The 57671-nt window shown below is 39.1% G+C and carries 51 protein-coding genes (2 of these 51 cut by a window edge); 22 read left to right on the forward strand and 29 right to left on the reverse strand.

The annotated features are described in order from the left end of the window. The 3 genes from HDE70_RS12245 to HDE70_RS12255 all read left to right on the forward strand — a co-directional run. Positions 1–1717: the 3' portion of a SusC/RagA family TonB-linked outer membrane protein gene (locus HDE70_RS12245; RefSeq protein WP_183866704.1), read on the forward strand. 1415 nt of this gene lie to the left of the window's left edge; 1717 of the gene's 3132 nt are visible here — the last part of the coding sequence; its start codon lies off the left edge, out of view; the stop codon is at positions 1715–1717. 13 nt (positions 1718–1730) lie between these two features. Beyond that, positions 1731–3272 carry a RagB/SusD family nutrient uptake outer membrane protein gene (locus HDE70_RS12250; protein WP_183890384.1) on the forward strand — a complete coding sequence of 514 codons (1542 nt, stop codon included), beginning with the start codon at positions 1731–1733 and terminating at the stop codon, positions 3270–3272. Between the two features lie 78 nt (positions 3273–3350). After that, on the forward strand, positions 3351–4460 hold the full coding sequence (locus HDE70_RS12255; RefSeq protein ID WP_183890386.1) for a multiheme c-type cytochrome: 1110 nt from the start codon (positions 3351–3353) through the stop codon (positions 4458–4460). On the opposite strand, the gene HDE70_RS12260 is transcribed toward HDE70_RS12255, so the two are convergent. Beyond that, entirely contained in the window at positions 4457–5713 is a 1257-nt protein-coding gene (locus HDE70_RS12260; RefSeq protein ID WP_183890388.1) for a condensation domain-containing protein, read from the reverse strand. The genes HDE70_RS12255 and HDE70_RS12260 overlap by 4 nt on opposite strands. Positions 5714–5936: 223 nt before the next feature. On the opposite strand from HDE70_RS12260, the gene HDE70_RS12265 reads away from it, so the two are divergent. The 3 genes from HDE70_RS12265 (at position 5937) to HDE70_RS12275 (ending at position 10070) form a co-directional block, all read left to right on the forward strand. Further along, a complete protein-coding gene (locus HDE70_RS12265; protein ID WP_183890390.1) occupies positions 5937–6398 on the forward strand; it encodes a hypothetical protein in 462 nt (153 codons plus the stop codon). A 127-nt stretch (positions 6399–6525) separates the two neighbouring features. Next, entirely contained in the window at positions 6526–6867 is a 342-nt protein-coding gene (locus HDE70_RS12270) for a PadR family transcriptional regulator (RefSeq protein ID WP_183866699.1), read from the forward strand. Next, positions 6864–10070: a protein O-mannosyl-transferase family gene (locus tag HDE70_RS12275; protein WP_183890392.1), complete on the forward strand. Its 3207-nt coding sequence runs from the start codon at positions 6864–6866 to the stop codon at positions 10068–10070. Before HDE70_RS12270 ends, HDE70_RS12275 begins: the two co-directional genes overlap by 4 nt. Positions 10071–10227: 157 nt before the next feature. Here HDE70_RS12275 and HDE70_RS12280 read toward each other — a convergent pair whose 3' ends face one another. From HDE70_RS12280 to HDE70_RS12290, 3 genes are read right to left on the reverse strand one after another with little or no spacing between them, the layout of a single operon-like run. Next, the gene (locus HDE70_RS12280; protein WP_183890394.1) at positions 10228–11502 is read right to left on the reverse strand and encodes an MFS transporter; all 1275 of its coding nucleotides are present in this window, start codon (positions 11500–11502) and stop codon (positions 10228–10230) included. 4 nt (positions 11503–11506) lie between these two features. Continuing rightward, positions 11507–11731 carry a hypothetical protein gene (locus tag HDE70_RS12285; protein WP_183890396.1) on the reverse strand — a complete coding sequence of 75 codons (225 nt, stop codon included), beginning with the start codon at positions 11729–11731 and terminating at the stop codon, positions 11507–11509. A 48-nt stretch (positions 11732–11779) separates the two neighbouring features. Further along, positions 11780–12370 carry a TetR/AcrR family transcriptional regulator gene (locus tag HDE70_RS12290; protein WP_183866695.1) on the reverse strand — a complete coding sequence of 197 codons (591 nt, stop codon included), beginning with the start codon at positions 12368–12370 and terminating at the stop codon, positions 11780–11782. A 99-nt stretch (positions 12371–12469) separates the two neighbouring features. On the opposite strand from HDE70_RS12290, the gene HDE70_RS12295 reads away from it, so the two are divergent. Both HDE70_RS12295 and HDE70_RS12300 read left to right on the forward strand, forming a co-directional pair. Then, a complete protein-coding gene (locus HDE70_RS12295) occupies positions 12470–14278 on the forward strand; it encodes an AsmA family protein (protein ID WP_183890398.1) in 1809 nt (602 codons plus the stop codon). Then, entirely contained in the window at positions 14278–15540 is a 1263-nt protein-coding gene (locus HDE70_RS12300; protein WP_183890400.1) for an AsmA-like C-terminal region-containing protein, read from the forward strand. The genes HDE70_RS12295 and HDE70_RS12300 overlap by 1 nt, the downstream gene beginning before the upstream one ends. Before the next feature lie 68 nt (positions 15541–15608). Here HDE70_RS12300 and HDE70_RS12305 read toward each other — a convergent pair whose 3' ends face one another. The 5 genes from HDE70_RS12305 to HDE70_RS12325 form a co-directional block, all read right to left on the reverse strand. Continuing rightward, entirely contained in the window at positions 15609–16181 is a 573-nt protein-coding gene (locus HDE70_RS12305) for a hypothetical protein (RefSeq protein WP_260160390.1), read from the reverse strand. Between the two features lie 215 nt (positions 16182–16396). Beyond that, the gene (gene miaA / locus HDE70_RS12310) at positions 16397–17335 is read right to left on the reverse strand and encodes a tRNA (adenosine(37)-N6)-dimethylallyltransferase MiaA (protein WP_183890402.1); all 939 of its coding nucleotides are present in this window, start codon (positions 17333–17335) and stop codon (positions 16397–16399) included. Further along, positions 17326–18180, reverse strand: a complete 855-nt coding sequence (locus tag HDE70_RS12315; RefSeq protein WP_183890404.1) for a hypothetical protein — start codon at positions 18178–18180, stop codon at positions 17326–17328. The genes miaA and HDE70_RS12315 overlap by 10 nt, the downstream gene beginning before the upstream one ends. Before the next feature lie 25 nt (positions 18181–18205). Continuing rightward, positions 18206–18538 carry a hypothetical protein gene (locus HDE70_RS12320; RefSeq protein ID WP_183890406.1) on the reverse strand — a complete coding sequence of 111 codons (333 nt, stop codon included), beginning with the start codon at positions 18536–18538 and terminating at the stop codon, positions 18206–18208. 43 nt (positions 18539–18581) lie between these two features. After that, positions 18582–19676, reverse strand: coding sequence for an MBL fold metallo-hydrolase (locus HDE70_RS12325; protein ID WP_183890408.1), 1095 nt, complete (start codon positions 19674–19676; stop codon positions 18582–18584). Positions 19677–19820: 144 nt separating this feature from the next. On the opposite strand from HDE70_RS12325, the gene HDE70_RS12330 reads away from it, so the two are divergent. Next, complete coding sequence (locus HDE70_RS12330; RefSeq protein ID WP_183890410.1) at positions 19821–20645, forward strand: aminotransferase class IV; 825 nt, start codon at positions 19821–19823, stop codon at positions 20643–20645. Positions 20646–20651: 6 nt separating this feature from the next. Here HDE70_RS12330 and HDE70_RS12335 read toward each other — a convergent pair whose 3' ends face one another. The 10 genes from HDE70_RS12335 to HDE70_RS12380 form a co-directional block, all read right to left on the reverse strand. Beyond that, the gene (locus HDE70_RS12335) at positions 20652–22508 is read right to left on the reverse strand and encodes a DNA topoisomerase (RefSeq protein ID WP_183890412.1); all 1857 of its coding nucleotides are present in this window, start codon (positions 22506–22508) and stop codon (positions 20652–20654) included. Positions 22509–22726: 218 nt separating this feature from the next. Further along, positions 22727–23635: a histone deacetylase gene (locus HDE70_RS12340; protein ID WP_183890414.1), complete on the reverse strand. Its 909-nt coding sequence runs from the start codon at positions 23633–23635 to the stop codon at positions 22727–22729. Beyond that, entirely contained in the window at positions 23636–24496 is an 861-nt protein-coding gene (locus tag HDE70_RS12345; protein ID WP_183866686.1) for a bestrophin family protein, read from the reverse strand. Then, positions 24493–25782 carry a kynureninase gene (kynU, locus tag HDE70_RS12350; protein WP_183890416.1) on the reverse strand — a complete coding sequence of 430 codons (1290 nt, stop codon included), beginning with the start codon at positions 25780–25782 and terminating at the stop codon, positions 24493–24495. The genes HDE70_RS12345 and kynU overlap by 4 nt, the downstream gene beginning before the upstream one ends. Positions 25783–25824: 42 nt before the next feature. Beyond that, a complete protein-coding gene (locus HDE70_RS12355; RefSeq protein ID WP_183890418.1) occupies positions 25825–26814 on the reverse strand; it encodes a Gfo/Idh/MocA family protein in 990 nt (329 codons plus the stop codon). Positions 26815–26924: 110 nt separating this feature from the next. Beyond that, positions 26925–28739 (reverse strand): IucA/IucC family protein, encoded by a 1815-nt coding sequence (locus tag HDE70_RS12360; protein ID WP_183890420.1) that lies wholly within the window; start codon positions 28737–28739, stop codon positions 26925–26927. Between the two features lie 30 nt (positions 28740–28769). Next, entirely contained in the window at positions 28770–30122 is a 1353-nt protein-coding gene (locus HDE70_RS12365; protein WP_183890422.1) for a lysine N(6)-hydroxylase/L-ornithine N(5)-oxygenase family protein, read from the reverse strand. A 12-nt stretch (positions 30123–30134) separates the two neighbouring features. Continuing rightward, positions 30135–32588, reverse strand: a complete 2454-nt coding sequence (locus HDE70_RS12370) for a GNAT family N-acetyltransferase (RefSeq protein WP_183890424.1) — start codon at positions 32586–32588, stop codon at positions 30135–30137. Continuing rightward, the gene (locus HDE70_RS12375; RefSeq protein WP_183890426.1) at positions 32533–34074 is read right to left on the reverse strand and encodes a pyridoxal phosphate-dependent decarboxylase family protein; all 1542 of its coding nucleotides are present in this window, start codon (positions 34072–34074) and stop codon (positions 32533–32535) included. The genes HDE70_RS12370 and HDE70_RS12375 overlap by 56 nt, the downstream gene beginning before the upstream one ends. Positions 34075–34429: 355 nt before the next feature. Next, a complete protein-coding gene (locus HDE70_RS12380; RefSeq protein ID WP_183890428.1) occupies positions 34430–35545 on the reverse strand; it encodes a PepSY-associated TM helix domain-containing protein in 1116 nt (371 codons plus the stop codon). A gap of 97 nt (positions 35546–35642) precedes the next feature. Here HDE70_RS12380 and HDE70_RS12385 point away from each other — a divergent pair, with 97 nt between their 5' ends. The 4 genes from HDE70_RS12385 (at position 35643) to HDE70_RS12400 (ending at position 42245) form a co-directional block, all read left to right on the forward strand. After that, positions 35643–38075 (forward strand): TonB-dependent receptor, encoded by a 2433-nt coding sequence (locus tag HDE70_RS12385; RefSeq protein WP_183890430.1) that lies wholly within the window; start codon positions 35643–35645, stop codon positions 38073–38075. 127 nt (positions 38076–38202) lie between these two features. Then, positions 38203–38625, forward strand: a complete 423-nt coding sequence (locus HDE70_RS12390) for a secondary thiamine-phosphate synthase enzyme YjbQ (protein WP_183866677.1) — start codon at positions 38203–38205, stop codon at positions 38623–38625. 115 nt (positions 38626–38740) lie between these two features. Next, complete coding sequence (locus HDE70_RS12395; protein ID WP_183866676.1) at positions 38741–39856, forward strand: hypothetical protein; 1116 nt, start codon at positions 38741–38743, stop codon at positions 39854–39856. 16 nt (positions 39857–39872) lie between these two features. Then, positions 39873–42245, forward strand: a complete 2373-nt coding sequence (locus tag HDE70_RS12400) for a mechanosensitive ion channel domain-containing protein (RefSeq protein ID WP_183890432.1) — start codon at positions 39873–39875, stop codon at positions 42243–42245. Positions 42246–42247: 2 nt separating this feature from the next. Here the strand turns inward: HDE70_RS12400 and HDE70_RS12405 are convergent, their stop codons facing one another. Together HDE70_RS12405 and HDE70_RS12410 are read right to left on the reverse strand one after the other, a co-directional pair. Next, positions 42248–43459, reverse strand: coding sequence for a glycosyltransferase (locus tag HDE70_RS12405; protein WP_183890434.1), 1212 nt, complete (start codon positions 43457–43459; stop codon positions 42248–42250). A gap of 291 nt (positions 43460–43750) precedes the next feature. Beyond that, entirely contained in the window at positions 43751–45235 is a 1485-nt protein-coding gene (locus HDE70_RS12410) for a PLP-dependent aminotransferase family protein (RefSeq protein ID WP_183890435.1), read from the reverse strand. Positions 45236–45302: 67 nt separating this feature from the next. Here HDE70_RS12410 and HDE70_RS12415 point away from each other — a divergent pair, with 67 nt between their 5' ends. The 5 genes from HDE70_RS12415 to bioA are packed head-to-tail and all read left to right on the forward strand — an operon-like array spanning position 45303 to position 49971. Beyond that, the gene (locus tag HDE70_RS12415; protein ID WP_183866672.1) at positions 45303–45908 is read left to right on the forward strand and encodes a hypothetical protein; all 606 of its coding nucleotides are present in this window, start codon (positions 45303–45305) and stop codon (positions 45906–45908) included. A gap of 1 nt (position 45909) precedes the next feature. Next, positions 45910–47037: an aminotransferase class I/II-fold pyridoxal phosphate-dependent enzyme gene (locus HDE70_RS12420; protein WP_183890437.1), complete on the forward strand. Its 1128-nt coding sequence runs from the start codon at positions 45910–45912 to the stop codon at positions 47035–47037. Between the two features lie 5 nt (positions 47038–47042). After that, positions 47043–47675: a dethiobiotin synthase gene (bioD, locus tag HDE70_RS12425; RefSeq protein ID WP_183866670.1), complete on the forward strand. Its 633-nt coding sequence runs from the start codon at positions 47043–47045 to the stop codon at positions 47673–47675. An 11-nt stretch (positions 47676–47686) separates the two neighbouring features. Then, positions 47687–48685, forward strand: coding sequence for a biotin synthase BioB (bioB, locus tag HDE70_RS12430; RefSeq protein WP_183866669.1), 999 nt, complete (start codon positions 47687–47689; stop codon positions 48683–48685). Then, positions 48682–49971, forward strand: coding sequence for an adenosylmethionine--8-amino-7-oxononanoate transaminase (bioA, locus tag HDE70_RS12435; protein WP_183890439.1), 1290 nt, complete (start codon positions 48682–48684; stop codon positions 49969–49971). The genes bioB and bioA overlap by 4 nt, the downstream gene beginning before the upstream one ends. A 30-nt stretch (positions 49972–50001) precedes the next feature. Here bioA and HDE70_RS27140 read toward each other — a convergent pair whose 3' ends face one another. From HDE70_RS27140 to HDE70_RS12460, 5 genes are all read right to left on the reverse strand, one after another. Next, a complete protein-coding gene (locus HDE70_RS27140; protein WP_221302043.1) occupies positions 50002–50874 on the reverse strand; it encodes a glycosyltransferase family 10 domain-containing protein in 873 nt (290 codons plus the stop codon). Between the two features lie 151 nt (positions 50875–51025). Further along, the gene (locus HDE70_RS12445; protein ID WP_068396992.1) at positions 51026–51217 is read right to left on the reverse strand and encodes a cold-shock protein; all 192 of its coding nucleotides are present in this window, start codon (positions 51215–51217) and stop codon (positions 51026–51028) included. A gap of 79 nt (positions 51218–51296) precedes the next feature. Further along, positions 51297–51623 carry a SnoaL-like domain-containing protein gene (locus tag HDE70_RS12450; protein WP_183890441.1) on the reverse strand — a complete coding sequence of 109 codons (327 nt, stop codon included), beginning with the start codon at positions 51621–51623 and terminating at the stop codon, positions 51297–51299. A 250-nt stretch (positions 51624–51873) separates the two neighbouring features. Then, positions 51874–52437, reverse strand: coding sequence for a hypothetical protein (locus HDE70_RS12455; RefSeq protein WP_183890443.1), 564 nt, complete (start codon positions 52435–52437; stop codon positions 51874–51876). A gap of 44 nt (positions 52438–52481) precedes the next feature. After that, positions 52482–52976, reverse strand: coding sequence for a hypothetical protein (locus HDE70_RS12460; RefSeq protein ID WP_183890445.1), 495 nt, complete (start codon positions 52974–52976; stop codon positions 52482–52484). A gap of 147 nt (positions 52977–53123) precedes the next feature. Between HDE70_RS12460 and HDE70_RS12465 the strand changes: the two genes are divergently transcribed. Beyond that, on the forward strand, positions 53124–53762 hold the full coding sequence (locus tag HDE70_RS12465; RefSeq protein WP_183890447.1) for a glycosyltransferase family 2 protein: 639 nt from the start codon (positions 53124–53126) through the stop codon (positions 53760–53762). Positions 53763–53815: 53 nt separating this feature from the next. After that, the gene (locus HDE70_RS12470) at positions 53816–54148 is read left to right on the forward strand and encodes a DMT family transporter (protein WP_183890449.1); all 333 of its coding nucleotides are present in this window, start codon (positions 53816–53818) and stop codon (positions 54146–54148) included. 7 nt (positions 54149–54155) lie between these two features. Here the strand turns inward: HDE70_RS12470 and HDE70_RS12475 are convergent, their stop codons facing one another. Together HDE70_RS12475 and HDE70_RS12480 are read right to left on the reverse strand one after the other, a co-directional pair. Further along, a complete protein-coding gene (locus tag HDE70_RS12475; protein ID WP_183890451.1) occupies positions 54156–54869 on the reverse strand; it encodes a glycosyltransferase family 2 protein in 714 nt (237 codons plus the stop codon). 305 nt (positions 54870–55174) lie between these two features. Further along, positions 55175–56032, reverse strand: a complete 858-nt coding sequence (locus HDE70_RS12480) for a glycosyltransferase family 10 domain-containing protein (protein ID WP_183890453.1) — start codon at positions 56030–56032, stop codon at positions 55175–55177. A gap of 113 nt (positions 56033–56145) precedes the next feature. On the opposite strand from HDE70_RS12480, the gene HDE70_RS12485 reads away from it, so the two are divergent. Continuing rightward, the gene (locus tag HDE70_RS12485; RefSeq protein ID WP_183890455.1) at positions 56146–56802 is read left to right on the forward strand and encodes a glycosyltransferase family 2 protein; all 657 of its coding nucleotides are present in this window, start codon (positions 56146–56148) and stop codon (positions 56800–56802) included. After that, positions 56799–57521 carry a glycosyltransferase family 2 protein gene (locus HDE70_RS12490; RefSeq protein WP_183890457.1) on the forward strand — a complete coding sequence of 241 codons (723 nt, stop codon included), beginning with the start codon at positions 56799–56801 and terminating at the stop codon, positions 57519–57521. The genes HDE70_RS12485 and HDE70_RS12490 overlap by 4 nt, the downstream gene beginning before the upstream one ends. Positions 57522–57541: 20 nt before the next feature. Here HDE70_RS12490 and HDE70_RS12495 read toward each other — a convergent pair whose 3' ends face one another. Continuing rightward, positions 57542–57671, reverse strand: partial view of a hypothetical protein gene (locus tag HDE70_RS12495; protein WP_183890459.1) — the 3' end only. 581 nt of this gene lie beyond the right edge of the window; 130 of the gene's 711 nt are visible here — the last part of the coding sequence; its start codon lies beyond the right edge, outside the window — the gene reads right to left on this strand; its stop codon occupies positions 57542–57544.

A 57671-nucleotide genomic window follows, 5' to 3' on the forward strand; every position in this document is an offset into this window, starting at 1 on the left:
ACTGAGATCTACATTAGGTACTAAACTGGCTTATTATGGCAACGAGAACTTCTCGCCAATGTCTTATTTGAATTCATCTTCAATTACGACTCAAACCTCTTTTAATCGTAAATTAAACCGCACGATCAGCTGGAATTTAGAAAATACAGCTTCTTATACCAAAGCATTTGACAAACATAATTTCAATGTTTTAGTGGGACAAGGTTTATATTCGGATAATAACAGCATTGGTACTGACATCACCTATTTTGGAATACCAGTAACTACTTTTAAAGAAGCATCTTTAAATTTCAAAGTTCCGAATGATAAGAAAGTAGCTTTAGGTTCTGAAGGAAACATCCATAGAGTAGCTTCCGTATTTGCACGTTTGAATTACAATTACGATGAGAAATATATTATCGAAGGTGTAGTCCGCAGAGACGGTTCTTCACGTTTTGGTTCGAATTACAAGTTTGGTGTTTTCCCATCAGTTTCGGCAGGATGGGTAGTTTCCAAAGAAGACTTCTTTCCTAAAAACGAGGTGATCAATAGTTTAAAATTCAGAGGTGGGTATGGTGTGGTAGGTAATGACAACATTGATGACTTCCAATATGTTCAGCTGATCGGTGATGGCCGCGATTATACTTTCGGTACGGATCAGGTTTATAATATTGGTTACAGCCCTCAGGCTGCCTATGCGAGCCCTAATTTGAAATGGGAAGAAACAAGAGCAACCAATATTGGTATGGACTTAACGCTCTTCAAAAATTTCACTTTAACTGTAGAATGGTATAATAAACTAACCAAAGATATTCTTCAGAAACCTCGTATCCCATCTTACCTGGGCTCAGCAAATAATCCTGCTGAAAACATTGCAGATATGAAAAACAGCGGGATAGAGATTGAGTTAGGTTACCGTAAACAAATCGGAGAAGTCAACTTTAGTGTAAATGGTAATTTCTCTTATCTGAAAAACGTAGTGACTAACCTGGGTGATGGTATTGATTTTCTGTCAGGTGGCCAGAGTTTCAAAGCGACCACCTACCCTATTACCCGTACTGCGGTAGGACAAGCTTATAATTCATTCTATGGTTTTAAAACCGCTGGTATTTTCCAGACACAGGCTGAGGTAGATAACTATATCGGTCCAAAAGGAAAGATACAACCTAATGCAAAACCTGGAGATTTCCGCTGGGTAGATACAGATGGAGATGGTGTGATTGGTGAAAATGACCGCCAGTTTATTGGTAATCCTACCCCGAAATATTCATTCGGTATTACCTTAAATGCAGCTTATAAAGGATTTGATATCAGCGTATTCGGACAAGGAGTTGCAGGTAATAAAATCTTCCAGGGCTTACGTCGTCTGGATATCAACAATGCGAATTATCAAACAAGCGTATTAAATCGCTGGACTGGTCCCGGAACAAGCAATTCTTATCCAAGAGTTGTAGACGGAGATCCTAATAAAAACTTTACAAACCCTTCTGATTTCTATTTGGAAAAGGGTGACTATTTCAGAATAAAAGTTCTTCAGATCGGTTATAACCTGCCAAAGGCCAAAATCAGCAAACTAGGTTTACAAAAAGCCCGTGTTTATGTGATGAGCGAAAACCTGGTCACCTTCACTGGTTACACTGGATATGATCCTGAAATTGGTGGTGGGGTATTAAGTATTGACAGAGGTATCTATCCTCAGGCAAGATCATTTATGCTTGGTTTAAATATTGGATTTTAATAAAAAAACAGAAATGAAAAGATATATAACATATACAGCAGGGCTTTCAATTGTACTTTCATTATTCAGCTCTTGCAAAAAATTCGTAGAAACTGACCCGAGGGGGCAATTTACTCAGGAAGGTTATTACAGAAATCAGGCAGAGGTTTTCAATGGCCTGGTTGCTGCTTATGACCCGCTAGGTTTTCAGGGTGGTGATTATGTCAGTAAAATTACGGCAATGAATGCAGGCTCGGATGATAATCTTGCTGGTGGTGGAGGTTCAAGCGATTTTACTCCGTTGCAGGCGATCTCTAATTATACTGTAATACCTGCCAACGGGCCACAGGATGCTTTATGGAAAGGTGGATTTTTAGGTGTATACAGAGTAAATATTTTGCTCTCCAAAATAGATGCAGCGACTATGCCTGATGACATCAGAGCAAGATATAAAGCTGAACTTAAAGCCTTAAGAGCCTATTACTATTTTGACCTGGTACGTTTGTTTAAGAACATTCCATTAATGCTTACACCAATTGCACCAGACCAGGCGTACAATGTATTGCAAGTTGCACCAGAAGAAGTTTATGCACAGATTGAAAAAGATCTGAAAGAAGCTATTGCAGAAGATAAGCTACCTAATACTGTTCCTAAAGCGACTGAAGCAGGAAGAATGACTAAAGGTATTGCACATGCGCTGTTAGGCAAAGTATATCTTTATGAGAAAAAGTTCACAGAGTCTGCCGGAGAATTTGCATTAGTTAATGCGGTTCCTGGACAATTGAATTCAGTTTATGGTTATAAATTGATGGACGATTTTGCTGCACTCTGGAAAACTGCCAATAAATTTAATACAGAGTCGATATTGGAAATTTCCCATACTTCTAAAGGTAATGGGGCCTGGTCTTGTATTGAATGTACGGAAGGAAATTTATTGAGCATTATGCTTGCGCCAAGAGCCTATAGCACCTTATTACCAGGAGCACCGGATTATGTATCCGGATATGGAGCACTTGTTGTCACTAAAAACTTTTTTGATTTTATACATTACGATCCGCGTAATAAAGCATCTGTTGCCAACCTGGATAGTTTGAAAAAGGCAGGGATTGCTAAATACGATAACAGTTATGAAAATACTGGCTTTTTTGTAGAGAAATTTGCGGGCAGAGCATCAGACAAATCTACCGGAGGAGGACCTTCAGAATTAAACTATCCCCAAAATACGTATGAAATCAGATTAGCAGATACTTACCTGATGGAAGCCGAAGCGTTGGTACGCGGCGGCGGAGATCTTTCCAGGGCAAGAGCTTTAATTGCAGCGGTAAGAAACCGTGCTTATAAAGATGGAAAAGATCATGCTGTTGATGCTACACTGGATAATATCATTACAGAAAGACGTGCAGAGCTTGCTTTTGAAGGCCAGAGATGGTTTGATTTAATCAGATGGGGCAAAGCGGCTACCGTTTTAGCATCAAAAGGTTTTGTAGCAGGAAAAAATGAAATTTTACCTATTCCATTGAAAGAACTGGAAAATACTAAACTCGTTCAAAGTAAAGAATGGGGCGGCACTAAATAAACTATATTTCCATTGAAAAGACGCTTATTTTATATTTTAAGCCTGATGGCTGTGCTTATAACACTGCTTATTCAATGTATGGATTTCAAAAAAGCAGCACCGGCAACTGACAAAACAATTGCCGGTGCTGCTACTTGCAGACAGTGCCATCAGCAGGTTTCGGATGCATATCTTCAAAATCCTCATCAGCAAACCTCCCATGCAGTTACCGATACTAAACTCATGGATAATTCACTCCCACATTTATCAGTTTATGCTTTTGATGAGCACTTCAAAGTGAAAGTGGAACAGCGGAACGGTTTTATTTATCAGGTAGCTTATAACGACGGTATAGAAACCATAGCCCGCCGTTTTGATATTTCTTTTGGTTCGGGAGAAAAAGCGGTGACTTATGGAACATGGGAAGGAGATCAGCTTAAACAACTCCCTCTCTCCTATTTTAAACAGGTAAAAAGCTGGGTGAACAGCCCGGGTTTTCCGCAAAACACAGCACATTTTAGCCGGACAATTGATGTCCGCTGTATGGAATGCCACAGCTCTTTTACAGACCGTAAGATAGTTCAGGATGGCCCGTTAAAAGTAAAAGAAGAGTTGGTTAAAGGCTCTGTGGTTTATGGAATTGATTGTGAGCGCTGTCATGGCCCGGCTGGAAAACATGTAGAATTCCATTTGGAACATCCGCAGGCAAAAGTGGCTAAATATATTACACTTTATCAGACGCTGACCAGAAAGCAGAAAACTGATGCCTGTGCAACTTGTCATGGAGGAAATGATATGGAAATACTGAAATCAATATTTGCTTTTAAACCTGGTGACGATTTGCATGATTATTATAGCAATGCAACTGGAAATAATGCCAAAAAAGCGCTGGATGTACATGGGAACCAGAGTGGGATGCTGGCAGAAAGTAAATGTTTTATTCAAAGCAAAACAATGGATTGTTCTTCCTGTCATCGTACACATGAAAACCTGAAAGGAAATCTGACAAGCTATACTCAGCGTTGCATCAGTTGCCACGCGACGATTAAACACAGTGCGTTAACTTTGAAAAATGCAGTAGTCAAAACAAATTGTATAGATTGTCACATGCCTGAGCAAGTTTCTGGTGTTATCTCTTTTCAGCAAGCTGGAAAAACTGATATTTCAGCCTATAAATTAAGGACACATAAAATTGGGATTTATCATTAATTCATCTCTTTTAATAACTCCATGGTCTTCTCCCTGATCAATATAGCGTCTTCATATTTAAGGAAATGTACATCGGAGGTCATCATAAAATCAAGCTGCCCCCTAAAAGAAGAGGCGAAGAAAGTAGATGGATTTCCAAAAGGGAATATGGTCACCGGCGAATACACAGCCTGAACTTCAATCAGTCCATAGTTTTCCTGAATCACAGAGTTACCCATATTCGAAAAAGTAAAGTCATGGGCTCCTGCATCTACTTTAGCATATTTGGCAAGCTTAGGCAGGAAAGCGGAAAGCCCTTCATCAAGCAGGAAAATCCTGTTCACATTAGTTTTGCTTATTTTCAAAGCCAGCTCTTCTTTAAACAGGCGCACCTGATCCCAGAATCCAATATTACACTCACCTTTAAGCCCCAGTTCAATCATTGCAGGAAAAGCAAATAACATATCGTTTTTAATCTCCGGAACGAATTTCCGCATATCTACTGCACAGTAGAGTTTTTTATAAGGTTTGATAGTTTCAATAGTATCATATGCTTTCAGAAATATAACACTTAATACAGCATGTAAAGAAATACCTTGTTTCCTGCACTTGCTTAATATTGCAGCAGATTCCTGCTCGTTTATTCTCCAATGTATTAAATAAGGTTTTACCCTTTTAATTTCCTTTTTCGACGCTACTGCCAGTAACATCAGCCTGGACAATTTCTTAACCAGGAAAACCATTAATAAATTCTTCCTGCTTTTTCTTGCCCGGTCAGGAATAAAATCACATAAGGAACTGAAGGCTTGATAAGTCCCGATATCGGTCTGAGGTTCAGCTAGTAAACGCAGCGTTTCATCCAGAAGAGTCAGGATTGCTCTTCCATCACATATACAATGATGGCAAACCATAATTAAGTTTGAAGCTTCGGGAGATTTCAAATAAACAACACGCATTAACGGACCGCTTTTCGCATCAAATGGGGTCAGACATTCTACAGATGTTTGCTTTTCCCAATCTTCATCAGTATAGCGGTTGGAGATACGGACAGGTATTTGTCCTATATTTTCGTTTGTTATGAAATAAGGGATCCCGGTTTCATCCTCCCGGACATTCACATTCAGCAGCGGATGTCTGGCCTGCACTTTCAGTAGCGCAAGCTGTAAATCCTCAATGTCAACACTACCCTTAATTTTTGCTGCAACAACTGCATTCACCGCCGTTTGTCCGTCACCATACATGGTTCCTTCCACTAGCGTTAGCTTTCTTCTCATAACTTATTTATACCTGGTTGTTATAAAAGTACCTGCTATACACTCAGATTATCAAGAGTAGAAACACGTAATAATCAGGCTAACTAACTAAGTAAAAACACGATAGATAACCGTTTATTTAACTTAAATTACCTGTTATACAATTAATTTACTAGATTGTCTCTGTTTTAACTTTTCAATTAAAACATCGTTTTAACCTAAATTAACCCCTTAACCAAATTAAATGAAATTTCAATTATTACTTCTTGCCGGACTTACGTGCCTGGCTGCCTGCACAGACAAAGCTCCATCTTCAACTGAATTAACAAATCAATCTATTGCAGGCACCTGGAAACTGGTTTCCAGTAAAGTTACCAGAGGTGCAAAAACAGAGGTTACCTACCCTGTAAAAGGACAGGAAATGATTAAATTATTCAATGGGACACATTTTGCTTTTTTCAAACATGATTTGGCAAAAGGAGCAGTACCTGTTCCTGTTTACGATACTGGTGCAGGAACCTTTTCTCTTAAGGGGGATCAATACCAGGAACATTTAGAATATTGTAACTACCGAGAATGGGAAAAAAGAGATTTTAAATTCACACTGACTTTAAAGAATGATACGATCACACAAAAAGGCGTAGAGAAAATTGATAGTTTGAATATCAATCAGGAAATCGTGGAAATTTACACTAAAATAAAGTAAGCCAGGATCTGTCTTTTTCTTTAAAAAGGCTGTCTTTTTACATTTCTCGTCAGTAAAGCTGATTAAACAATTAAAAATCAGTATACATAATTTTCCTATGTATGTAAGAAAATTATATATTTGCTTTATGAGTACAGCAAATGGAATGTTAAAAGGCAGCCTGCAAACTATCATTTTAAAACTTCTTCAGGAAAATGAGAAAATGTATGGTTATGAGATCACCCAGAAAGTGAAGGAAATCACTAGTGGAGAAATTAAACTGACGGAAGGTGCAATGTATCCCAGCTTACATAAAATGGAAGCTGACGGTATGTTAAGTACAAGTACAGAATTAGTGGACAACCGGGTCCGCAAGTATTATGCGCTGACCACCGCTGGCAAAAAAGAAGTAGAAAACAAACTTCAGGAAGCCGAGAGTTTTATTGGGAATCTGCAATTGCTGCTTAACCTCAAATCTAAACTCTCATGAAACTAACCGCACAGCAGCATTTAGAAATACGGCAGCATCTTCTGGGCTTATCGCTCACTGAAGATATGCTTGACGAATTATATGATCACCTCATTACTTCTCTGGAACAAAAACCAGCTTCCGCTAAATTCAATATGGCTGAAGTACGTGACCTGATCGATACAGAATTCAATGAGCTGATCAATACGCCAGAAGAAAAAAAGAAATATCGCCTGATTAATTTAGTGGCTGGTTTTGTACTTTTTGGCATTGCCCTGCTCACCTACTGGCTTACGATGGAACCGACCGCAAGTTTTTATGATTGCGGAGAATTTATTGCAACCGCCAGCAAATTACAAGTTGGACACCAGCCCGGTGCACCACTTTTTCTGATGATTGGTAAAATGTTCAGTCTGCTGGCAATGGGTAATCCTGCGAAAATTGCTTACTGGATTAATTTCAGCGCTGTGCTTGCCAGTGCAGCTACTATTATGTTCCTGTTCTGGACCATCACAGCTCTAGCTTCCAAAATTTACAGAAAAGAGAAAGTTGGCAGCAAAACCTTCAGTATCATTGCTGCTGGTGCTATAGGTGCACTAGCTTATACCTTCTCCGATACCTTTTGGTTTTCAGCAGTAGAATCAGAAGTGTATGCCCTTTCCTCTTTGTTTACCGCAGTTACTTTCTGGGCCATTCTGAGATGGGAGAACGAAACCAATAACCGCTGGCTGATTTTCATTTCCTTTATTGTAGGCCTTTCTATTGGTGTCCATCTTTTAAGTTTATTGACTATACCTGCTGTAACCCTCGTTTATTACTTTAAAAAAGCAGAAAAACCCGGAATTATGGGTACAATTAAAGCCTTTTTAATCGGTTGTTTGATTGTAGGGATTGTTCAATTTGTACTGATCCAGTATTTTGTACTCTTTGCAGCAGAAGCTGACCTTCTTTTTGTGAATACTTTGGGTCTTTTCTTTGGCTCAGGTGCTATATGTTTTATATTACTCTTTGCGGCAATTTTGTATGGCGCAATAAATTACTCGATACGCAAGCAGAAATATAACCTGAATATGGCGCTGCTTTGTTTGGTATTTGTTCTTTTTGGTTTTAGCTCCTATCTGATGATTCTGATCAGAGCAGATGCAAAAACCAATATCAACCTGAGCAATCCGGATATGCCATTTTCTCTCTATGATTACCTTGGACGTACAAATTATGGATCTACCCCCTTAATTTATGGTAATACTTTTGATGCTAAAGTAGTAGAGAATAAAGAAACCGGAAATACCTACCGTAAAGGAGCTTCAAAATACGAAGTATCCGGAAAAACCTATAAAACCACTTATGATAAAAACATCCTCTTTCCAAGAACCTTCAGCCAGAAAGCGGGACATGATAAATATTATCAGCAATGGCTTAACCTCAATGAAGGACAAACACCAACCTTTACCCAGAATTTGAGCTTTTTTACTTCGTGGCAATTGGGTTTTATGTACTGGCGTTACTTTTTATGGAACTTTGCAGGAAGGCAAAACGATGTTCAGGGTGTTGGAAATGTACAAGATGGCAACTGGATCACAGGTATCAAAGCACTGGATAGCCTGCGTTTAGGCAATCAGTCTGATCTTCCTGCAACAATCACAACCAATGCCGGGCATAATGTCTATTATGGATTCCCGTTAATTATGGGGATTGCCGGACTGATCTGGCTTTACCGCAGAAACAAAGCAGATGGAATAGTGATAATTACCCTGTTTTTCTTCACCGGTATAGCAATTATTCTCTACCTTAATCAAGATCCATTGCAGCCAAGAGAAAGAGATTATGCATATGCAGGTTCTTTTTATGCTTTTGCCATTTGTATTGGCTTTGGTGTACTGGCGCTGAAAGAACTTTTATCAAAAATAGCACAGCAGAAGTTAAGCCTGATCATCGCTACAGGGATATGTTTACTGGCTGCACCTGTATTGATGGGTGTACAAGGCTGGGATGATCATGACCGGTCTCATAAAAATACGGCAGCAGACTGGGCGAAGAATTATTTAAACTCCTGTGCTCCTAATGCAATTCTTTTCACGAATGCAGACAACGATACTTTCCCTCTTTGGTACGCACAAGAGGTAGAAGGTTTCAGAACAGACGTACGTGTAATTTGCATGCAGTTTTTGCCCGATGCTTCTTTCATTAATCAATTGAAGAAACAAATGAATAAATCGGCGCCATTACCTATCACAATGGCTGAAGAAAAGTATGTTTCCGGTGTCAGAGATTATTTGCCTTATGTAGATTATGGGTTAACTGACAGTGTGGAGCTGAAGGATCTGTTTGCTGTAATGACTTCTGAAAACAAAGAAGACCAGGTACAGATGACCGATGGTACCTTTATGAATTTTCTGCCCACTAAAAAGTTAAAACTCACGGTAGATCCTGAACAATTGGTTAAAACACATACCATCACTCCTGCTCAGAAAGCACAGGTGAGTAAAACAATGGAATGGAACTTTAATAAATCTTACGCCAGTAAAGGTGATTTAGCTTTATTTGATATCCTCATTCATAACAATTGGGAACGTCCGGTATATTTTGCGACCTCGGTATCACAAGATACTTATATTGGTCTTGATCGATATCTTTACCTGGAAGGATATGCGTACCGTTTACTGCCTTTTAAAACCGCAGCAGAGGATAGCAGAGATAAAAGCGAGAAAACCAATTCGGATGTGATGTACGCAAATGTGATGAACAAAATAGATTACACCGCATTTCATAAAGCTTCTTATCTGGATCAGGAATCCAAAAGGATCGTATTTTCGACCTGGGGTTTTAACAATACACTCGCCAGCAATCTGATTATGGAAGGAAAATCTGCGAAGGCCATGCATTTGATGCAGAAATGTCTGAGAGACTTACCACTCACAAATTATTCGGTGAGAGATACGGTGAACAGGATCAGCACAATTCAGAATTTATATGCACTCAACCGGATCAAAGAGGCGAATCAGCTGACCAGAGAAACAACTGGTTTTCTTGCTCAAGAGTTCAATTATGTCTGTACGCTTGCGCCCGAATTCCAGCAAGTTTACCTGCAAGATACAAGATTGAGCTTATCTGTTTTACATCAGCTTGATCAATTGACGGCTGGTTATAAACAGCAGGAATTAAACCGCGTTGTTAAAGATGCGTTTAATCAAATGATAGATAAATCTGGTATCAGAAGAAGCTGATCAGAGGTTACTATCAAGAACTATAAAACATCTGTAAGTGATCTAAGTTGGAAAGGGGTTGGTAAGGCTATTGGCCTTACCAACCCCTTTCCAACTTAGATCACAATACGTTCAGTAGGCTTAATGAACTGAGTAGCCATAAAAACAGTAAATACTATTAAAATTCTGACATAACCGGTTCAGGTTCTTCGGCCTTAGTTACAGCAACTGGTTTCTTTTTAGCCAGCTGGTTCACCCTGTACATTAAAAATATACTGATCAATGTGACCACTACAACCACATAACCAACGATATCATAATGTTCTATAGGACTGAATTTTGTTTGCTGAACAACGATCATACCTGAAACTGCCGCCGCTACTCCACCTGCAATTTGCTGCATAGAAGAGTTAATACTCATAAAGGCACCTCTGTCTTCCATATCAGGAATTGCACTGGTTAAAGCGGAAGAAGGAACCATACGGCTCATAATCCCGATCATCATCAAAACGTTAAGACCGATCACTATCCAGAATGGGGTTGCCGACAAATTCGTATAGGCTACACAGATCAGCATAGTCCAGATAGAAGCAATACTGAAAATTCTGAATTTGCTCACTGTATCACTTAACTTTCCAATTAAAGGCATGATGATCAATGAACTTACTCCAGAAACCATAAACAATACAGGCAGTTCTTCAGCTGTAACATGCAGGTTATTAACTGCAAAAACGCTTCCGAATGGCATCATCATAAAACCGCCTATTGACAATGCAGCCGTTGCGGCAAAACCAATCCTGTAATTTTTTCTGGCTACGGTATGCCAAAGATGCTTGAATGCAGAACGGTCATGCTGCAAACCAAGATGTTTGTTGATTGGTTTTAAAACCACCACAATTAAAACAGCAATAATTATGGCGACTGCTGCAACCATTACAAAAGGAGATTCCCACCCCCATTTATTGGCAATATACAAGCCTATTGGAATTCCTAATACCTGGCTTGCACCAAAGCCCATCTGTATAAAACCCATTACCCTTCCTCTTTGCTGCAAGCTAAAAAGGTCGGTAATAATGGCCATAGAGATAGAACTGATCACGCCGCCAAATAAACCAGTGATGATACGTGCAGCAACCAATAATTCAAAAGAACTGGCTAAACTGCATAAAAAGGTTCCGACAATGAAACCACTGTAAAAGAATAAAAGCAGTTTTTTACGATCAAAACGATCTGCAAATCCTGCGGTTAATAAACCTGAGATACCTGCGCTGAAAGCATAAGCAGAAACTGCAATCCCGAAAGAGGAAGGCTTCATACTTAAAGACTTAATCAGCATATCGCCCAAAGGGGACATCACCATAAAGTCAAGTATAACGGTAAATTGAGTCATTGCTAAAATAAAGATTACTATCTTTTGATAGCCAGAAAAAGGTGTAGTTCCTTTAGTTTCCATAAAATTAAGTTAATTCACAGCATTTATAGCCGCGATCCCGAACCATTTCGATAACCTGCTCATGTTTTAAGGTATAAGAGACGATCCTTAAAACGAAGTCCTCATCATCGAGATCTACGTTCCATTGTTCAATATTCTTGTTTTTGTCCAATAAAGGCTGTAAAGCCTGTTTATCCTCTTCAGATTTTATATCTGTTCTAAAAAGCAGGATATGATTGAAATTTTCCATTTTTTCTCATTCTTAGTTCTGTTTAAATACTCCTGTATAATCATTGATTTACTTTCTCAATCCTTTCACAACTAAATCAAAAGCTTCCCATAACATCTCATCCGTCATCTTGAATGGCTTCCCTCCCAGACTTTGCCCTTCATTGTTAAACTTGATCAAAGCATAAAGGGGTGCAAAGGCAACTGACCAGTAAACCTCGAAAGGCATTTCCCGGACTTCTCCACGAGAGATAATATTATCATTGAACCTTTTGAATTTCACTAAAGCATCTTCCATTAAAGTGGAGAGAAACTGATCCTGATAAACAGAGGCTCTCAATTGCTCATTAAATTTGCTCAGTGTTGGATTATTGATCAGCTCCCGATACCGGTTTTCCCACTGCTGACGTAATCCGTCTTCAAAAGAAGCTTCCGCATCAAAATTGTGAAGCATTGACTTTGCCAGCATCCTGCCATGCTCCACTGCAAGTTGTGAAAGAAGATCATCCTTGTCCTTGTAATAAATATAAAGTGTGGCTACGGAAATGCCACACGCTTTGGCGAGCTTATTCATACTAAAACTTTCAAAACCGCCCTTTGCTATAGTTTCTACGGCAATTTTTTTAACCAGGTTCTCTTTCTCTATATCTCTTGTGCGCATAATATCAAATGATTAATCAAATATAAGTGAATATTCATTCATTAATGAAATAATAAATAAAATATATCTTTGTACCACATACATCAATTATTTACCCTCTTGAAAAAAGTACTTAAAATCACAGGAATAAGCATTGCGTCTTTGATCCTGCTGGTATTGCTCATCCCCTACATCATACCCAATACAATTTCCAAAGAGATAGAGAACAGGATCAATCAAAATATCAATGGAAAAGTTGAGTTTCAAAACACCAGTTTATCATTTTTCAAACACTTCCCTTCTTTAACACTCAGCCTGAACAACTTCACTTTAAAAGGCGCTGCCCCATTTGAAAAAGAAACGCTGATTCAGGCAAAGCAATTATCTTTTCGTTTGAACCTGAGCACTATCTTTTCAAAACAGGTAAAGATTGATCAGATCTTTTTAGACCAGGCCGATATCAATATCCAGGTTGACAAAAAAGGAAACGCAAATTATAATGTATACAAGAGTGATCATACTCCTGCGGCTGCTCAGGATGGTGCTTCAACTGCGATAAAAATTGAAGGGATTTTTATCAATAAGAGTAACCTGATCTATAATGATCAGTCGATCCCGATGAAGGTTAACGCCAAAGGATTAAATTATACTGGTAATGGAGATCTGAGCAAAGCTATTTTCGACTTAAAGAGTAATGCCAGAATTGATACACTGGATCTATATTATAATAATGCTCCTTATTTGCTGCATAAAAAGGTTGATGCTAAACTGGTAACGAAGATCAATACCAATTCCCTCGATCTGATGTTTAATGAAAATGACTTAAAGATAAACTCTTTACCGATTTTATTTGTGGGTAAGTTCTCCTTCCTTAAAGATGGTTATGACATCAATTTTAAGACAGCCGCCAAAGAAACTGATCTTCATAATATTTTCACGGTATTGCCCCCATCAATTGCAAACCGGATGCAAAAAACAACGATTAAAGGTTATGCTGAAATCAATGCTTCTTTAATAGGGAAATACCTGGCTAAACAAAAGATTATGCCTACCCTATCTTTTAATATCAAAGTACGGGATGGTTATATTGCTAATCCTAAAGCACCGGAGGCTATTCGTAACCTGTATTTAAATTTACAGATGAAACTTCCCAGCTTAAACCCTGATAGTTTATATATTGATATGGACAGCTTATATTTTAATATGGGCAAGGATTATGTAAACTCAGTAGTTAAACTGAATGGTTTAAAAAAATCTAAAGTCTTTATCAATACCCGCGGATCAATTGATTTAACGAAATGGGGAAAGATATTTGAAGTCAGCAACTTAAAAGGAGTTTATACTATAGATCTGCAAGCTGACGGGCAATTTAACAGAAAAATAGTACGAAGTGGTATCAGACAGGTAGATACCGTCAACCTCATTCCAAAATTCAGGTTAAAATCTTCGCTGCATAATGGTTATTTTAAATATCCTTCACTGAATGCTTCCATTGAAAAAATCAATTTCGATATAGACGGGCGTAATACTGATGGAAATTACAAGCATACGCAATTAGATATTAATGCGGTTAATTTACAGGCTTTAAGTAATTATATCAGAGGTTCGGCCAAAATACAACCTGGTCATATGGGCATCGCTATAAATTTAAAATCTATGCTTAATCTTGCCGAAATCAAACAGTTCTATCCTTTAAAGGATTTGGAACTTAACGGAGAACTTAACATGGACCTGCAAAGTAAAGGTGTATACAACAAAGCCAGAAAAACTTTCCCTGTCACACAAGCATCTTTCAAACTCACAAATGGTAGAATTAAGACTGCTCACTTTGATCAGCCTTTAGAAAATATTATTGTAGATGGAACCCTGACTAATAAAGATGGAACCTTAAGAGGTACACAGGTACATATCAAACGATCTCTTTCGTAATGGCAGGCCAGCCTTTTATGCTGAAGGCAGCAGTCAGGAATTTTGAAAATGTATCTTATAATATTACTTCAAAAGGAACTATAGATATTGGTAAAATGTACCAATTCTTTGCAATTAAGGGCTATAATGTGAATGGAAAAGTATTTACTGATCTCTCTTTAAAAGGCTTGCAAAGTGATGCTACTTCAGGAAACTATCAAAAGCTGAATAACAAAGGGCAATTAATTGTAAATAATATCAGCCTGCAATCAGACCTTTTTCCAAAGTCATTTTTAATCAAAAACGGAGTGTTCTCCTTTGCACAGGACAACATGAAATTTGAGAAGTTTAAAGCGAGTTATGGAAAGTCAGATTTTACGATGAATGGTCAGCTGGGCAATGTGATTAACTATGTACTTACCCCTAAAGCAAAGCTAACCGGTAATTTCAATTTTCAGAGCAGACAGATTTTTGCAGATGAATTAATGGTTTACAATACACCAAAACCAATTCCAGGCGCCCCTGCGGGAAGCAGCGGGGTTATTTTGATTCCGGAAAACCTGGATGTAACTTTATCTGCTAACGCGGGTACTGTCTATTACAATGGTCTGCAAATCAAAAATGCAAAAGGTAACCTGGTTTTAAAGGATGGTACATTAGCCTTAAACCAAACCAGCTTCAACCTGATCGGTGCTTCGGTAAATATGGATGCAACTTATAAAAGTATAACTCCTGAATCTGCCTTGTTCGATTATCATATTTCGGCTAAAGAATTTGATATTGCCAAAGCTTATAAAGAAATAAAAATCTTCAGAACACTCGCAACTTCGGCTTCTAAAGTTAAAGGTATAGTAGGACTGGATTATCAATTATCAGGAAAACTGAACCAGGATATGCTTCCGGTATACCCATCTTTAAAAGGTGCTGGTGTATTGTCTTTGAAGAAAGTGAGCTTAAGTGGATTTAAAATGATGAATGCGGTGAGTAAAGCAACCCGCAGAGATAGTTTAAACAATCCTGACTTGCGTGATGTCGAGATTAAATCTACGATCAATAGGAATATCATTACTATAGAAAGATTTAAAATGCGTATTGCAGGTTTCAGGCCCCGTTTTGAAGGACAGGTTAGTTTTGATGGCCGCTTAAATATGAGCGGAAGATTAGGTTTGCCACCTTTTGGTTTGATTGGTATTCCTTTAACCATTACCGGAACACAAGATAAACCGGTCATTATTTTAAAAAGAAACAAAGAAGCTAAGCTGGAGGAAAAAGAGGAAGAATAGCTTAAACATAAAAAGGGTGGGTATTTTAAAAATACCCACCCTTTTTATGTTTAAGCCAGCTTTTCAGCCTATAATTTGAAACCGTAAGCGATACGCAATGCGATCTGTCCTACACTTTTGTTATCATAGTTGTTTGCATAACGTAATGCATCACCTTTACCAGTATTTTCATATTTAATACCTAAGTCTAAACCATTACTCCATGAGTAACCTAAAGTTGGTGCATAAAGGAAAGTTGTTTTTGAATCTTTAGATACGCCAAAAGCAGCACCTACTTCACCCATTGCATAGATACCTGAACCAGTTGGATCAAAGAAATACTTTAAACCAGTTTTTACAGGAATGTAAGCGTAATCAGGAACTTCAATATTATTGACAGCACCAACACTATATACGCGGTCTTTTGCAAAATAATGGTTGTAACCAGTTGCAATTGGAATAGATAATTGCTTAGTTACATCAAATTGCGCACGTACATCGATACCAGCAGCAACACTATAATTGTTATTGGTAGGGATACCGATATTTGCACCAATACCTATTTTTTGAGCACTAACATTAGTTGTAAAGAATATTGCCACAACAGCTGCTGCCGAAGCAAGAAATTTAGTAGAAACTTTCATTTTATTATATTTATTCATGTGTTTTAACGATTGACAATTTTTATCAACCTTTCACCGGATAAATACAAAATGCATGCCACTACGATAATCCGCAGCTTATTTAACCTATCAAACAAGCCTGAAACCTGAATAGACGGGCTTTTTCAAAACGGGAAGATCTTCAGTAAAAATCAGGGATTTCAAATTCTGATTGCACGGATAAAGGATACGTGATACACTTCTGTAACAGCAGCTTACCGCTTGAATGATTGGTCATATAATTTAATAACTTCCTGCGTTAACCGGGCTGTGCTCATAGCAGAGTCAAGCCAGTTTATCATAATACCGTCTTTTTCCATTTTTCTGAAAAAAGTCATCTGCCTCTTCGCAAATTGACGGATTGCGATGTACAATTTCTCTTTTAAGTCTGGTAAAGTGAGCTTATTCTGGAGATATTCAGTGATAAATTTATACTCTAAACCATAAAATAGCAGCGTTTCAGCACTTATACCACGCGCTAAAAGCCCTTCTACTTCTGCTATCAACCCATTATCGAAACGCTCATTCAGTCTTTGATAAATCCTTTCGCGGCGGGAATCAACTTCTCCGTCCAAACCGATTACCAAAGGGTTCAGTAAAGGACGATTTTCTTCCACTAAGGTATGGTGTTGTAAATATGCTGCGATCTCAATGGCCCTGACCAACCGCTTGGCAGAAGAGAGATCTGCATGCGCTGTTAATGCGGCCGGATAACCAGCCAATATTTTTCGTAATGCATCAATATCATGTGCAGGAAGGCTTGTCCGCAATTCTTCATTTACCGGAACTGCTGTGTATTGATGGTTTTGCAGGATACTATGAATATACATTCCTGTGCCACCACATAATACCGGAACTTTATACCGCTGATTAAGGTCTTCAAATATTTGATAGAAATCATCCTTAAAAGAATTCACATTATAACTATCTCCGGCCTCTCTGATATTGATCAAATGATATGGAATAAGCTTTTCACCGATCTTGTATTCGTGCAGATCCTTTCCGGTCCCTATATCCATGTCTTTAAATACCTGCCTGCTATCTGCACTGATAATTTCTCCATCCAATATATTGGCAACACTAACAGCAAGTTTAGTTTTTCCTGAAGCTGTTGGGCCCATTATAATTAAAAGTGGTTTTTTCTCTAGTTGCATGGTATGATATATTTCAGGTTCCCCATATTAAAAACACTGCTGTAGTTTAAAGAATTTAAGTAGGTTATTTTCTCTGCTTCTGTTAGCTGAGCAGTGGCAGCCCTGAGCTCTTCTGGCAAGCGATGAGGAAAATAACGGATGTTGTTAACCTGATCGAGCCATATTTCTGCCGGAGGGATTTGCCCGGCCAGTTCAAAGCCCAGTTTCGTATAACCTTTGCCATAAGACCAGTCCAGGTCTGCATAGGTCATCACATCATTGGGAAGAATAGTTTTGATTAAATGTTTAATGAGTTTGCTTAACCCACCCTGTACTGTAAATCCGTCGGCAGTAGCAAACCTGATCAGTTCAACAGAAGTATAATCCTCTTGTCTTCTGGTCATTTTTCGTTTGCCACTAAAAGTAGCAACGGCAATAAACTGACCAGCAAAAACTAAGGCATACCGATGTCTTGCTTTAGCTGATCCCTGGAGATGATTCTCTTTCAGAAAGGCATCTGCCTCTGGTTGAGTGATACTTACCACACTGGTTTTTCTACCATGAACCCGTTGGTTCTTTCCCATTAATGCGCTGATACGGCTTAAAACCTGGGCAGGCTTCTTGTACCATATATCTTCCCAAAGCTGGATCAACTGTTTAGCAGAAGCAGTATATTCCTGCTGTAAAACTAAAGTTTCTGCTGAACCGGGATGAACTGCTATACTTAACAAGTTTAGGTACAATGCATCATTATCCCGGAACTTCAATAAAAGAAAAGAGTCAGAAGTATAAAGTTCTGACTCAATGCCAATATTCAGTAACGCTTGTTTAAGCTCTTGTTGCCAGCTTATTTTTTGTTTACTCACTCGTTTTTTTTATTTATAATCCATCTTACACCCATTCATGCTCTTTGAATATTTTGTAGCCGGCGGAAACTTTATCTTCTATTAAATTCAAAGTTACCTCATCCAGTTCTTTAATATACATTGTACGCTCATGCTGAGGAATGGAATCAGGCAACAGTTCAAAAGCCACATGGTCATCTTTAATCTCTATACTAAGAAAAAATACACCTGGTTTATCCTCTCCTTCTTTCCCCGCAGGTGCAGCAGCCCAAAGATCGTATTTCTGATCACTATTTGCCCCATCATTGAAGCCTAAAGTGGTATAAGGTTGTAAAGTCGCCCTGATTGTTTGAAAAATTTCTATAAGATCCGTTTTCATAGCTTTGATATTTTGAATTCATAGGTATAACAAGCATTAAAACCTATTGTTTACCATTCTCTATATTTAGCCACCATTTTGTCTGCGGATAGTCTCCGCCCAGCAAAAACGTTTCTCCCAATAAAGGCGTTGTAATTTGCTGAGCCGACTCTTCAGCACTTTTAGTGACCCGTAAAACAGAATCGTTCCAATCGTGTAAAGCCAGCGTGAATTTCGCCCAGTGTACAGGTAAAAGCACTTTTGCTTTCAAATCTTTAGCCGCCATCACTGTTTGTTCAGGAAACATATGGATTAACGGCCATAACTCATTATACTGTCCGCATTCCAGAATTGCAAGATCAAAAGGGCCGTGTTCTTCACCAATAACCTTAAAATGAGCATCGTAACCAGAATCACCTCCTAAAAATAATTTATGTTCAGAGGTTTCCAGGATAAATGAAGACCATAAAGTCCGGTTACGTTTAAACAATCTCCCGGTAAAATGCCTTGCTGGTTTCGCTGTGAATTTCAAACCGCATAAAACGGTTTGTTCCTCCCATGCCAGCTCTGTAATTTTTTCTGCCGGAATTCCCCAGCGGATTAAATGAGAACCTGCACCTGCGGAAGTCAGGAAGTGTTTTACCCTGTCCTTCAGCTTTAATATACTTTGATAATCCATATGATCGTAATGATCATGTGTAATCAGCAGCACATCAATTGCAGGAAAATCTTCTGCTTTGATAAAATCCGTACCTGCGTATTGTTTTTTACCGATAAAAGAAAATGGAGAAGGTGTTTTACTGAATACCGGATCCACCAGTATTTTTAAAGTGTCCAGTTGTAATAAATAAGAAGAATGTCCAAACCAGGTTACTTTCGTGCCTTTTACAGAATCCAGTTCTGGTAAAACGTGTGGCAGAGCGATTTTCGGCCTGCTGTTTGGGTTTCCTTTCAGCATGGCTTTAATTATAGCCGAATAACCACCTTCGGGCACCATAGGTGTTAAAGATTGATTTTGCAGTTCATCGCCTGCCGCATTTGGTAGCTGCCGGATACGTTCCAGCCTTGCGCCTTCTGGTAAACGACCAAAAACAGGTAATTTTAAAATCGCATAAACCAATAAGGATAACGCGCATAGAATAAATAAAGTGATATACATAGGGCTGAATAGCTAAATCATTCAACGAATATAACAATTGGATGAAGTATCAAGCCCGGGAAATTTATTAATATTGCACGGGCCTGTTAATTAGCAGCTCCTTTTCATTTTAAAATAGCTACCAAACTTTAAAAAGCGTAAATAATGAGCTCCAATACTGTTTTTCTAAACGATGCTTTTATAGTGGAAGCTCAAGCTTCCCTATTAGTTACCGATCTTTCTATACAAAGAGGTTATGGAATATTTGACTTCTTTAAAACAATAAATGGTAAGCCAGTTTTCTTAGACGATCATATCGCACGCTTTTATAATTCTGCACAAAAAATGCACCTGCATATCAGTCAGACCCCTGAAGAATTAAAAGATATCATTACTGAACTGATGCAGAAAAACAATTTACCGGATTCAGGGATTAAGATGACTTTAACCGGCGGCTATTCTGCTGATGCCTATACCCTGCCAGCTGCACAAAATCTGATCATTACCCAGACAGCCTTAACTGTCCCAAAGGGACTTCAGGCCGAAGGCACCACTTTGGTTACTTATCCTTATCAAAGGCAGTTGTCAGAAATGAAAACGCTGGATTATTCTATGGCAATCTGGCTACAACCATTTATTAAAGAAAATAATGCAGGCGATGTATTGTATCAGTTCGATGGTTTTATTAAAGAAACACCAAGGGCCAACTTTTTTATGGTAACTACTGAGGGCGAAGTAATTACTGCTAAAGACAATGTTCTGAGCGGGGTAATCCGTAAAAATATATTGAATCTTAAGGATACAGGCTTTCAATTGACTGAACGTGAGTTTAGCCTGGAAGAACTCTATAACGCAAGCGAAGCCTTTATAACCAGCACCACGAAAAACATTCTTCCTGTGCTAAAGGTAGATGGAAAAGCAATTGGCAACGGGAAAGCGGGAAAGATTACGACTCAATTATCTGCTTTGCTGCTTGAAAAAATAAGATAGCGATCGCTATACAACCGCAGGATCTTCCTTTTTTGGTACTAATTTTTCAGCAAGACCAGCCCCCGCAGCAAGTAATTCATTGGTAATTGATCTCGTGTATTCCGAGATTTCTGCTTTAAAGTCTGCAACCGAAGCCCCGGACCGGATTTCTTCCAGTCTTTTCTCCCATGAACCAGTTAATTCAGCCTGTGCAATTTTCTGATCTTTCACCACATCATAAACTGCCAGTCCTTTAAAAGTCGGGACAAGATTTCTTTTTTCCCTCATAATATACTCCCTGGTGATCAGGGTTTCAATAATTGAGGCTCTGGTTGCCGGAGTTCCCAGTCCGCTGTCTTTCATTGCATAACGCAACTCTTCATCTTCGATCTCCTTACCTGAGGTTTCCAGTGCTTTTAACAAAGATGCCTCATTGTATAAAGGTTTAGGCTTGGTCTGCTTCTCTAATAATGCCTTTTCTACAATAGGCAAAAGTTCACCCTTTTTAACCTTTGGAAGAGAAGGGTTATCCTCGTCTTTCTTATCTTCTTCTTTATCATTTAATACCGATCGCCATCCTGCCGAGCGGATAACTGTTCCATTGGCAATAAACAGGGAACCGGATTCAATAGTTATTTTAGTTACCTCTTTCACACATTCCTGGTGGAAAGCTTCCAGCATACGGCCCACTACCATATCATAAACAGCTTGTTTATCGGAACTTAAGTGGGCAGGGGTTTCACCGGTTGGTAAAATAGCGTGGTGATCCGTAACTTTTTTCGCATTCACACTCCTTTTATTCAAAGGTATAGTCATCAGAAATTCAGCTTGTTTTCCAAAATCCGGATGTGTCGTCAGCTGTGTAATCAACTGAGGAACACCAGCAAAAACATCGTCTCCAATGTATCTGCTACCTGTACGCGGGTAGGAAACCAGTTTACTTTCATATAAATTCTGTAGCAAATTCAGTGTCTGATCTGCTGTATAGCCTTTACGCTTATTGGCTTCCTGCTGTAAACTACTTAAATCATGCAATAAAGGAGGTGGCTCTTTACGTGGTTTGGCTTCTACATCCAGAATCTTTCCTCCGGTGGGAAATCCGGAACCAACATCTTCAATCTTATCAAATAATACCTGCGCTTCTTCTTTTACATTGAAGTTGACTGTAGAGACAGCTTTAAAAAGCTGTCCGTCTTTATCCAGCTGTATACCCAGCTGATAATATAATTGTGGTACAAAATTTTTGGTTTCAATAAATCTGGAGCAGATCATCGCTAAAGTAGGTGTTTGTACCCTGCCCAGAGAAAGTACTGATCTTGCACCAGCTGATATACTCAAAGCCTGAGTCGCATTCATTCCAACCAGCCAGTCAGATTCTGATCTGCAATGTGCCGAATTGAACAAAGTATCATAATCAGTACCGGGCTTCAGGTTCCGGAATCCTTCTTTAATAGCTTCATCAGTCTGCGAAGAGATCCAAAGTCTTTTAAAAGGCTTTTTACATTTCAGGAAATAGTAGATATAGCGGAAAATGAGTTCACCTTCCCTCCCGGCATCCGTTGCTACAATAATCTCTGTAGCCTCATCAAAAAGTTTTTTGATAATATCAAGCTGCTTCCTGACCCCGGGATCTTCAACCAGGCCGTCCTTGGTTTTAATTTTCCGGATTGCCAGTTTAAACTTAGCAGGAAGCATGGGCAGATGTTGCCTTCTCCAGCCAATGAAGCCATATTCCTGCGGAGGTGCCAATTGCAGCAGATGTCCGAACGCCCAGGTAAAAGTATAGCCTTTCCCCTCAATGTATCCGTCTTTTCTACCCGTTGCGCCAAATACTTTAGCTAATTCACGTGCAACGGATGGTTTCTCTGCAATTACAATCTTCATCTATTCTCCTTTTTTAGAATCTCTAAATTTCATCAAAATACTTCACATTAAAAAACCATTAACTCGTTTGACGGCTGTATTCAACTGCACAAAGTCTTCAGGGAATATGATGTCAACAAACAGGTTACGGGCTTTTTAACTCTCATTATCAGAGAGATCCGGCATGCTTTGTGTTACCTGCGCAGAAGCTGAAAGGATGTTAAAAAAAATTGAAAGCCTTAAATTGGAGATAACAAATCCAGACCTGCCTTAAAGGTATTACAATGCGCTTCTACAATATCTTTAATCGAGGGTGAATACCCTCCTCCCATACTCACCTGCACCGGCAGCCCGTGTTCTTTGCAAAACTGAAAAACCATGCTGTCCCGCGCCATGCATCCTTGCTTACTCATACCCAGTTTTCCTAACTTATCTGTAGCTAAAACGTCCACACCTGATAAATAAAAAACAAACTCAGGTTGATGCCGCTGGTAAAGTTCTGGCAGCACATGTGCAAGCAAAGAAAGATAAACATCATCCCCGGTCCCCACATCCAACCCAATATCCCAATCAGAAACCTCTTTGCGGAAAGGAAAGTTCTTTTCCCCATGCATAGAAAAAGTAAATACACCCGGTACATTTTCCAGAATCTGAGCTGTACCATTCCCCTGATGCACATCTAAATCTATAATCAAAATCCGTTTATAAATTCCTTTACTCAACAGATAATTCGCAGCAATTGCCTGATCATTCAATAAACAAAACCCTTCGCCCCAATCAGAACCCGCATGATGTGTTCCACCAGCCACATTAAAAGCAAGACCAGACTCTTTGGCGAACAAAGCTCCGTCAATAGTTCCCTGCGCAATTCTCAGCTCGCGTTCCAATAACTGCGCATTGAGCGGGAAACCGATCCTGCGCTGTTCTCTTGGCGGTAAAGTAAAATCTCTCAATTGTGCCCAATATCCAGGATCATGTGATAACAATACAATCTCTTCACTCAGCTGTTCAGGTGCAAAAAGCTGATCTGTAGTAATCACGCCCTCATGTAATAACTGTTCCGGTATCAATTCATACTTTAACATCGGGAAACGATGCCCCTCCGGTAAAGGATGTGCATATATAGGATGATAAGCTATTTTTGTCATTTAATTCAGAATCTCCCCCACATGCTTTTCAATATTATTACAAATCTCATCTACAGGCAAATCATTCGCATCCTGCCCGAATGGATTTTCTATTTCCTCAGCAATCAGCTCCAAACTCGCCAGTACATATAATATAAATGGTACGATCGGAATCACGAAATAACCCAGGCTAAAAACCCAGCCGAATGGCAAGGTGATCACATAGATAAACAAGAACTTTTTGATAAAAGCACTATAAGAAAAAGGAATGGGCGTCTTTTTGATCCGCTCACATCCTCCGCAAATATCCGTAAAACGGTTCAGATCGCCACTCAATATAATCAGTTGTTCCCCGGAAATCTTACCCGCTGCTTCTAAATCGAAAATCCGCGCAGAAAGACTTGCTGCAACCTGATTAGGAATATGCTTCCCCCCATCAACCTCCACCAAAAAACTGTTTTTACCGAAATATTGCTTTTCCCGCAAATGTTCTTTCAATGCAAAAGCATACTTAGGAATCGCATAGCTGAAATATTCATACTCCTTTTCACCTAACTTTAAAGATTTGATCTTGATAGCCAGGTTACGGCTGATATTTGTCAGTTCCCCTAATAATCTTCTGCCCTCCCACCAACGGTCATAAGAAGTATTTGTCCGGAAAACCAATAACATGGAAATCACAAACCCCAGCAGACTATGCATCATACCGATATTCTTGACTGTCGCCGTTTGTGCTAACTTTAAAAAATGAAGCTCCGTATAGGCAATGATACCAGAAAATACAGCAACACTAAGCATGAGCGGCCATAATTTCCGAAACGTATCCGCCTTATGGATATGAAAAATAAAGGTGAACCAATCTTTAGGATTGTAATTTATCATACGGCAATCTCTTTACTTATTTTCAATAACAATTCACCTGTCAGGAACACATCCTCAAAAGAATTATATAAAGGTACAGGACTCAAACGAATCACGTTCGGCTCTCTCCAGTCACCCAATACATTATGCGCGACCAGTTTCTCAAAAACTCCTTTGGCATTTCCAGAAGCAATAATAGAAACCTGCGTACCCCTGTCATTTTCATTTTCCGGTGTTATCACCTGGTACTGCTGATGCCCGATAGCCAGATTCACCTGGTCTATGATATAAATCAAATATGCTGTTAAAAGCTTACTCTTATCCCTGATAGGCCCCATAAAACCAGCAGCTTCAAAAATTTGCAGCGAAGCATAGTATAAAGCCATTGGCATCACCTGCGAACAGCTGATCTGCCAGCCGTCTGCTCCCGGTTCAGGTACAAAACCCTTTTCCATCTTAAAACGGGTAGATTCTTTATATCCCCACCATCCTGCAAAACGGTTCAATGCATCATCTTCAAAATGTTTCTCATGAACAAATATGCCGCCTATTCCTCCAGGTCCGCTATTCTGATATTTATAGGAACACCAGCAAGCGAAATCTATATCCCAATCATGCAATTGCACGGGAACATTCCCAGCGGCATGTGCCAGATCAAATCCTACAACTGCGCCAGCAGCATGACCAGCTTCAGTAATAGCCTTCATATCAAACCACTGACCTGTAAAGTAGTTAATTCCACCAAACAAAACCAAGGCCAGCTCATCTGCATTTTCAGCAATGCGTGCAATAATATCTGCTGTTCTTAAGGTATATTCACCAGCTCTTGGAGCGACCTCAATAATGGCTTCTGCGGGATCATAACCATGAAAACGAACCTGACTTTCTAATGCATACTGATCAGAAGGAAAAGCGCCGGCTTCCATAATGATCTTAAATCTTTTCTGCTGCGGGCGATAAAAACTCACCAGTAATAAATGAAGATTAACCGTCAGCGTATTCATGGGGCAAACTTCCGCAGGAAGCGCACCTACAATCGGTGCCATTAATTTCTTAAGCTCTTTATGATAAAACATCCATGGGCTATCTCCCTCAAACCAGCCTTCTACTGCCAGGTTCTGCCAGTTGTCTAATTCTTTTCCAAGCACCTCACGTGCAGATTTGGGCTGAAGTCCGAGTGAATTGCCACACAGATATATAAAAGGTTTACCATTTTGCTGTGGAAATAAAAATTCATCACGGAATTTTCGCAAGGGATCTTGTTGATCCATCGTCCTGGCAAATGATAATGTATTTTGAAAGTTCATATTTTCGTAATTATTCGGCTCAACGTAATGCTTTTTGCAATTTTAAGCATTATGGTTTGAAAACTGATCAATAATTTCCATCACAGTCAGCCCATCTGCTGCAATACAAGGATTAGCCGATTCATTTAAGAAATAGCGAACAGTTGCCTCAATCATCGGTTGTTGTACATGCTGAAGTGCATCGAAATTAAAAATAGTTGTTTCTCCGTTTACTGTTAGCTCTATTTTACCTGGTCCAAAAACAGCAAAAGAGATAGTACCTTTTGATCCGGTAATCGTGCAAAGGTCTTTTTGAGTGGCTAAAGGCATATCAAAGCACCACGTTCCATTAAAAAACACGTTATTTTTGAATTTCAATACTCCTGTCACCAGGTCATCTGCCTGGTATAAACCGCCTTGATTACCTGAAATTCCAATTGCTTTTTCAATTGGCCCGAAAAAATATAACATCAGGTCTAATTGATGAGGTGCGATGTCATGAAACAAGCCGCCGCCAGCAATCGCAGGATCTATACGCCACTGAATTTTCGGATCTGCCAGTTCCTGCGTTGTCAGGGATGGTTGTAAATAATCAAGCTTGATAAACTTGACAGCTCCAATCGCCTGTTCGTCCAGCAGTGCTTTAATTTTTTTAAAGACTGGTTGTTCTCTGCGGTAATGTGCAATAGTTAGCTTCCTGTTATATAATGAAGCAGCTTCAACCATTTTTTTACCCGCCGCTGCATGGACAGCCATTGGCTTCTCCACATAGACATGTTTTCCCGCCTTTAGGGCTGCAATTGTTAATTCTTCGTGTGATAATGGTGGTGTCGCAATATATATGGCATTGATTTCAGGGTCATCAATTAATTCCTGTGTATTGTTATACCATTTTGGGATTTGGTGTCTCTTCGCATAATCTTCCGCTTTCTCAGCATTTCTGCTCATCACAGCTACTAAACCAGAATTAGCAACTTTATTAAAAGCAGGGCCGCTTTTTACTTCTGTCACGTCTCCGCATCCAATCATTCCCCATTTTATTGTATTCTGCATTTTATTTAGTTTAAGCTGGTAAATATGATAATAATCCTGAAACCCAAAAAGCGTATAGCGATTGTAAATAATATACAGTCTCTATACGCTCTATTGAAAAGGTAAAAAACTTAAACAGCCTGTTCCTTAACTTCCATTGCAAAAGCGACAGGGTTAACCAAAGTCCCGATTACTTCGGGAGTTGGTACATCTGTACTTTCACTATATCCATGTGTCAATAAACGGACCCTGTTGATGCAAACCCTTGCGAATTCAGGAACAAACAAATCAAATTTCGTGAATTTATCAGCCAGTTCAGGGTTTTCTTCCTGGAATTCTAAAATAGTATTCGCTACGTTTTTCCAGAATTCTTCTTCATTCAAACCGGCATAAGAATGGAAAACATTACTTAAATACCTGAATACAGCATCAAAAATCCCTGATAAAATGAATAACGGCGCCAATTCATCATCAATTTCTCTCAGCACATTAACCAGATCCTCCGGCAATTTAGCTTTTGATTCTTCTGTCAATACGATCTCTTCTACAAAGTCTTTAATGATGATCCGCTGAGGGATATAATCTTTCATCACCAAAATCGTATTTTCTCCATGCGGACTAAAGAAAAAAGCATGCTTATAAAATATTCTTAAGATTGGTTTAAGGTAAGCCTTTAAATAAGCCTGAAGCCATTCTTGCGGGGTAATTCCTGATTTTTCAATCATTGCCCCAACAAGGCTTTTCCCCTGATCATCGACATACAGCAAACTTGCCATCGTCATAATTTTCTCTCCTTCATGAAGGTAATTCTCTGCGCTTTCTCTCCAGATTACGCCTAAAAACTCCTGATACTGATAAGGAGACTGAGGGATTGCACTATACTGAGGATGAGTATAGGCAGCTGTTGCCACTTCTCCTAATAAAACTACCTTAGTTTCTTTCAGATAGTCATCGCCGTCCAGCATATCTTTTGCCCATTGGGTAACTCTTGGGGCAATCGCTAGTTTTTTAGGAGATAAACCCCTGAATATCGAAGTATTTAAGATAGAAATCGCAGTTTTAACGTAGTGTTTACGTGGATTACTTATATTGAAGAAAGTACGGATACTTTGCTGGCATTTATAAAGATCATTACCTAAAGCCAATGGCACAACATATTGACTGGCAATATCATGGGCAAGCTGTAAAACGATCTTGTTATTCCATTGCCATTCATGAACAGGAATAAACAGATAATCCGACGGATTTAAGTGCTTTGCGCTCAATATTTCATTAAACTGGTTAAGCTGCTCAAAACCTAATTCATCTTCATAAAAAGAGGCCATATCGATGGATGCCAGAGATTTAAAGTCAGCACGTTTTTTATGAACAGCTAACCAGGCTAATTGTGTAGACTGCCCTGCTTCCGGTGCATATTTACCCTGATCACTGTGGTTAAATCCAATCCTGCCTTTATTAATGGTTGCCCATGGATGTCCGTCCATCTGACTTTCAATAGTCTGATAATCTGCATCAGCAAGCTGATCTGCGGTTAACCGTCCCTTTTCATGAATAAACGCATCAGCATATAAGGTGTTCAGCGTTTCTTCCACGAAATGTGCAAGCGTAAACGATTTCACACCAAAAGTCTGTTGTGTTTCAGTGAAAAATGCAGGCGCATTATTTAAAGGTACGGCTGCTTCATCTACAAATTTACGCAGCGATTCTTTCTGAATGTGCCAGTAATCCAGGGCACGAAGACTTGCAGCAAAGGTATAATAGATATTTTCGTGATCCGTATTTAATCGGAAATGTGTCAAACCAGCAGCATCTGTTCCTGTAATTTCAGGTACTGCAAGTTTTTCGTGCATTAGTTCTACAATGGCTTTGGCGATATAATTTAAATTCACCTTATCCCAAACTGCTTTTTTAAGCGGTTTAATATTGTCAAAATGATTGTAATTCATGGTCTGTATTTTAACTGGTGACAGCGGGGTTTAAACTGCCAGGTTTTCTGTTACAAGAATATCTTTAAGTGGGTTTTCTGATTCATCGGCTGTTGCCACACCAAATGTCTGGAAGGCAATTTTCTTTTCAACTTTATAGGCTTCTCTGCCTAACACGGTATTGATAATAGAAGAATTCCGGTAAGCACCCATCCCTAAATCCGGGGTCACGAAACCATGGGTATGCAATTCTGCATTCTGAACAAAAATTTCATTACCATTCATATCGATCGCGTAATTACGGCCTACACCGTACAAATTGTCTTCATTACGGGATATACGATGGTGAATGCCTTGCAAAAAGGTGGGTTCTTTATATTTATAACCTGTAGCCAATACGACAAAATCAGTTTGCTCCACAAATTCCTTTTCTACCTCTGTATGGTAAAAATGTAAGTTTGAACTGCCATCTTCAGCGGTAGAGATGTTATTCAACTGGCAATTTGGGCTTAATTTAACATTTGGTTCCTCACCATCCACGCTTAATTCATACAGTTTATCAAAAATCTGATTGATTAAGCTATAATTTATGCCCTTAAACAATGAATTTTGTTTGCTCAGAACTTGTTTGCGTTTTCCATCAGGCAGATTATAGAAATGATCTACGTATTCCGGTGAAGTGAGTTCCAAAGTAAGTTTGGAATATTCCATCGGGAAAAAGCGATCCGGACGGGTAAACCATTTAAGTTTTAATCCATTTTCTGTTTCCGGCAAAAGATCATAGAAAATCTCTGCGGCACTCTGTCCTGAACCAATAATACTTACGCTTTGCTGCTTCAGCAATTCACTCTTTTTATCCAGGTAAGCTGAAGTATGAATTACGTTAGCTTGTTTGCCCGGCTCCGCAAAGTCTGGCATTTTAGGGATTGTTCCTGTACCCAAAACTAGTTTACGCGTATAATAAACTTGTTTTTCTAAACTACGCTGATCTTCTACGATCAATTTATAAAGCTGCGCTGCTTCATCATAATCAGTGCTCAGCACTTTCTGGTTGAACTGACAGGAAGGCAATTGTGCAATTACCCATTTGCAATAGGCGTTGTATTCTTTACGCAGGATATAAAAATCTTCCCGGATATAGAATTTATATAAACGATCGGTTTGTTTGATAAAATTCAGAAAGCTGTAAGGGCTTGTTGGATCTGCTAAAGTTACCAGGTCGGCCATAAACGGAACCTGAAGGGTAGCATCGTTCAGCATCATTCCAGGATGCCAGTTAAAAACCGCAGCCTGATCGAAAAATATAACAGACAAATCTTCTAAAGGTGCTGCAAGTGCGGCCATTCCCAGGTTAAAGGGTCCGATACCAATACCTATGATATCGTAAATCTTTTGTGTTTTCATTATTCTCAGAATTTATACTCCGGCCACCTGGCCTGTTAACGCTACATCTTTACTTTCCGGGAATTTTTCCCAATACCACTCCCGATAGCAAAAAGTTAAGTTTGCATCTTTAGCTGGCATTTTTATAACACGCTGGAATTTGAAACCTAACCTGGTTACGAAAATGTGCATCGCTCTGGACTCTACAGCCGCTTCACCAATACATTTCCCCACAACCGGATTCATAAATACCAGGTCCATAATCATCTGTCCAATACAGAAACTGTATTTTTTATTCTTATCGGTCGGCGCAATTAACAAATGTGCTCCGTAATCTGTGGCCAAAGCTTCATAATACGCACCTACGGTATCACGCATCGGCCAGTAAGGTTCGATAGTGAAAGTGGGTTCGCCATTAATTTCTCCGATAATACTATGAGAATGATCACTTGGGATCAAGGTTCGGTAAAAGGTTTCCAGATCTTTGATTGGCCCGTCCATTTTCCAGATTGGTTTAGCATGTTCCTGGTTAAACCAGTCATGTGCCATCTCCAGATCCCTGTCTACATCAAATGAACGCAGCGAGATGGTGATGTCTTCCTTAGGAAAATATCTGCTGTAAATGACCTCGTCAATTTTTGGTTTGATCAGGTTATCGCAGAAAAAATACTTGTTTAAAGGATTAGGATATGCTCTGTAAATTGCCGGATTATCAATTGGGGCACTCGCTTCGTCTATATTAATCAGATTGGTCAGCAGGTTACCTTTCACTTCCCAGCTTCTGCTGTTAATCACATAATCAACAAAACCAGTAGTATCTGATTCTTCAAATTGCTTAAATTCAAGGTAAATCAGATCAATCAATGTTCTCTCGTCTGCCAGGCCATTGCAACCCAGCGCATTCACAATACCCAGCAGATTATTAATCAGCAGGTAATAGGTTAATTTTGGAAAGATTAAAGCTTCCGGTACAATAGATCCGCTTTCCTGAGCTAAATCCGGCAAATAGCTTAAGAGTTCTTCTGCTTTTCCTGCTCTGAAAAAGAAGCCCTGGTTATCTCTGAAATAAAGTTTAGCCGGAAAATTCTGGCTATCCAGCTCCACCATTACATTTTGCTGATGAAATTCAAAGGCCATTCCGTATTTGTTCAGAATCCCGACAATCGGGCCTGCACAGATATGCAGATATTGCTTGAACCAATTGATAGCTACCTGATCAACGGGCTTATTTTTAAGTTTTGCAGCGTGCTGAATGACATTTACTATTCTTGGTTTTTCACCCAATAGGCTATCCTGGCATAATGCAGCCAATAAAGTCACATTTTTATCCCCGGCTTCGCCTTTAAATGCATTGTGACGGATACTGGTGTTAAAGCCATCGATAAATTTGCCTTGATACTTTACAGAGAAAAAAGCAGGGTCAGTTACAAATTCAATTTCCGGGAACTCTTTTTTCAAGTTTTTACCCAGCTCTGTTTTTAATAAACGGCTTACATCATATCCGCGGTGCAGTTCCCGGGTTAAGTTCACACGCTCAGAGTTGGTAATTTTCACATGCAGTGAGAATTTATACATCCAGTCACTTTCGCGGTTGTACACCGTGCGTACTGAAGAAGTGGGCGTATATATAGCACCCCAGTTGCCCAGACTATACAATAGTCCCTCTTTTTCCATTGCTTTTACTTCTGGCTGGCTTAGCAGATATTCTGCCTCCCAGGGATGTATTGGCAATACTTTCCAGTCTGGATGCTGCTCTATTAATGATTTTACCTGGTGATCTGCCGGAATTGCATTTAATAATTCTGTCTTAAAAGTATCAGTAATATCAAATCCTTCTGCATTTTTCTCTATCACCTGATCTGGGGCTATCAAAAAATAAGCTAACTGGAATTCTCCAGCAGTTTCAGGAGAGTATTTTAATAACTCCTGCTCGTTTTTAAAACCCATTCTGCCTTTGGTCAGCGGGTGTGAGTTATGTCCCAGTGCTAAGGATTGCTCTGTTTCAATAAAGTTCATTTTCACTCTATTGACCAGTTTCCCCGTACGGTTAAAGTACTCCTGATACTTCGTTAAGTTCTCTATGCTGTTCGACAAGCGCGATTTTACCAGCTCAGCATTGATTTCCGGAAATTCTGCGCCTGCAAATAAAATAATCAGTTCCATAAAGCGTAAAGCATCTATAGACTTAATTTCATCAGTTGCCAGTTCACGTGAGATCACAGGAAAGTAAAACACGTGTCTTCCGCTTTCTGCATAGTGCTTTAAAGGGGCAAATACTTCAAATCCAAACTCAGAAAAATCGAATCGTAAGTGTAATTGATGGCCTGTTATTTCCAGATAGTCAGCCAGAGGCTGGTCATATCTGGGAATTCCCTGGTAACGGCTCCAATTACTAAACTCCCTGCAATAGCTGTTTAAGAGAGAATTGAAATTAATTTCTCCAGAATTCTGTTGTAGTTTTATTAAATTGTAGGTATTCGTTTCCATGTTGTTTGATGATGTTGAAGATGTTTTTAACGTGGTCAATTGTAGTGAGCGGGTTAAGCAATGTAAATTTGAGGTAGAATTGTTTGTTGATTTTAGTACCTGCAACAAGTGCTTCTCCACGGTTGAACATACTTTTTTTGATAAACTGGTTCATTGCGCAAAGGTCTGCTTGTCCGTCTCTTGGGTTGTAACGGAAAACAAGTGCGCTGATATCAGATTCGTTCATCAGTTCAAATGCTGGATCTGCTTGCAACATAGCAGCAATTTGAGCAGCGGTATGAATAATCGTCTCAAAATACCCCCCCAATTTTTCTTTACCCATCATTCTCAGCGTAAACCAAAGTTTTAAAGCGTCAAAACGGCGGGTAGTCTGAATAGATTTATTGACCTGATTAGGTAAACCGTCATGATCGTGATCTTTAGGGTTCAGGTAGTCAGCATGGTGTGTAATCAAACCAAAAAACTTCTTGTCTTTGATCAAAAAGGCGCCGCTGCTTACAGGCTGAAAGAATGATTTGTGATAATCTACGGTTACTGAATGGGCCAGTTCGATTCCATTGATCAGCTTGCGGGATTTATTAGCTAACAGTAAACCACAGCCATAGGCAGCGTCTACATGGAACCATAAGTCATATTTAGTACTTAAACGGCCTATCTCTTGTAAGGGATCAATATTCCCGAAATCGGTCGTTCCCGCGGTACCTACAATCGCAATCGGAATATTTCCTAATGCAATTTCCTGTTGAATTGCGTCTTCCAGCAGCACAGAGTTCATTCTAAAGCTACGGTCGGTTTTAATTTTTACAACTGCTTTTTCGCCCAGTCCCAATAAGGAAGCGTTTTTCTGGATGCTAAAGTGGGCCATCTCTGAAACAAAGATCCTGAAACGTGAAGCTTCAGCTGGCAAACCGTCTTGTTTAATATTGTGGTTCAGAAGTTTAAAGGCATAATGGTCTCTGGCCAGCAGCAGGCCCATCAAGTTACTTTGAGTACCTCCACTGGTAAAAATCCCATCTGACAGTTCGCCGAAGCCGATTTCTTTACAAGTCCATTCAATCAGCTTTTGCTCCATCAAGGTTCCGCCAGCGCTTTGATCCCAGGTATCTAATGATGAATTGATAGAAGAGATCATCACTTCTGCTGCAATTGCAGGAATAACCAGCGGGCAATTTAAATGGGCAATATATTCCGGATGATGAAAGGCTACAGCGTGGTTCGTGTATAAGTTCTCCACTTCATCCAAAAGACTATCATAGTCTGGTAAGGGTTTATCAAAATCCACTTTTGCAAATAATGGCCGTAGTTCTGCCGGGGTCACTCCACTGAATGGCTTTTTATTGGTATCCAGGAAACGCTTTACTGCAAGGCTTACCTTACCTATGGCATCCAGATATTCTTCTTGATTGTCGTGATGGAAAATATCTTTTTGAGGATTATTTTCGAATAATGTAGTTAACTGTTCTTCTTGTAGGTTGATTGATAGCATATCGGTCTTAATTATTCACGGTTTTATATAATTTGGGGTTATTAATAAGCGTGTTTATTGTCCTGCACAAACATGAAGTCCAGTGCACATTTAAATCAGCAGAAGGGAAACCAATAAGGGCGAAAACAAGGTTTAGGATCCTCTTCTTCATTACAGTTTAAATTTCTTCGCTAAGTAAGATGTTATTTAGAACAATTACAAATTATATTTAGACTAATTACCAATAATGACGCAAATAACTGATTCACAACGATATTTTAATATTATTTCTTAAATAATTGAGTTAATATTTTTTTAACATACGAGTTCCACACAGTGGATTCGCTGCTAAACCAATAAAAAGAAAGAAATATTTTTAACTTTTATTTGCGAGGGCTCTTCGCTTGTCTTTTCGCTTGCCTCTCCAGAAAAGGAAACCGGTTAAGGGTAAGCTGGCGCAGATGAAACTGGACATAAAGGCAATAATCTTACCTGTTGTACCAAGTATTTGCCCGGTGTGCAGATCATAAGACATTTCATTTAATTTTAGTCCGTTGCTTTTGTTACGGTGAGCCAGTTCTTTGACTAAAGCACCAGTGTTGGCATTAAAGTAATACCGGTCACTTTTGTAATAGAACAGTGCTTTTTCATAAACAGTGATGTCCAGTACTGCTGAACCTTTTACGAGAGGAGCAATCAGGAACATATCTGAATGCGGAGATTTTTTTAAGCTTTCCAAAAAGGCAACATCCAATAATTTATTGGAGTCCAATAACTTAGTTATCTTAACCATCGGTATTTTTTCCTCAAAAGCGTAAGTACTCCCTAAATTAACAGTGTTCTTCACTCCTGTTTTCAACCAGTCGTAACTAATCGACAAACCTGTAAAGGCCAGAACAAAAGCGATTACGCAAGTATAAACTCCTAAAACGCTATGCAGATCATAGTTTACACGTCGCCATTTTCCATTGAATTTAATGGTCAATGACCGTTTAACTTGTGTTTTTCGTTTAGGCCACCAGATGATCACTCCGCTAATCAGCATGAATAAAAATATAAATACGGATACACCAACTACCATTTTCCCGATTGGCCCGGGCAATAGCAGGTAGATATGGATAAACTGGACAATAGTAAAAAAGTCTTTGCGCAGGTTTTGATCATGGAGTACCTGGCCAGAGTACGGATTAATATGGACAGTGTAGAATTGCCCTTTTCCGGTTAAAAAGATTACCGCTGCCCTGTCTTTACTTACATAAACGATCCTGTCTACCTGGAGTTCGGGGTGAACTCCTTTTGCGATTGCACTGAGTTTGGAGGGTAAAAGGACTGGCTTATTTTGTACTTCGATTTTACGCCAGGGTTCTGTAGCATCTCTTATTTCATCCTGGAAGGCATATAGACAGCCTGTTATACTCACAATAAATACCACTAAACCAGAGGTTAAACCCAACCATCTGTGTGCGAGACGCGCTATCTTTTTCAAGTTCATTCTTAATATTTGATCAAAAATATAAAAATAAAGCATTATTTGGAATTAATCCAAATAAATCATTGCTTTGCGGTGTAAAAATCAAAAAACCAAACACATGAGAAAAAATCTATACTTAATTTTAATATTAATGATTGCTTTTACGGCAGGCGCTAGTGCGCAGACGGTAAGCGGAATCATTAGTAACAATACCGAACCGCTTAGCGGAGCAAATGTCAAAATTGAGGGCAAAAAGCTGGAAACCAGTACTGACAAGGAAGGACATTTTGAATTAAAACTTGAGCCAGGTACTTACAATCTGATTGTGAGTTATATCGGTTACAACCAAACTGTTAGAAAAGTAACTTTGGTTAAGGACCAGCAGTTAAAATTGGAGCTGGCACTTGATCCGAGCAATACCATGGATGAAGTTGTCGTGGTTTCTTCACGTAAACCGAGTAAGGTTAGTGAAATTCCAGGAACAGTCTGGATCATTGACAATCAGCGTTTACAGGAGCAAATCAAAGGCGGCGTAAGCTTAAAAGAGGCTTTAGCCAGATTAATCCCTGGTTTGGATGCCGGTCCTGAAGGACGTACCAACTTCGGTCAGAACTTAAGAGGCAGAAATGTACTGGTTATGATTGACGGGGTGTCTTTAAACAGTACCAGATCGGTGAGCAGACAGTTTGATTCGGTTGATCCTTTCAATATTGAACGCATTGAAGTACTTTCTGGAGCGAGCTCAATTTATGGTGGCGGCGCAACTGGTGGAATTATCAATATTATCACTAAAAAGGGCCAGGCTGGCCCTCCTGCTTTCACTACTGAGACTGGTATCCGCAGTGGTTTAAAGCAAAATGCAGATCATGATGTACGTTTTGCACAGTCTATTTCGGGTGGTAGTGAGAACTTTAAAGGAAGAATCGGTATTGCTTATCAAAAAAACAATGCTGCTTTTGATGCAAGTAACAAACAGATTTTCACAGATATCACGCAAACAGATTTACAGTACAACCAATCTTTTGATATTTTCGCAAATACGGAGTTTAAGTTAACTGCTAAACAAACTTTGAAAGTAAACGCCCAGTATTACAATTCTGGTTATGTAGGCAATAAAGATCTTTTCCTGGGTGCCAATTATGCAGGTTTATTATCTAAACCAGAACTTCTGGAAATGAGAAATGGTTTTTCATCTTCTGTAAAACCACAAACATCACGTGCATCGATCAATGCTGATTACCATGCTGCTGATATTTTAGGCGGTCAGGATTTATATATCCAGGGATCAAGCAGAAATGAAAAATTCAGCTTTCACCCTTTCCCTGGTCAGGTGATTAACCCGGCAATACCAGGTGGCCGTCTTATTTATTCAGGTTCTACAGTCCAAACTACCAGGTATAGTGCATTGAAATTAGTACTGGCCAAACAATGGTCAGCTTTTAATTTAACTTATGGTGTTGATGGTGATAATGAAAACTTTATTGGTAATCAAACTGTATTTGACAGAGTGCTTGCTGCTTCGAGCGGCGGAATGATCAACAATGGAATTGCAACAGTACGCCGTTATCCTGGTGTTGATATCAATAGTCTTTCTGGTTTTATGCAGGCGCAATGGAATCTGACAAGCAAACTGAGTTTATCAGGTGGTGTAAGACAACAAAGAATGTTTGTGAAAGTTGCCGATTTCGTTGGAATTAATGCACAAGTACCTATTATTTTTGGTTTAGGCAAAACAGCTGCTACTATTCCAGGTGGTAAGAGTAACTACGACGTGAACTTGTTAAATGGTGGTTTAGTTTACAAAATTTCTGCACCTGAGCAGGTTTGGGTTAACTTTGCACAAGGTTTTAACCTGGCTGATCCGGCTAAATATTATGGCCAGGGTACTTATGCACTGAATGGTGCAAACTGGGATTTAGTGAAAGGGAGCAGTGTAACTACTTCTCCACTTACAGGATTAAAAACCAACCAGTTAGAAACAGGATGGCGTCATCGCGGTAAAGTACTGAATGCACAGGTTGCTGCTTTTTATTCGTGGTCTGATAAAGATATGAAAACAAATACAGCCAACTTCGCTGTTGAAGTAATTGATCGTAAGCAACGTAATATGGGTGCTGAAGCTTCTATTTCAGCTACCTTACCAAGTGGCTTTGAAATTGGAGGAAATGGTTTATACATCAAATCTCAGTTCAAAGCGGATGACTCCTGGAAATCACAGGATATCAGCAATGCAAGTCCGTCAAAAGCAACTGCATTTATTGGATGGAGCAATAAGTCAATAGGATTTAAAGCGCAGGGTTTCCGCTCTTTCGATTTGAAAGACAATGTGAACAACGAATTGAAAGGATATACAACAGTAGATTTGTTAGGCCATGTTAAGTTACCTCTTGGAACGTTATCATTTGGTGTACAAAACTTATTAAATAAAGAGTATCAAACTATCTGGAGTAAACGTGCTCAGGTTCTTTACAGCACACTGGGAGTACCTCAAACTTATTATTATTTAGGCAGAGGCCGTACTTACAACGTAAGTTATACAATAAACTATTAGTCGTTATAGCAATAGTATCAACTGCTAAAAGCGGGCCTCCAAATGGAGGCCCGCTTTTTTTATTAGCCTGTATTATATGATTACAGAAGAAATATCGTTGATGATGACAGAACCCTAAATAACGAAAATGAAATTCTATCAGCATTCTATCCTTCTGCGAGAAAGAAAAAGAGGTTTTCACCTGATTACTTCTGATATCCTTCAGGCCTTTCCCGAAATCAGTGAACTGAAAACAGGCATTTGCCAGGTTTTTATTCAGCATACTTCTGCTTCGCTGACAATTAATGAGAATGCCGACCCGACAGTGCGCCATGATTTCGAAATATTTTTCAATAAAGCAGTTCCGGAGAATGATCCGGATTATCTGCATGATGAGGAAGGATCGGATGATATGCCCGCTCATCTGAAAACAGCTTTACTGGATACTTCTTTGATGATTCCAATTCGTAATGGCCGTTTAGCACTGGGTACATGGCAAGGAATTTACCTATGTGAACACCGCAATTATGGGGGTTCAAGAGCCATCATGTTAACTGCCTGGGGAGAATGATGAAGGCAAAATGCCAACGAATCATACAATCTATTATGCATTTGAATATATTTGAAGACCGAAATATAAAATCGGCTTACAAACAGGTATCAACCTCTCCAATCAAATTATTCATATGAAAAAAATAATTGCGGTAAAATCAAAAAAAGAACTTAAAACATTTATTGATTTTCCTCATGAGCTTTACAAAAATGATCCGTATTATGTTCCGGAATTGTTTATTGCTCAAAAAGATTTATTAACTACCCACCCTTTTCATAAGCATTCTTCGCTACAGACTTTTTTACTGTATGATGGAGATCAGGTAACTGGTCGTATTGCCGCAATCCAAAATAATAACCACAACATTGCGAACAATTCCAATGATGGTTTCTTCGGTTTTTTCGATTGCATCAATGATGCAGAAAGTGCATCTTTACTATTTCAGGAAGCTGAAAAATGGTTAAAGGCAAAAGGTCTGACTAAAATGGTCGGCCCTGTCAATTTTTCTACCAATGAGCCTTGCGGTTTACTTATCCAGGGTTTTGATTCCCGTCCGGTAGTGATGATGCCTTATAATGCTTCTTATTATCCTGCGCTGCTGGAACAAAATGGTCTTGCAAAACAGGTAGATCTGATTGCCTGGAAATGGGATGGTGATGCTTATGATGACCGTTCTGTGCAATTAATGGATAAATTGCAATCACGTTTATTACGAAGCAATATCACTATTCGTAAAATTAACATGAAAAAATTCAAGGAGGAAGCAGAAAACCTTCGTGAAGTTTATAATAAAGCATGGGACAAAAACATGGGTTTTGTGCCGTTGAATGATGAAGAATATGATTACCAGGCCAAAGATCTTAAAATGATCTTAGATCCTGATTTTTGCCTGGTTGCTGAACAAGAAGGAAAGATTGTGGGTTTTGGCGTAGCTATTCCGGATATCAATGAAATCCTGATCAAAATTAAAAGAGGAAGGTTATTCCCTACTGGTATATTTAAACTGCTATTGAACAAGAAAAAGGTTTCAGGAATCCGGATCTTATTGCTTGGCGTAGTGGAAGGTTACCGTAAAATGGGAATTGAAGCTTGTTTATATGGTAATATTATCAAAGCTTACAAAGCTAAAGGATTAAAATACGCGGAGGCATCATGGACACTGGAACACAACGATTTAGTGAACAATGCAATCCGCGCAATCAAAGGAGATCCGTATAAAAAATACAGGATTTACGAAAAAACAATTTAAGGCCCAAGGGGTATACATGAAGTTCAACAGTCATTTTTCAATTGCTCAGCGCCCAGGATTGCTGATCCTGTTTATCGTATTATTTTTTAATAGTACGGGGCTTTTAGCGCAGCAAAAGAAAGCTGTTAAAGGGAGTAGTGATCTTTCTTATCTGAATGATTCAACGGTATTGAACAAGAGTGATTATTTACTCCGGTTAGGTAAAGTATTTGAAACTATCAATCAGGTACAGGTTACTACTTCCTCTTTTTATCTATTGAAGCCCATCGCCATGCATTTAACGCAGGACGAGGCGGCAATAGGCCTGATGAAAAAGCGTTTGTCACAAGGTGACCGGACGCTGAATGTGCAGAACCTGCAAATGTACCAGACCTTACTTGATGAACTGGAAACCAACAACCTGGGTTGTATGGATGATCTTCAACGCTATGAGAAGGAATTAAACGGGCTTAAAACCCAGATTCTTACCCTGCGTAAAGATACCGTACTGATGAAAATCTTCAAGACAGATTCTTTAAAGCGGATGTTTAAAGCTGAATTTGCAGAGTTGGGCAAAAAGCGTATTGTGATGGATAGCCTGATCAAGTCCAATACCAGTTTAATCAATAACCTTCAGGCAAGAACTTCTGCTAATATCATTACAGTCAGAGAATTAAAGTACACAGCAGATAATCAATTGTCGTCTGTGAGTATTAAGGCTTTTAGTAAGGAAAGGCGGTATCTATGGGAATCTGTGGACCAGAAAGCGAATAAGCGTGTGGATTTTCAGCGGTTCATAGAAAGTGAGCAGCAAATTTCCGGCTATTATTTCGAGTACACCCGGGGCAGCAGATTTTTATTGCTTGTCATTGGGGCTGCTTTTTTCTTCTGGGTCTATTTCAATTTCAAAAGTCTGAAGCAAAGAGACAAATTAGACGCTGTTAAAGATCTGAATTTCACCTTTATCAGGCAAAAACCTTACCTGATCACACTGATTTTTATATTCACGCTAGCGCCTGTTTTTGACTTACTGGCTCCTGCGTTATATATAGAATCGATTCATGTTTTACTGGCCTTAAGTATTACTGCGTTACTTTTTAAAAGACTCCCGAGAGACGTTTTTTACAAATGGTGTATTTTTGTAGTGCTGCTGATTTTCCCGGTCATCCTGCGTTCGCTGGGTATGCCTGCACGTTATCAACGCTGGTTATTATTGATATTCGGTATGGCCTCCCTTGCATTTGGATTGTACAGCTATAAAATTTTAAAAGAGAAAGCGGTAAAATACAGATTGCTAAAGAGTGTTGCCATAATCTATATCATTTTTAATTTCCTGGCGATCATCTGTAATTTGTTTGGCCGTTTTACTTTAACGCAGATTTTCTATAGCAGTGCTGTAAGTTCATTATTACATGCAATATCCTTGATTATCCTTGCTGGAGTGATCACTGAGGCATTTTTATTACAGATTAAAACCAGCAGGGTCAAGAAAAATTATCCTGAACATTTCGACTGGGAACCTGTAGTCAAAAGCCTGCGCGGGTTATTAGGTATCGGGGTGTTTTTGATCTGGCTGACTTTATTACTGGTTAATCTAAACATATTTGATGGGTTATATACGACGTTAGTGGCAGCATTAACCGAAAAGCGAAAAATTGGAACCCTTGTTTTCACTTTTTGGGGCATCGCCTTATTCCTGATGATCATCTGGGTAGCTAACTTTCTGCAAAAGTACATTGCTTACTTTTTTGGGGATACAGGTGATGATTCGCTGGATGATAACAAAGGGGAACGTTCTAAATTGATAGTAACTAAATTGGTATTACTTATAGGGGGCTTTTTAATAGCTGTAGCGGCCTCAGGATTACCAATTGATAAGATCACCGTAGTGCTGGGTGCTTTGGGCGTAGGTATCGGCTTAGGGCTTCAGAATATTGTTAGTAATTTCGTTTCAGGTATTATCCTGATCTTTGATAAAACGGTTCGTATCGGTGATGTAGTGGAGATCAGTGATAAAAAAGGAAGAGTTAAAGAGATCGGAATCCGTGCAAGTACTTTGTTGACAGATGATGGTGCAGAGATTATCATTCCTAACGGAGCTATTTTATCTAATAATATTATCAACTGGACGCTGACGAATAATCAGATGCGTGTGGTTATCGAATTTTCAGTAGCTAATCCTTTTCACAGAGAAGAAGTTACGGAACTAATCAAGGAAGCAGTAGCTTCGAGTGACAACATTCTCACGGCTAAGGAGCCAAAGGTGATTATTGTTCCGAAAAACAAGACCAGCAGTATAATTAAGGTTTATTTTTGGTGTAAAGATATCTCGATGGCCGAAAATACCAGGAGCACTATCAATTCGGTTATCTTTGATGAACTGGAAGAAAGAGGGATTGAGATTTTATAGATTTAAAACACATGCCGTTTGATTTCAGGCTCCCAGACATCAGAACATCTGTTTATATAATCATTTATAATTTCCTGTGTGTAATTTTTCACCAGGGATTTAGCATTGATATCGATAGAGCTATAAAGGTGGTTATATATTAGGTTTTCAAGGCTCTTGACAATTTTATCTGCTTTATATTCTTTTGCTACCTTACGCCTGGCCGATTCGGATAATATTTCTCTTATTTTTTCATCTTCATATAAGAAAAAAAGTACATCAGCAATTTTTTTCTGATCACGTGCTACAATAAAACCTGTCTGCCCATTATCAATCAGCTCAATTTGTGGATTATCCCGATCCAGGTTATTGACAGCTACAACTGGAATACCAACGGTCATAGCTTCTGTAATAGCCATTCCAAAGCTTTCTCCAATTTTACTTGCAACCAGAAATATGTCCATAGCACTGTAATATATCAATGGGTGCTGTAGATCTGATGTGGTATCAAAAACAATCAGTTTATCCAGTATATCCAGATTCTTTGCATATTCAAGAATTTCTGGGGTAGCCCCAATTAACAGAAATTTTGCATGCTTTACTTTTTTTGCAAATTCTGCAAATCCGTCTAATGTAATCAAATCAAGATTAGCATTATCCAAACGGCCTACCCCTCCTACGATGAAGGAATTCTGAAGGTTGTTTTGCTGTTTAAATGCTTTTAACTGGTTATCTGTCGGCAAAAGACTGTTAATGCGGTTAACATCTACCGGATTAGACAATACTTTTCTTTTGGAGGGGAAATCATCTTCCAGATTACGATCAGCAAGCATCCTGCGGGCCAAAATCAATTTTGATATATATAGATCATAATCAATAAGGTCATAGAATCCTGAAGGGTTATACAACCCAAGGATATTGGTCATCAGCACCAGCTTTGGTTTGTTTGCTTTGACGATAGCAAAAAGTTCCGGATCCAGAGAACCATCACTGTGCCAGTGGAACACATCAGTTTCCCGAAGCAGTGGAGCAAGCTTAGTCACATCTCCATTTAAAACCACAACATTGACACCCAAATCCTGAATCAGTTTCACCCTGGCCCCACCTTCTTTTACCCCTACAACTGTAACCTCGAAATTGTCTTTGTTCAGAAATTTACTGATTAACTGAATGGTGTATGCTGTACCTCCTAAGCCTAATTCATTGCCGGCTTCAATAATTTTGATCTTCTTCATTGTTGAGTTATAGTTTCAGTATTAGTCAAACAATTTACATACTTTTTCTATACTCAAATGGGTCATATGTCCCAAAATACAAAGACCATTTTTCTACACGGAATACAGAACGTGAAGAGATATACTACAAGTATTCACGGTTTTTTTCAACTGCAAACCACGAATAAATAACAACAAAATAACCTATCTTTTCAACTAAAGTTAAAAATAATATATTTAAAATATAAATACTGAATAACAAATAGTTATAAAACACATACTATCAAATGATAGTATGTGTTTTTATTATTCTTAACTTTCTTTTACAGCCTGCGTTAAGATACCCACAGCCTCTTCAAGTTCACCGGTTGTCAGATTCCCGAACCCCAATCTCATTGCTGTAAAACTATCTGTCTGGTACAGTAACTCCTGAGGCAAATGAAGATTTCTTTTCAAACAATTTTTACTGATCCGCATTAGATTTAGCTGGGGATTCCATTTTGTCCAGACGGATAATCCACCCGGCGGCGAAGAAAAACTCAGCTCCTCCCCAAGCTGTTCACGGAGCAAATCCACAAAAGTATCCCGGCGTTCCTGGTAGATTTTCACTGCTTTTTTGAGGTGCCGCTGAATCTCTTTTTCCTCGAGCAATTCGGCCAGTGCCTGCTCCATTAACATATCTCCCTGCCGATCCACAAGCCTCCTGAATTTCGCCATTTCCCGGATCAGGTTTTCCGGAGCGATCAGGTATCCAGAACGAAAACCAGGAGCCAGTGATTTGCAAAATGAACCGATATAAACCACCATTCCATTGGTATCTGCGCTCGCTAAAGGCAGCACCGAATTTCCATTATAATGAAAATCGTAATCATAGTCGTCTTCCAGAATGATAAAACCATAAGTAACGGCAAGCTGCAACAATTCTACTCTACGCTCAGCACTCAGGGTAACAGTGGTCGGATAATGGTGATGCGGCGTAAGATATAGCATCCTTATTTTTTTTGTTTTGCATAATTCACGGATCGCATCTACAGATATTCCATCAGCATCTACAGGAACAGAGATAATCCTGCCTCCGCACTGCTGAAAACACATATTCGCGAGGTAATAACTTAAATCGCCAACAATAACCAGATCCCCGGGTTCAATCAGCATACTGGACGCCATATATATGCTCATATGAATCCCCCGGGTGGTCAGGATATTATTCTTATTAATATGTAATCCCCTGGTATTATTCAGGTAGGACGCCAGTGTTTCCCTGAAATATTCATTTCCTTCTACGTGTGAATAGCCGAAATGCTTGTAATTGGTTTTACTTTTCAATATCCCACCGTAAACTTTAGATAACCTTTCTAGCGGAAGCAGCCTGATATCGGGCAGACCATCATTAAATTCCAGTCCGGCTGTGGAACTGACGGTTAAAACGTCGAGTAAAATACTTTGTTTAAAGCGATAACCTGTTTCTGCGGGATAGCTGGTCAGAAATTTCTCATCGTAACGTTGCAGTGAGATATTTTCCTGTGGCCCTTTATTTCTGACAAAAGTGCCTTTATTGGGCCTGATTTCAGTCCATCCTTGCGCATCCAGTTCATCATACGCGGCAATAATGGTCTTTCTGTGTACTTTCAGGTCTTCGGCCATGCTACGCGTTCCAGGTAGCTGAACTCCAGCTAAAAGCACCCCTCTTTGTATTGCATTGATCATTTGATGGGCTATTTGAAGATACACTGGACGGTCTAATAACCTATCGATACGGATAACACTTTGAAAAGAAATTTGAACCGGACTACTCATAAACTTAAAACTGGTACCTATTAACTGTCCGGCAAGGTAATACTTTTGGCACAAACAAATGAACTCAATGGAATTAGAGGAGCTTCTTCAACATATAGTCAGCGATGACCACACACATGCCCGCTTCCTGAATACACTCTCTTTACAAGAGAATATCGGGGCCAGGAAGATATCAGCGAACGAAAGACCGGAAACATCCACCTATATGGTTTTAAAACATGCGGCAGAAGAACACCGGCATGCCTTCTATCTAAAGAAACAAATTGCCAGGTTAAATGCAACAGCCTGCCCCACCTACGAGCCGGACTACCTGCTAGCACCTTATAGCAGCAAGTACTACCTGAATAAACTGGATCTGATGACCAGCCGTTATTTAAGGGACAACCTCCAGTTAACTGGTTCGGCATTAAAATTTGCAGCTTATTTACTGGTAACTTATGCGATCGAAGTTCGTGCAGACCTGATTTACCCAATTTATCAGGCCGTACTTACACAGCACAAGAGCAAGGTTAGCGTGCGTTCTATCATTCTGGAAGAGCAGGGCCACCTGGAAGAAATGACGGTTCAGCTCAAAAACTTTTCCACGACATGGGAAAATCATGCAGAAAAGATAACTACTATAGAAGCAGTACTCTATCAGGATTGGATCAATGATTTAGCCAAAGCTGTATAGCATGAAACGTGGCGCCAACGAAATAATGCTGGATAAATTAAATTTGAGAAAGATAGATTATACTTTTCGTAGTCTTCAGACAAAGAACGACTTGTATGACTTCAGTTCAAATGATTATTTAGGCTTTGCACGCTCTGCGGATTTGCATCAGGTTATTAATGAAGCTTTAAAAAAACATCATCAGATAGCTAATGGCGCAACAGGTTCAAGATTACTTAGCGGGAATTCTGTCTTTGCAGAAGAATTGGAAGAAGAGATTGCCGGCTATCATCAGTCAGCAAACGGACTGATCTTCAATTCTGGCTATACCGCAAATTCAGCCTTATTTTCCTGTCTGCCACAGAAAGGTGATACCATTCTTTATGATGAGTTCATTCATGCTTCAGTAATCGATGGCGCAAGACTGAGTTTCGCTTCACGCTTTAAGTTTATTCACAATGACCTGGAAGACCTGGAAAAGAAAATAAAAAAGAGTACCGGAGCCTGTTACGTTGCGGTTGAAAGTATTTATTCAATGGATGGTGATAGTGCTGATTTAATTCGCCTTGCTGCTTTATGTACAAAGTATCAGGCGCATTTAATCGTTGATGAGGCACATGCTTTTGGTGTGATTGGTACCGGACTGGTTGATTCACTGGGGATACAGCAGGAGGTTTTTGCGCGCATAGTTACGTTTGGAAAAGCGTTGGGTTTACATGGCGCAATCGTATTAGGCACTGATTTACTGAGGGATTACCTGATTAACTTCGCGCGTCCCTTTATCTATACAACTGCCCTACCCTTCTCTCAGCTTTTAGCTTTACAAATCGCCTACAGACACCTTTTATCTTACTTACTGCTCAAAAGTACTCTTCAACATAAATCATCGCTTCTGAAGGCTAATTTACCCCCTCAGCATCAAGCAAGATGCAGGGATAATATAGGCGCGATATATTGCCTTATCATTTCTGGCAACATGGAAGCTATTCAATTCAGCCGCACTTTACAAAATAAAGGTTTTGATGTACGGCCAATTTTAAGTCCGACTGTTCCAAAAGGCAGTGAAAGACTGCGCATTTGCCTGCATACTCACAATACCGACGAAGAAATACTTGAATTATGCCGTCATATCAAACAACTGAGTCAATAAATTATATGGACAACAAACCCCTATTCATCACTGGCATTGGTACTGAAGTCGGAAAGACCATTGTTTCTGCCGTGATTACTGAACAATTGAAAGCTGATTACTGGAAACCAGTACAGGCCGGAGATCTGGACAACACGGATACCGACAAAGTGAAACAGCTGATCAGTAACACCAGAAGTGTTTTCCATCCGGAAACTTATCAATTCGAAATGGCAGCATCACCCCATCGCGCTGCAAAAAGCGAAGGGATTGAAATACGTCTTCAGGATTTTCACCTTCCCGAAACAGATAACCAGTTACTGATCGAGGGCGCAGGAGGATTATTCGTTCCGCTTTCTCACCGGTTTTTAATGATAGACCTGATCAGGCTTTTAGGTGCAGATGCTATACTGGTGGTCAGAAACTACCTGGGTTGCATTAACCATACCCTGCTCAGTATACATGCATTAACAAGCAAAAACATCCCATTAAAACATCTGGTGCTTAATGGAGATTTCGATTTTGACACCATGAATGTCCTGCTTCATCACCTGCCAAAAAATAGCACATGGAGCAAATTACCTGAATTCACAGAGATTAACAGAGATGCGATTGCAAATGCACCTTTTCAGTTTAACCCTATTCCGATTATCAATTAATTTTATTTAGCATGAACAGTAATACGACTATACGCAATGACTGGTCTATCCAGGAAATCGAAAACATCTATCATCAGCCTTTACTGGAACTTATTTATCAGGCTGCAACCGTGCATCGCCAATGGCATAAGGCCGGAGAAGTACAGGTTTGCACCTTATTATCTGTAAAAACAGGAGGCTGTCCTGAGGATTGTTCTTATTGCGGGCAGGCCGCCCGTTATCATACAGGAATTACCGTAAAAGCATTAATGTCAAAAGACGATGTTGTAGCCATTGCGCAAAGAGCTAAAGATTCTGGTTCTTCCCGTTTCTGTATGGCCGCAGCATGGCGCGAAGTACGGGACAACCGGGATTTTGAAAACATTCTGGAAATGGTACAGGGTGTAAATGAGATTGGCTTAGAGGTTTGCTGCACCCTCGGCATGATTACCGAAACACAAGCTGAAAGATTACAAGAGGCAGGATTATATGCTTATAATCATAATCTTGATACTTCTAAAGACTATTATCAGGAAATTATCAATACACGTACCTATGATGACCGGTTATCCACCCTGAACAACGTCAGAAAAGCAGGAATTTCTGTGTGTTCTGGTGGAATCATCGGACTGGGAGAGACTCATGCAGACCGGATTAATATGCTCCACACTTTATCAACGCTGGCACAACATCCGGAATCTGTTCCTGTAAATGCATTGGCAAGAGTAAAGGGTACACCTCTGGCTGATCTGCCAAAAGTTGACTCCTGGGAAATGGTCAGAATGATTGCCACAGCAAGAATACTGATGCCAAAATCTATGGTCAGATTAAGTGCCGGACGTGCAGAAATGACGACCGAAGAACAATCGTGGTGCTTCATGGCTGGTGCTAATTCTATCTTTACGAGTGAAAGCGAAGAGCTGCTTGTAACACCAAATCCAAGATTAGATGACGACAGAAAAATGTTTGATTTGTTAGGTTTAAAGCCTATGCAAAAAGAGAAATCTATAACCACAAATACTGCATTATGAGTTCAATAGAAGAAGATACCTTAAGTTTAACTGAAAGAGATCTAAAGGTTATCTGGCACCCTTATACCCAAATGTTAAATGCAATTATCCCTACAGCGATTGTACGTGCTGAAGGCTGTTATTTATTTGACGAGGAAGGCAATCGCTATATAGATGCAATCTCTTCGTGGTGGGTAATCCTTCATGGCCACTCCCACCCTTATATTGCAGACAAGGTATCTGCACAGATCAGAAAACTTGACCAGGTAATCTTTGCCGGCTTTACGCATGAGCCCGCTGTTGAACTTGCCGAAAAGCTGTTGAGCCTGCTTCCTCAAAATCAGGAAAGAGTTTTTTACACAGACAATGGATCTACAGCAGTAGAGGTAGCTTTAAAAATGTGCATGCAGTATTGGCATAATCAAGAGAAGGCAAAAACAAAGGTAATGGCTTTTAATAATGGATATCACGGGGACACTTTTGGCGCGATGTCGGTTAGTGGCCGCAGCGCATGGACAGCTCCATTTGATGCTTACTTATTTGAAGTAGTCTATATTGACCTTCCGACAGCTGAAAATCTACCTGAACTGAAAAGACAGATTTCTGCAATAAGTGATCAGCTGGCTTGTTTTGTTTACGAGCCTTTGGTTCAGGGCTCTGCTGGAATGTTAATGTATGGAGCTACCGAATTGGATGAACTCATGAAGCATTGCAGATCAGAAAACGTATTTATGATACAAGATGAGGTTTTTACCGGGTTTGGACGCACCGGAAAACATTTTGCCGCGGATCATTTGACGGAAAAACCGGATATCATGTGCTTTTCTAAGGGATTAACCGGGGGAACAATGCCCTTAGGAGTAACAACCTGTTCAAAAGAGATTTACAATGCATTTTTATCTAAAGATAAGATGAAGACATTGTTTCATGGTCATTCTTTTACGGCAAATCCTCTGGCCTGTACTGCGGCTTCAGCAAGTATTGATTTATTACTGACGGAGGAAACTCAGCAGCATATAGACCGGATCTGCCGCAGACATGCTGGTTTTCTGCAAAGGATCAGGCAACATATGCGCGTAGAATCGGCAAGGCAAACGGGAACAATTCTGGCCATCGAATGGCGTACAGAAACGGGCACTTCTTATTTCGATGACCTGAGGAATTTATTATATGATTACTTTTTGAATAAGGGGATTTTAATGCGCCCACTGGGAAACGTAATATATATTTTACCACCCTATTGCATTAGTGACGAGGATCTTGATCGTATTTACGAAGAGATCGAAGGGGCACTTGAACTTTATTAATGTAAAAGGGGCTTTTTGAAAGCCCCTTTTTTACCCGTAACGTTTCTCCAGAATAATTTCCTTAAGTTTTGTATAAAGGTTATAGTGATTGAAATAGATGTCTTTATTTCTTGTGGAGAGTGGAGCTGGTTCTTTAATGATTTTTTTGATATCTTCTATGATAGTAGGGCTATCGAGGTCTATTAACCTGATATAGCGCTCGTCATAAATATCAGCGATATTTGGTGCACCGTTATAAATAGGGATCGTGCGGCATAAGGCACAATCCACAAATTTCTCAGTTACATAATTCCATTCATTTGAATTTTCAATTGCAATAGAATATTCATAAGGTAATAAGCCTGTAAATTTATGTTCCAGCCACCCTCTGAATCTACGGTCTTCAGTTTCCAGCCGCTTTCCATAGATATCAATATCCAGATCTGAATCCAGTATCTTGTTCAAAAGACCAAAACGTTTATTATAAATCCCTACTGGTTTATTTAAATAAGAGACAATCATAGAAAGCTTTTTCTCTTTTTTAATCACCGTGGCTGCGTCAAAAAATTGATAAGGCACAAGATCATGATAAAACATATAAGAAGGAGATGTGATCACGTCACCACCGATGTGAAGGTTATGTGCTTTTTCAAATAATTCGGGATCATGGACGAGTACATAATCACTGTGTAACAAAAAATCAATATACTCATGTGCTTTACTAAACGAAGGCTCCTGGATGATGGTAATTACCTTAGCTTTCGGATTAACAGGTTCATCTGTACGATTAAACACCACAGCATAGTCGTAGTCATTTGCAATGGTAAACGCTAAATCATTGTCGTAAATAAGATAATTTGCTTTGAATCTTTTTAAGAGACTCTCTGAATTATCATAGTTGGAGAGGAATTTGATCTTCGTCATAGATAGCTGTTTTTTTTATAGATACCTAAGATAAAGAATGGAAAAAGCAGCGCATAACATCTGCTTATTTTGGGACATATGACCTTATCGGGCATAAAAAAACCGGTCCGATAAATCGGACCGGTATAGGTCAATTATATAGTTAATAAACTTAAACTAACTGAACATTAATTGCGTTAAGACCTTTACGGCCTTCTTCTACATCATAAGTAACTTTATCGTTCTCACGGATGCTAGCCATTAGGCCTGTTGAATGAACAAAGATTTCACTGTCACCATTTGCTGGTACGATAAATCCGAAACCTTTAGTTTCATTAAAAAATTTTACTACTCCTTCTTGCATTGTATTATTATTATAAATATTCACAAATGTACTTATATATTTTTACATACTATTAAAAAAACAAATAATATTTTTCTCATCAGACTAAAACGGCCTTGGTATTATAGTTAAAGAAGCGTTCATAAACAATTTTACCTCCTTTAACTTCAAATACCCATGATTCATTTAAAGTGCTTGTGCCGATGTCTTTAAGGACCATATTCATCTTTAGTCTCAAACAAAAATACTCTCCAATCACTAATAATTCAGAAATCTCTATACTGTTGGCTTGTTCCATCTTCCTGGAATACAAAAACCCCCGGGTTTGATGAATAGCTTGAGCTGAATAGAAAGCCTGAATAGCGTCATCGTTTCTACCTTCACGCCATAATTGAATGAATTTATCCGCAACTTCCCGAGTGTTCATTATTGATTAATTTTGATAAATACCTGATTAAAAAACTGAAAGTACAAAAGAAATTCCAGCCATCAAATAAATACTTAAACAATAGATAATTAATTAGATAACAATCAAAAAAGCTAGTTCGATTTAGTTTTAAAAAATAATCGGTATAGCTTGCTGTAATAATTTTTAAGATTATATTTTGCACATATTTTTTTATGATAATGGCGGTACCTGTTGTATCTCCCGTAGTTAAACCTGTTGATATATCCCATTAATATAATCCTAAAGCGATTTCCACCTGATTATCTTTAATCAAATCCAGATTGTTCAGTTGTTGTGCCATGTAAATACTAGTTAGTCTTCCTGTTCCTTCTACTGCTACGTATGGCCCGATTTTATCTACGGCCAAAAGAGTAATCCCCTGTAGTTTAACTTCACTGTCTTTCAGTGCATTGTAGATACCGGTAACCCGTGGATCCAGAAATGGCATTTCATTGATGTTTTTAGCTGCATCGGCAACCAGATAAGATCCATCAGTATTTCGTTCCCACCCAGGCAGTTGCAGGGTATAAACCATATCAAGATCTGATCTGTTAATTTCCAATATTGCTTTATACCATTTAACGTATAAGGAAATGGAGTCTACCAGGCTCTGTTTAAATTCCAAAACTATGTCTATTCCCTCCCGTTCCAGATAGTGGTTACCTGAAAAAAGCATTTTCATAGTCTCTTCTCTTCCTGATTCATAGAGTGGATTAAAGAATTCTGAATATACTTCCCCTATTGCCCATCTCCTGAGGACTTCATGCCGGTCAATTTTTTCTATTAATTTCATCTGATTGGGTTAATTCTTATTTGATATTTAAAGAGAAAAAGGCATTATTGCCAGGTAAAGTCTATCTTTTCGAATAATTTGGGTGTTCCCATGTTGTTGGGCAGCTCTACGACATTGATAAAGAAATTTGTTTCAGCGATATACAGCGGGACCCTGAATACGGTCTGTTCTTCAAAGTCAGGTTCATCGCTTGCAGGTGTAACATCAAAGGTGATACGGCCATAGCTTAACTGAAACAATTTCTGGTCTTTGCCATAACCTACTGGTATACATTCCAAAGACTGGACCCGCTCTGCAAGATCGGGAAGGATCCATCGGATAGGGTTAAAATACAGCACATAAAATAAGTCAGGAAGATACAGGAACTGATGTTTAAAAAATTCACTGAGGGGCTCTTCTTTGGTCAATGTTTTGGGCATGAAATAAACGTACTGTGGAATAGCAGTTTCTTCAAAAGGGTACATAACTACTCCATCAATAGGTTTTAGAACACGGTTTCTGGCTTCTGCATAGGCTAAAAAGGATGTTATACTACTCATAAACTGCTTTTAAATTTAGGGTTGGATTTCACGGTCAGTTCCAAGTTACAAAGAAATCGAAAGCGTAATCAGGTGATTGATTTTTTGGGACTTTTGACCCTGCAAAGCGGCGTCAATCATTTTTAAATTGACATCAAATAGATTATTATGGAACAACCTTTAGTTAGCTGTATTATGCCAACTGCCAACAGGCAGAAATACATTCCTTTTGCAGTGGATTATTTTTTACAGCAAGATTACCAGCATGCCGAATTAGTCATCATTGATGATGGTAAGGAGTCTATTGCTCCTTTGTTACCTCAGATTCCTAACATCAGGTATTTTTATATTCCCCCACTGGGTACGATTGGAGCAAAACGCAATTATGCCTGCAAAAAGGCACAAGGTGAGATTATTGTGCATTGGGATGATGATGATTGGTATGCTTACGACTGGATTACTCAGCAGGTGAATTTCCTGCTGACTTCGGGAGCCGATATCTGCGGAATCAAGCATATCCATCATTATTCGGCTATCATGCAAGCATTTTGGCAGGGTGATGCTGAAAACAGGAATAACCCAAATTCAAAACCATTTCTTGCGGGAGCGACCATGGTGTACCGAAAGTCTTTTTGGCAGCAGCATCCTTTTAAGGATCTGCAAAAAGGTGAAGATGAAGGTTTTGTACAGACTCCTGGAGCCAAAATATTTGCACATGACTATATTGATGGTTTTATTGCTATGCTGCATCCTGATAACACAACGATTAAATCATTCGAAAATCGTAATCACAAAAAGAACCGTTAATCAGTTCTGATCATAGTTATATATTCAGGATATTTGCGGATAACTACCTCCTTATGAAAACATATATATTCTTATTCCTTGCTATCATTTCAGAGATTATAGCGACTACGGCATTAAAGGCTTCAGAAGAGTTTACCAGGTTGTGGCCTTCTGTTATTGTGATCTTCGGATATGCTATCGCTTTTTATTTCCTTAGCCTGACTTTAAGAAAAATGGATCTAGGCATTGCTTATGCGATCTGGTCGGGCGTGGGCATAGTTTTAGTTACAACACTAGGAGCTGTTTTTTATAAGCAAAAACCTGATATGCCTGCTGTTATAGGCATTGTGCTGATTATAATTGGCGTAGTTGTAATTAATTTATTCTCAAAAAATTCCGGACACTAGTCCGGAATTATACACAGGTCCAGCCTGCCATCTTTCTGTGGTTCCACTTTTTCTCCAGGTAAAAGAATTCACTGGCGGCAATAGCTGCTGCTTCTGCCTGCTGGTCTAGCGTACAGCTATCTAAATGATCTACTACTGACGAAGAAACCAGTGCATGCCTGATTTTCAATGCGGCCAATGTATTGGCATAATCATTATCAGCACACCAAAATTGATAGTTTTCGTCCAGTTTCCCAGTAAGCCTGAAAACATCACGCTTCAAAAACAGGCACCATCCTGCAACTTCATACCTGCTTCGGTACCCCGGATAAAGCCCATTATCCTGCTCAAATCCCATTTTGGGATGATGAAAAGAACAAAAAGGAGACGCGCTCGAGAGATCATAGTATTTATGAAAGGATTTTAATATTTCGGTTGCCCAGCCTGGGTGGAAATGCAGGTCGTTATTACACAGGCAAACGTATTTGGAAGATGTAATATCAATTCCAATATTCATATATCGGTGGTAACCAAATGCTTCTTCAGGGTATATGGTCGTAGTATTTTTGTATTGAAACGGTTTAATTTCCTGCTGCGATTCCATCACAACAACGTTAAACTTGATAGTTTCCTGATCTTCTGAGTCCATCAAAGAATTGATGCAGTGCTGGGTAATCAGTTTTAACTCTTCGTTCTGTGCGAAGCTTAAGATAATAACGTCAATTTCGGTCTTGCTTTTCATAGGGTACCTGTATTTGTTATCACAAGTTACAAACAAAATCAAAGGGTTATCCTCAATCTTGTATTTGGGGACATTTGACCCGGTTTATTACTTTTTTATAGTAATTATGGAACTTTTGACCCTCCCAATCCAGGCAGTTGTTATTTATCTTCAAGTCAAAAACAAATTTATGTCAAGGTTCATCAAAATCATCTTATTTGTATTGCTGCTTGCAATAATCATTTATTTATGTATGTTTTTATACCGCGTGGGTACAAAACCGGAACCTCATCAAAAAACAAATCCACCTTCGATATATGCCGCTATCAGCCGTATATAATTTCTTTCAGTTTGGTGTATAGGTTATATTTTTCAAAATAGATCTCTTTATTTATTCCTGAGCCAGGCGCAGGGTGAGCAATTATATTTCTAAGATCCTGAACAATATGAGGACTGTCCAGATCTATTGTCCTGTAGTAACGCTCATCATAGACTTCTGAAAGATTAGGTGCTCCATTGTAAATAGGTGTCGTATTGCATAAAACACAGTCCACAAATTTTTCTGTGATGTAGTTCTTTTCATTAGAGTTCTCAATAGCTATAGAGTATTCATAGGGCAATAAACCTGTGTATTTATATTTTAAATCACCTTTATATCTTTGGTCCTGAATATTCAGACCACGTCCATAAATATCAATATCCAGATTAGATTTTAAAATATTAACTAACACTTCTATTCTTTTATGATAATTAGCCCGGTTAAAGTATAGTCCTGATACAATCATTGATAATTTTTTCTCTTTTTTGACTTGCCCGGCGCGGTCGTAAAAAGAATGATCTACATGATCATGGTAAAACATAAATGCAGGAGATTCAATGACCTTCCCTCCTAATTTCACGTTATTGGTCTTCTCAAATAGTTCCGGGTCATGTACCAGGATGTAATCACTATTGGTCAAATAAAACTTATTTTGATGTGCATCACTCCAGGAAGGCTCCTGAATTACTGTAATCACTTTGGCACCTGGTTTTAGCAGATCATTAGCTCTGTTAAAAACAACAGCATAGTCGTAATCCTCGGATGTTGTAAAGGTGAGCAGCTCATCTTCCACTTTATAATTTGCTTTGAATCTTGTGAGCAGGTTCTCAGAAACCTCGTAGTCGGAAAAAAATTTAATCTTCATAGTTTATAATTTTGCTTATTCCTAAGTTAAAAATTAGCTGGTCGAATCGTGTCACGGACAGGATTATGGGACTTTTGGCCCTATCATCAAGCGTTAATCCTTTCTAAATTGTGATGAAAAGACTTATTATGAATTCACCGCTGGTATCCTGTATTATGCCCACCGCAAACAGAGAAAAGTTCATTCCTTTTGCTGTTGCATATTTTTTAAATCAGTCTTATAGAAATAAGGAGCTGATCATTGTAGATGATGGAAAGGAGTCTGTATCACATTTAATACCCAAACATCCAAGTATCAGGTATTATTATACTGATCCGATTGGAAGTATAGGATTAAAACGTAATTATGCTTGCGAACTTGCCAGGGGCGAAATTATTATGCACCTGGATGATGATGACTGGTACGCGCATGATTGGCTTAGACAGCAGGTCAATTTTCTTCTGGCTTCTGAGGCAGATATGTGCGGAATACAGCATATCCATTATTATTCGGTTATTATGGATAAGATTTATACTGTGACAAGACAGTATGAGGGAGTTCCCAATCCGATGAACTGGGTTGCGGGTGGAACGTTAGCTTACTGGAAATCATCCTGGGAAAAACATCCGTTTAAAGATTTACAGACAGGTGAAGATGATGATTTCATTCAGAATAATGGAGGTAAACTGTTTATACACGATTATAATGATGGTTTTGTCGCCTTGTTACATCCAAATAATACTGTAGTCAGAAGTTTTGAAAATCCTAAACATAAAACGTTAAAATCATGAAAATCAAGTTATCACATCCGCTAATTTCCTGTATTTGTATTACGCAGAACAGGCCGTCGTTATTACTTAAAGCAATTGTTAGTTTTGATACACAAAGTTATCCTAATCGCGAATTAGTGATCTCCTATCCTAAATGGGATAAGGAAACTAAACAACTGATAGAAAGCATACTGGAAGTTGCAGATCTGAGAATTGTATGTATAGAGCGGGAAGGAAATGAATCATTAGGTGCTGCAAGGAATCATGCCATTGCAAATTGTAATGGTGATTTTATTTGTTTGTGGGATGATGATGATTGGTATCATACAAAAAGGTTAGCACATCAGTATAATACAATGAGGGTAAATGGGCAACTCCGTGAAGCTAGTATACTAACTAAGGTTATGCTATTTGATGTCACCACACAAAAGGGGTACCTCTCGTTCCCTTACCTTTGGTGTGGAAGCCTGCTATGCAAAAAAAATCATATTTTACAACATCCATTTACAAATAGTGATGTGGCTGAGGATGCACAAATTGTTAAATATCTGGAATCGAGAAAACTCTTACATTACATTCCTGACAGTGCATTTCTTTATCTTTATGTTTATCATGGCACCAATGCACTTAGTTATTTCCATTTTTCTTATTACTTAAAGAAAAGTGATGCACTAGATTCGGAAAGCACTGATTGGATCCGCAGTCTTCTGGATATCAAAGTGGAGGTTTTACCCTCCTGATTCTGACCATGCCAGCTTTATCATTTTAACCTTGCTGCCCAGATAGGATAAGGCTGGCCTTCCCTGATGAAATCCAGAAAATAGGTTTCATCAGGAATAACTTCAGATTGATAAGTTTTACGCAGCACACTGAATATACTTTGGTCATGG

This window comes from Pedobacter cryoconitis (genome assembly GCF_014200595.1).
GTDB lineage: Bacteria > Bacteroidota > Bacteroidia > Sphingobacteriales > Sphingobacteriaceae > Pedobacter > Pedobacter cryoconitis_C.

What these genes read in the sequence shown, in the direction of transcription:
- HDE70_RS12420 (WP_183890437.1), top strand. Translation starts at nt 45,910, where the DNA reads ATGAAACGTGGCGCCAACGAAATAATGCTGGATAAATTAAATTTGAGA.
- HDE70_RS12375 (WP_183890426.1), bottom strand. Translation starts at nt 34,074, where the DNA reads ATGCTATCAATCAACCTACAAGAAGAACAGTTAACTACATTATTCGAA.
- HDE70_RS12455 (WP_183890443.1), bottom strand. Translation starts at nt 52,437, where the DNA reads ATGAAATTAATAGAAAAAATTGACCGGCATGAAGTCCTCAGGAGATGG.
- HDE70_RS12270 (WP_183866699.1), top strand. Translation starts at nt 6,526, where the DNA reads ATGAGTACAGCAAATGGAATGTTAAAAGGCAGCCTGCAAACTATCATT.
- HDE70_RS12355 (WP_183890418.1), bottom strand. Translation starts at nt 26,814, where the DNA reads ATGCAGAATACAATAAAATGGGGAATGATTGGATGCGGAGACGTGACA.
- bioB (WP_183866669.1), top strand. Translation starts at nt 47,687, where the DNA reads ATGAACAGTAATACGACTATACGCAATGACTGGTCTATCCAGGAAATC.
- HDE70_RS12450 (WP_183890441.1), bottom strand. Translation starts at nt 51,623, where the DNA reads ATGAACACTCGGGAAGTTGCGGATAAATTCATTCAATTATGGCGTGAA.
- HDE70_RS12410 (WP_183890435.1), bottom strand. Translation starts at nt 45,235, where the DNA reads ATGAGTAGTCCGGTTCAAATTTCTTTTCAAAGTGTTATCCGTATCGAT.
- HDE70_RS12415 (WP_183866672.1), top strand. Translation starts at nt 45,303, where the DNA reads ATGGAATTAGAGGAGCTTCTTCAACATATAGTCAGCGATGACCACACA.
- HDE70_RS12300 (WP_183890400.1), top strand. Translation starts at nt 14,278, where the DNA reads ATGGCAGGCCAGCCTTTTATGCTGAAGGCAGCAGTCAGGAATTTTGAA.
- HDE70_RS12305 (WP_260160390.1), bottom strand. Translation starts at nt 16,181, where the DNA reads ATGAATAAATATAATAAAATGAAAGTTTCTACTAAATTTCTTGCTTCG.
- HDE70_RS12390 (WP_183866677.1), top strand. Translation starts at nt 38,203, where the DNA reads ATGAAATTCTATCAGCATTCTATCCTTCTGCGAGAAAGAAAAAGAGGT.
- HDE70_RS12250 (WP_183890384.1), top strand. Translation starts at nt 1,731, where the DNA reads ATGAAAAGATATATAACATATACAGCAGGGCTTTCAATTGTACTTTCA.
- HDE70_RS12345 (WP_183866686.1), bottom strand. Translation starts at nt 24,496, where the DNA reads ATGATAAATTACAATCCTAAAGATTGGTTCACCTTTATTTTTCATATC.
- HDE70_RS12320 (WP_183890406.1), bottom strand. Translation starts at nt 18,538, where the DNA reads ATGAAAACGGATCTTATAGAAATTTTTCAAACAATCAGGGCGACTTTA.
- HDE70_RS12290 (WP_183866695.1), bottom strand. Translation starts at nt 12,370, where the DNA reads ATGCGCACAAGAGATATAGAGAAAGAGAACCTGGTTAAAAAAATTGCC.
- HDE70_RS12330 (WP_183890410.1), top strand. Translation starts at nt 19,821, where the DNA reads ATGAGCTCCAATACTGTTTTTCTAAACGATGCTTTTATAGTGGAAGCT.
- HDE70_RS12460 (WP_183890445.1), bottom strand. Translation starts at nt 52,976, where the DNA reads ATGAGTAGTATAACATCCTTTTTAGCCTATGCAGAAGCCAGAAACCGT.
- bioD (WP_183866670.1), top strand. Translation starts at nt 47,043, where the DNA reads ATGGACAACAAACCCCTATTCATCACTGGCATTGGTACTGAAGTCGGA.
- HDE70_RS12280 (WP_183890394.1), bottom strand. Translation starts at nt 11,502, where the DNA reads ATGGAAACTAAAGGAACTACACCTTTTTCTGGCTATCAAAAGATAGTA.
- HDE70_RS12385 (WP_183890430.1), top strand. Translation starts at nt 35,643, where the DNA reads ATGAGAAAAAATCTATACTTAATTTTAATATTAATGATTGCTTTTACG.
- kynU (WP_183890416.1), bottom strand. Translation starts at nt 25,782, where the DNA reads ATGAACTTTCAAAATACATTATCATTTGCCAGGACGATGGATCAACAA.
- HDE70_RS12475 (WP_183890451.1), bottom strand. Translation starts at nt 54,869, where the DNA reads ATGAAAAGCAAGACCGAAATTGACGTTATTATCTTAAGCTTCGCACAG.
- miaA (WP_183890402.1), bottom strand. Translation starts at nt 17,335, where the DNA reads ATGCAACTAGAGAAAAAACCACTTTTAATTATAATGGGCCCAACAGCT.
- HDE70_RS12445 (WP_068396992.1), bottom strand. Translation starts at nt 51,217, where the DNA reads ATGCAAGAAGGAGTAGTAAAATTTTTTAATGAAACTAAAGGTTTCGGA.
- HDE70_RS12360 (WP_183890420.1), bottom strand. Translation starts at nt 28,739, where the DNA reads ATGAATTACAATCATTTTGACAATATTAAACCGCTTAAAAAAGCAGTT.
- HDE70_RS12340 (WP_183890414.1), bottom strand. Translation starts at nt 23,635, where the DNA reads ATGACAAAAATAGCTTATCATCCTATATATGCACATCCTTTACCGGAG.
- HDE70_RS12490 (WP_183890457.1), top strand. Translation starts at nt 56,799, where the DNA reads ATGAAAATCAAGTTATCACATCCGCTAATTTCCTGTATTTGTATTACG.
- HDE70_RS12370 (WP_183890424.1), bottom strand. Translation starts at nt 32,588, where the DNA reads ATGGAAACGAATACCTACAATTTAATAAAACTACAACAGAATTCTGGA.
- HDE70_RS12335 (WP_183890412.1), bottom strand. Translation starts at nt 22,508, where the DNA reads ATGAAGATTGTAATTGCAGAGAAACCATCCGTTGCACGTGAATTAGCT.
- HDE70_RS12285 (WP_183890396.1), bottom strand. Translation starts at nt 11,731, where the DNA reads ATGGAAAATTTCAATCATATCCTGCTTTTTAGAACAGATATAAAATCT.
- HDE70_RS12465 (WP_183890447.1), top strand. Translation starts at nt 53,124, where the DNA reads ATGGAACAACCTTTAGTTAGCTGTATTATGCCAACTGCCAACAGGCAG.
- HDE70_RS12405 (WP_183890434.1), bottom strand. Translation starts at nt 43,459, where the DNA reads ATGAAGAAGATCAAAATTATTGAAGCCGGCAATGAATTAGGCTTAGGA.
- HDE70_RS12265 (WP_183890390.1), top strand. Translation starts at nt 5,937, where the DNA reads ATGAAATTTCAATTATTACTTCTTGCCGGACTTACGTGCCTGGCTGCC.
- HDE70_RS12400 (WP_183890432.1), top strand. Translation starts at nt 39,873, where the DNA reads ATGAAGTTCAACAGTCATTTTTCAATTGCTCAGCGCCCAGGATTGCTG.
- HDE70_RS12395 (WP_183866676.1), top strand. Translation starts at nt 38,741, where the DNA reads ATGAAAAAAATAATTGCGGTAAAATCAAAAAAAGAACTTAAAACATTT.
- HDE70_RS12470 (WP_183890449.1), top strand. Translation starts at nt 53,816, where the DNA reads ATGAAAACATATATATTCTTATTCCTTGCTATCATTTCAGAGATTATA.
- bioA (WP_183890439.1), top strand. Translation starts at nt 48,682, where the DNA reads ATGAGTTCAATAGAAGAAGATACCTTAAGTTTAACTGAAAGAGATCTA.
- HDE70_RS12325 (WP_183890408.1), bottom strand. Translation starts at nt 19,676, where the DNA reads ATGTATATCACTTTATTTATTCTATGCGCGTTATCCTTATTGGTTTAT.
- HDE70_RS12485 (WP_183890455.1), top strand. Translation starts at nt 56,146, where the DNA reads ATGAAAAGACTTATTATGAATTCACCGCTGGTATCCTGTATTATGCCC.
- HDE70_RS27140 (WP_221302043.1), bottom strand. Translation starts at nt 50,874, where the DNA reads ATGACGAAGATCAAATTCCTCTCCAACTATGATAATTCAGAGAGTCTC.
- HDE70_RS12480 (WP_183890453.1), bottom strand. Translation starts at nt 56,032, where the DNA reads ATGAAGATTAAATTTTTTTCCGACTACGAGGTTTCTGAGAACCTGCTC.
- HDE70_RS12260 (WP_183890388.1), bottom strand. Translation starts at nt 5,713, where the DNA reads ATGAGAAGAAAGCTAACGCTAGTGGAAGGAACCATGTATGGTGACGGA.
- HDE70_RS12255 (WP_183890386.1), top strand. Translation starts at nt 3,351, where the DNA reads ATGGATTTCAAAAAAGCAGCACCGGCAACTGACAAAACAATTGCCGGT.
- HDE70_RS12380 (WP_183890428.1), bottom strand. Translation starts at nt 35,545, where the DNA reads ATGAACTTGAAAAAGATAGCGCGTCTCGCACACAGATGGTTGGGTTTA.
- HDE70_RS12365 (WP_183890422.1), bottom strand. Translation starts at nt 30,122, where the DNA reads ATGAAAACACAAAAGATTTACGATATCATAGGTATTGGTATCGGACCC.
- HDE70_RS12275 (WP_183890392.1), top strand. Translation starts at nt 6,864, where the DNA reads ATGAAACTAACCGCACAGCAGCATTTAGAAATACGGCAGCATCTTCTG.